The sequence below is a fragment of the Nocardiopsis ganjiahuensis DSM 45031 genome (assembly GCF_000341085.1).
GTDB lineage: Bacteria > Actinomycetota > Actinomycetes > Streptosporangiales > Streptosporangiaceae > Nocardiopsis > Nocardiopsis ganjiahuensis.
The window spans coordinates 802,953-860,623 of the sequence record NZ_ANBA01000009.1 but is presented as its reverse complement, the minus strand read 5'-3'; the positions used below and the strand labels follow the sequence as shown (position 1 = coordinate 860,623).

46 protein-coding genes (2 of these 46 cut by a window edge) are annotated in these 57,671 nt (G+C 70.9%); 13 read left to right on the top strand and 33 right to left on the bottom strand.

What is annotated here, in order from left to right; translation table 11 throughout:
* The 3 genes from pgsA to D458_RS0114880 form a co-directional block, all read left to right on the top strand.
* Window positions 1–589, top strand: partial view of a CDP-diacylglycerol--glycerol-3-phosphate 3-phosphatidyltransferase gene (gene pgsA, locus D458_RS0114890; RefSeq protein WP_026119320.1) — the 3' portion only. 26 nt of this gene lie to the left of the window's left edge; 589 of the gene's 615 nt are visible here — the last part of the coding sequence; its start codon lies off the left edge, out of view; the stop codon is at window positions 587–589.
* 5 nt (window positions 590–594) lie between these two features.
* On the top strand, window positions 595–1,131 hold the full coding sequence (locus tag D458_RS0114885; protein WP_017587549.1) for a CinA family protein: 537 nt from the start codon (window positions 595–597) through the stop codon (window positions 1,129–1,131).
* Between the two features lie 159 nt (window positions 1,132–1,290).
* Window positions 1,291–1,647: a helix-turn-helix domain-containing protein gene (locus D458_RS0114880; protein ID WP_017587548.1), complete on the top strand. Its 357-nt coding sequence runs from the start codon at window positions 1,291–1,293 to the stop codon at window positions 1,645–1,647.
* A 126-nt stretch (window positions 1,648–1,773) separates the two neighbouring features.
* Here D458_RS0114880 and D458_RS0114875 read toward each other — a convergent pair whose 3' ends face one another.
* The 5 genes from D458_RS0114875 to D458_RS0114855 form a co-directional block, all read right to left on the bottom strand.
* On the bottom strand, window positions 1,774–2,238 hold the full coding sequence (locus D458_RS0114875) for an RrF2 family transcriptional regulator (protein WP_026119319.1): 465 nt from the start codon (window positions 2,236–2,238) through the stop codon (window positions 1,774–1,776).
* A gap of 226 nt (window positions 2,239–2,464) precedes the next feature.
* Entirely contained in the window at window positions 2,465–3,931 is a 1,467-nt protein-coding gene (locus D458_RS0114870; RefSeq protein WP_017587546.1) for a glycoside hydrolase family 3 protein, read from the bottom strand.
* A 141-nt stretch (window positions 3,932–4,072) separates the two neighbouring features.
* Window positions 4,073–4,954, bottom strand: coding sequence for a carbohydrate ABC transporter permease (locus tag D458_RS0114865; protein ID WP_017587545.1), 882 nt, complete (start codon window positions 4,952–4,954; stop codon window positions 4,073–4,075).
* Window positions 4,951–5,931: a carbohydrate ABC transporter permease gene (locus tag D458_RS0114860; RefSeq protein ID WP_017587544.1), complete on the bottom strand. Its 981-nt coding sequence runs from the start codon at window positions 5,929–5,931 to the stop codon at window positions 4,951–4,953. Before D458_RS0114860 ends, D458_RS0114865 begins: the two co-directional genes overlap by 4 nt.
* Before the next feature lie 84 nt (window positions 5,932–6,015).
* Entirely contained in the window at window positions 6,016–7,302 is a 1,287-nt protein-coding gene (locus tag D458_RS0114855) for an extracellular solute-binding protein (RefSeq protein WP_017587543.1), read from the bottom strand.
* Window positions 7,303–7,562: 260 nt separating this feature from the next.
* On the opposite strand from D458_RS0114855, the gene D458_RS0114850 reads away from it, so the two are divergent.
* Entirely contained in the window at window positions 7,563–8,777 is a 1,215-nt protein-coding gene (locus tag D458_RS0114850; RefSeq protein ID WP_026119318.1) for an ROK family transcriptional regulator, read from the top strand.
* Between the two features lie 118 nt (window positions 8,778–8,895).
* Here the strand turns inward: D458_RS0114850 and D458_RS34860 are convergent, their stop codons facing one another.
* The 4 genes from D458_RS34860 to D458_RS0114830 form a co-directional block, all read right to left on the bottom strand.
* Window positions 8,896–10,578: a serine/threonine-protein kinase gene (locus D458_RS34860; RefSeq protein WP_051049676.1), complete on the bottom strand. Its 1,683-nt coding sequence runs from the start codon at window positions 10,576–10,578 to the stop codon at window positions 8,896–8,898.
* Between the two features lie 73 nt (window positions 10,579–10,651).
* Window positions 10,652–11,131, bottom strand: a complete 480-nt coding sequence (locus tag D458_RS0114840; protein WP_026119317.1) for a GNAT family N-acetyltransferase — start codon at window positions 11,129–11,131, stop codon at window positions 10,652–10,654.
* 113 nt (window positions 11,132–11,244) lie between these two features.
* Window positions 11,245–12,174, bottom strand: coding sequence for a serine/threonine-protein kinase (locus D458_RS0114835; RefSeq protein WP_017587540.1), 930 nt, complete (start codon window positions 12,172–12,174; stop codon window positions 11,245–11,247).
* A gap of 69 nt (window positions 12,175–12,243) precedes the next feature.
* A complete protein-coding gene (locus D458_RS0114830) occupies window positions 12,244–16,863 on the bottom strand; it encodes a DEAD/DEAH box helicase (protein ID WP_017587539.1) in 4,620 nt (1,539 codons plus the stop codon).
* Between the two features lie 178 nt (window positions 16,864–17,041).
* On the opposite strand from D458_RS0114830, the gene D458_RS0114825 reads away from it, so the two are divergent.
* From D458_RS0114825 to D458_RS0114815, 3 genes are all read left to right on the top strand, one after another.
* On the top strand, window positions 17,042–17,236 hold the full coding sequence (locus D458_RS0114825) for a DUF3046 domain-containing protein (RefSeq protein WP_026119316.1): 195 nt from the start codon (window positions 17,042–17,044) through the stop codon (window positions 17,234–17,236).
* A 184-nt stretch (window positions 17,237–17,420) separates the two neighbouring features.
* On the top strand, window positions 17,421–18,572 hold the full coding sequence (recA, locus tag D458_RS0114820; RefSeq protein WP_017587537.1) for a recombinase RecA: 1,152 nt from the start codon (window positions 17,421–17,423) through the stop codon (window positions 18,570–18,572).
* Entirely contained in the window at window positions 18,565–19,197 is a 633-nt protein-coding gene (locus D458_RS0114815) for a regulatory protein RecX (protein WP_017587536.1), read from the top strand. The genes recA and D458_RS0114815 overlap by 8 nt, the downstream gene beginning before the upstream one ends.
* A gap of 231 nt (window positions 19,198–19,428) precedes the next feature.
* Here the strand turns inward: D458_RS0114815 and D458_RS33535 are convergent, their stop codons facing one another.
* From D458_RS33535 to D458_RS0114790, 5 genes are all read right to left on the bottom strand, one after another.
* Window positions 19,429–21,459 (bottom strand): S9 family peptidase, encoded by a 2,031-nt coding sequence (locus D458_RS33535; RefSeq protein ID WP_017587535.1) that lies wholly within the window; start codon window positions 21,457–21,459, stop codon window positions 19,429–19,431.
* Between the two features lie 269 nt (window positions 21,460–21,728).
* Window positions 21,729–22,856 (bottom strand): amino acid ABC transporter permease, encoded by a 1,128-nt coding sequence (locus D458_RS0114805; RefSeq protein ID WP_017587534.1) that lies wholly within the window; start codon window positions 22,854–22,856, stop codon window positions 21,729–21,731.
* Window positions 22,853–23,527 carry an amino acid ABC transporter permease gene (locus D458_RS0114800; protein WP_017587533.1) on the bottom strand — a complete coding sequence of 225 codons (675 nt, stop codon included), beginning with the start codon at window positions 23,525–23,527 and terminating at the stop codon, window positions 22,853–22,855. The genes D458_RS0114805 and D458_RS0114800 overlap by 4 nt, the downstream gene beginning before the upstream one ends.
* Before the next feature lie 79 nt (window positions 23,528–23,606).
* The gene (locus D458_RS0114795; RefSeq protein WP_017587532.1) at window positions 23,607–24,455 is read right to left on the bottom strand and encodes a glutamate ABC transporter substrate-binding protein; all 849 of its coding nucleotides are present in this window, start codon (window positions 24,453–24,455) and stop codon (window positions 23,607–23,609) included.
* 60 nt (window positions 24,456–24,515) lie between these two features.
* On the bottom strand, window positions 24,516–25,259 hold the full coding sequence (locus D458_RS0114790) for an amino acid ABC transporter ATP-binding protein (protein ID WP_026119315.1): 744 nt from the start codon (window positions 25,257–25,259) through the stop codon (window positions 24,516–24,518).
* A 612-nt stretch (window positions 25,260–25,871) separates the two neighbouring features.
* Between D458_RS0114790 and miaB the strand changes: the two genes are divergently transcribed.
* Window positions 25,872–27,335: a tRNA (N6-isopentenyl adenosine(37)-C2)-methylthiotransferase MiaB gene (miaB, locus tag D458_RS0114785; protein ID WP_017587530.1), complete on the top strand. Its 1,464-nt coding sequence runs from the start codon at window positions 25,872–25,874 to the stop codon at window positions 27,333–27,335.
* Between the two features lie 142 nt (window positions 27,336–27,477).
* Here the strand turns inward: miaB and D458_RS0114780 are convergent, their stop codons facing one another.
* Together D458_RS0114780 and D458_RS33530 are read right to left on the bottom strand one after the other, a co-directional pair.
* Window positions 27,478–28,728 carry a cytochrome P450 family protein gene (locus D458_RS0114780; protein ID WP_017587529.1) on the bottom strand — a complete coding sequence of 417 codons (1,251 nt, stop codon included), beginning with the start codon at window positions 28,726–28,728 and terminating at the stop codon, window positions 27,478–27,480.
* Between the two features lie 19 nt (window positions 28,729–28,747).
* Window positions 28,748–29,491, bottom strand: a complete 744-nt coding sequence (locus tag D458_RS33530) for a TetR/AcrR family transcriptional regulator (RefSeq protein ID WP_017587528.1) — start codon at window positions 29,489–29,491, stop codon at window positions 28,748–28,750.
* 127 nt (window positions 29,492–29,618) lie between these two features.
* Between D458_RS33530 and D458_RS0114770 the strand changes: the two genes are divergently transcribed.
* A complete protein-coding gene (locus tag D458_RS0114770; RefSeq protein WP_026119314.1) occupies window positions 29,619–30,302 on the top strand; it encodes a class III extradiol dioxygenase subunit B-like domain-containing protein in 684 nt (227 codons plus the stop codon).
* Window positions 30,303–30,321: 19 nt separating this feature from the next.
* Here the strand turns inward: D458_RS0114770 and miaA are convergent, their stop codons facing one another.
* Window positions 30,322–31,314, bottom strand: a complete 993-nt coding sequence (gene miaA, locus D458_RS0114765; protein WP_017587526.1) for a tRNA (adenosine(37)-N6)-dimethylallyltransferase MiaA — start codon at window positions 31,312–31,314, stop codon at window positions 30,322–30,324.
* A gap of 133 nt (window positions 31,315–31,447) precedes the next feature.
* On the opposite strand from miaA, the gene dapF reads away from it, so the two are divergent.
* On the top strand, window positions 31,448–32,272 hold the full coding sequence (dapF, locus tag D458_RS0114760; RefSeq protein ID WP_083936306.1) for a diaminopimelate epimerase: 825 nt from the start codon (window positions 31,448–31,450) through the stop codon (window positions 32,270–32,272).
* A 56-nt stretch (window positions 32,273–32,328) separates the two neighbouring features.
* On the opposite strand, the gene D458_RS0114755 is transcribed toward dapF, so the two are convergent.
* The 8 genes from D458_RS0114755 to aceB form a co-directional block, all read right to left on the bottom strand.
* Complete coding sequence (locus D458_RS0114755; protein WP_017587524.1) at window positions 32,329–32,967, bottom strand: ATP-binding cassette domain-containing protein; 639 nt, start codon at window positions 32,965–32,967, stop codon at window positions 32,329–32,331.
* A gap of 22 nt (window positions 32,968–32,989) precedes the next feature.
* Window positions 32,990–35,068, bottom strand: a complete 2,079-nt coding sequence (locus D458_RS0114750; protein ID WP_017587523.1) for a hypothetical protein — start codon at window positions 35,066–35,068, stop codon at window positions 32,990–32,992.
* Window positions 35,069–35,130: 62 nt separating this feature from the next.
* Entirely contained in the window at window positions 35,131–35,424 is a 294-nt protein-coding gene (locus D458_RS0114745; protein ID WP_017587522.1) for a lactococcin 972 family bacteriocin, read from the bottom strand.
* Between the two features lie 20 nt (window positions 35,425–35,444).
* Window positions 35,445–35,741, bottom strand: a complete 297-nt coding sequence (locus D458_RS35520; protein ID WP_026119313.1) for a lactococcin 972 family bacteriocin — start codon at window positions 35,739–35,741, stop codon at window positions 35,445–35,447.
* Window positions 35,742–36,399: 658 nt separating this feature from the next.
* Entirely contained in the window at window positions 36,400–37,761 is a 1,362-nt protein-coding gene (locus D458_RS0114735) for a (Fe-S)-binding protein (protein ID WP_017587521.1), read from the bottom strand.
* Window positions 37,762–37,798: 37 nt separating this feature from the next.
* Window positions 37,799–39,031: an FAD-binding oxidoreductase gene (locus tag D458_RS0114730; protein ID WP_017587520.1), complete on the bottom strand. Its 1,233-nt coding sequence runs from the start codon at window positions 39,029–39,031 to the stop codon at window positions 37,799–37,801.
* Between the two features lie 76 nt (window positions 39,032–39,107).
* Window positions 39,108–40,637 carry an FAD-linked oxidase C-terminal domain-containing protein gene (locus tag D458_RS0114725; RefSeq protein ID WP_017587519.1) on the bottom strand — a complete coding sequence of 510 codons (1,530 nt, stop codon included), beginning with the start codon at window positions 40,635–40,637 and terminating at the stop codon, window positions 39,108–39,110.
* A 190-nt stretch (window positions 40,638–40,827) separates the two neighbouring features.
* Window positions 40,828–42,432, bottom strand: coding sequence for a malate synthase A (aceB, locus tag D458_RS0114715; RefSeq protein ID WP_017587518.1), 1,605 nt, complete (start codon window positions 42,430–42,432; stop codon window positions 40,828–40,830).
* A gap of 336 nt (window positions 42,433–42,768) precedes the next feature.
* Between aceB and hflX the strand changes: the two genes are divergently transcribed.
* Complete coding sequence (gene hflX / locus D458_RS0114710) at window positions 42,769–44,313, top strand: GTPase HflX (RefSeq protein WP_017587517.1); 1,545 nt, start codon at window positions 42,769–42,771, stop codon at window positions 44,311–44,313.
* Window positions 44,314–44,868: 555 nt separating this feature from the next.
* Entirely contained in the window at window positions 44,869–46,077 is a 1,209-nt protein-coding gene (locus D458_RS0114705; protein ID WP_017587516.1) for an amidohydrolase family protein, read from the top strand.
* Between the two features lie 66 nt (window positions 46,078–46,143).
* On the opposite strand, the gene holA is transcribed toward D458_RS0114705, so the two are convergent.
* The 5 genes from holA to D458_RS0114680 all read right to left on the bottom strand — a co-directional run bounded on the left by holA (window position 46,144) and on the right by D458_RS0114680 (window position 52,777).
* A complete protein-coding gene (gene holA, locus D458_RS0114700; RefSeq protein ID WP_017587515.1) occupies window positions 46,144–47,106 on the bottom strand; it encodes a DNA polymerase III subunit delta in 963 nt (320 codons plus the stop codon).
* A 246-nt stretch (window positions 47,107–47,352) separates the two neighbouring features.
* A complete protein-coding gene (locus D458_RS0114695) occupies window positions 47,353–49,683 on the bottom strand; it encodes a ComEC/Rec2 family competence protein (RefSeq protein ID WP_017587514.1) in 2,331 nt (776 codons plus the stop codon).
* 6 nt (window positions 49,684–49,689) lie between these two features.
* A complete protein-coding gene (locus tag D458_RS37590; RefSeq protein WP_017587513.1) occupies window positions 49,690–51,129 on the bottom strand; it encodes a helix-hairpin-helix domain-containing protein in 1,440 nt (479 codons plus the stop codon).
* A 153-nt stretch (window positions 51,130–51,282) separates the two neighbouring features.
* Window positions 51,283–51,552, bottom strand: a complete 270-nt coding sequence (rpsT, locus tag D458_RS0114685; protein WP_017587512.1) for a 30S ribosomal protein S20 — start codon at window positions 51,550–51,552, stop codon at window positions 51,283–51,285.
* Between the two features lie 232 nt (window positions 51,553–51,784).
* A complete protein-coding gene (locus D458_RS0114680; protein WP_017587511.1) occupies window positions 51,785–52,777 on the bottom strand; it encodes a hypothetical protein in 993 nt (330 codons plus the stop codon).
* A 285-nt stretch (window positions 52,778–53,062) separates the two neighbouring features.
* Here D458_RS0114680 and lepA point away from each other — a divergent pair, with 285 nt between their 5' ends.
* The gene (gene lepA / locus D458_RS0114675; protein WP_017587510.1) at window positions 53,063–54,904 is read left to right on the top strand and encodes a translation elongation factor 4; all 1,842 of its coding nucleotides are present in this window, start codon (window positions 53,063–53,065) and stop codon (window positions 54,902–54,904) included.
* A 136-nt stretch (window positions 54,905–55,040) separates the two neighbouring features.
* Here the strand turns inward: lepA and D458_RS0114670 are convergent, their stop codons facing one another.
* The 3 genes in view from D458_RS0114670 to D458_RS0114660 are tightly spaced (each overlapping or abutting the next) and all read right to left on the bottom strand, a layout consistent with a single transcriptional unit that may run on beyond the window.
* The gene (locus D458_RS0114670) at window positions 55,041–55,946 is read right to left on the bottom strand and encodes a sugar ABC transporter permease (RefSeq protein WP_017587509.1); all 906 of its coding nucleotides are present in this window, start codon (window positions 55,944–55,946) and stop codon (window positions 55,041–55,043) included.
* Window positions 55,943–57,562 carry an ABC transporter permease subunit gene (locus D458_RS0114665; RefSeq protein WP_017587508.1) on the bottom strand — a complete coding sequence of 540 codons (1,620 nt, stop codon included), beginning with the start codon at window positions 57,560–57,562 and terminating at the stop codon, window positions 55,943–55,945. Before D458_RS0114665 ends, D458_RS0114670 begins: the two co-directional genes overlap by 4 nt.
* Window positions 57,562–57,671, bottom strand: the 3' portion of a protein-coding gene (locus tag D458_RS0114660) for a sugar ABC transporter substrate-binding protein (RefSeq protein ID WP_026119308.1). Its footprint extends 1,138 nt past the window's final position; 110 of the gene's 1,248 nt are visible here — the last part of the coding sequence; its start codon lies off the right edge, out of view; its stop codon occupies window positions 57,562–57,564. Before D458_RS0114660 ends, D458_RS0114665 begins: the two co-directional genes overlap by 1 nt.

Here is a 57,671-nt window from a genome sequence, read left to right as displayed (position 1 = left end):
GTCCGCCCCCCAAGCCCCGCTGTGGAACATCGCGAACATCCTAACGATGAGCCGCCTGGTCATGGTGCCGGTCTTCGTCTGGTTCATGTTCCTGGACGGGCTCGGCTGGCAGCTCGCCGCCTTCGCCGTCTTCGTGATCGCCGCCATCACCGACCGCGTCGACGGTGAACTGGCCCGCCGCCGGAACCTGGTCACCGACTTCGGCAAGATCGTCGACCCCATCGCGGACAAGGCGCTGACCGGCGCCGCGCTGATCGTGCTGTCCGTCCAGGGCGACCTGTGGTGGTGGGTGACCATCGCCATCCTGCTGCGGGAGTGGGGCATCACGGCCCTGCGCTTCGCGGTCCTGCGCTACGGGGTCATGCCGGCGAGCAGCGGTGGCAAGCTCAAGACCGTCCTGCAGATCGTGGCGATCAGCATCTACCTGTTCCCGCTGGACCTGCTGCCGTTCACCGACGTGTTCGTCTGGATCGCGCACGGTGTCATGGCGGCAGCGCTGGCCGTCACCCTCTGGACCGGTCTGACCTACGTGGCCGACGCGGTTCGCCTGGTACGCGCCAAGGGCGCCCAGAACGGAGTGGGGGAGTAGCAGCGGTGCCTGAGTCGGGAATCGGAGTCCAGTTCGAGGAGGCGGCCCTGGAGGCCGCGGAGGCGGCCCACCGCGCCCTCCTCGAGGCCGAAGCCACCTGCGCCACCGCGGAGTCCCTCACCGGAGGACTCATCGGGGCCCACCTGACCGCGGTTCCCGGGACCTCGGCCACCTACCGGGGCGGGGCCGTCACCTACGCCACCGACACCAAGGCCGCCGTGCTGGGGGTCCCCGAGGACCTGCTGTCCGAGCACGGCGCCGTCCACCCCGACGTCGCCGCCCACATGGCACGGGGTGTGCGCGAACTCGTCGGCGCTGACTACGGGGTGGCGGTCACCGGAGTGGCCGGGCCCGAGCCCCAGGACGGACAGCCCGTGGGCACCGTCTACGCGGCGGTGGCGGGACCGGACTCACACACCGAGGTCGTCCGGTTCAGTTTCACCGGTGATCGTGCGGGTATCCGCTACCACACGGTCAAGGGTGCGCTGAGGCTCCTGAGGACCGCCGTTCGCGGGGACGTGGCGGGAAACACCCGGGCCTGATCCCTCCGGCTGGCCCTCCTCCCCCGGGGGCTCGGGAACAAAACCACCCTCGGATGCGGTTCCCCCTCCAGCGAACAGGACGGCAACAGGTGCCCGAATCGGGCGTGGGGCAGGTACGGTGTTGTATATGAAGGTCGCTACCGGTGGGAGGGAGCGCGAATGATGGTCCTGCTTCGTCACCTACTTGGTGACGTGCTCAGGCGGCTGCGTCAGCGCCAGGGCCGCACTCTCCGCGAGGTGTCGGCCGATGCACGGGTTTCCCTCGGATACCTGTCGGAGGTCGAGCGCGGGCAGAAGGAAGCCTCTTCCGAACTGCTCTCCTCGATCTGCGGGGCCCTCGGGGTCCCGCTCTCGCAGGTTCTGAGAGAGGTCTCCGACCAGCTGGCTCTGGCCGAGCTCCAGGAGGCCGCACTGCTGGGCGACGCGGTCACGACCGACCCCGTCCCCGCGCAGGACCTCGGCATCGCGTCCGTTCCGGATCGTGTTCCCCAGGTCGCCGACATGGCGGGTGTCTGACACCCGGCCCCACGTTCACACGTCAGCGCACACTGCACAGCTTTCGATCAAGAAGCCGGTCACCCCGCGGGGTGACCGGCTTCTTGATGTGGGGAGCCCCGGGGAACCGCCCCGCGGGGACGCCGCTCAGCGGTGTGTGTGGTTGACCCAGGCCTCGGGGTCGTCAGCCAGGACGCGTACCTGTTCGGGAAGTTCGTCGGTGACCAGGTGCTGGAGGTTGACCCCCTCCAGGATGGCGCGCTCGCTGGCGCGCAGGGCGATCCACACCTGTTGCAGGCTGCGGGCCGCCCCGTCGTAGTCGACGTGCTCGGGGCGTTCCCCGCGCACGTTGGCGAGCGGGCCGTCGACCGCTCGAATGATGTCCGCGAGGGAGATCTCCGCCGCGGGCCGGGCGAGCCAGTAGCCGCCAACGGGACCCCGTTGACTGCGCACCAGGCCGGCGCGGCGTAGCTGGGTGAGGATGTTCTCTAGGAATTTTCCGGGGATGGCCTGCGCGCGTGCGAGCTGCTCGGCCGTCACCGGACCGTCGCCGGCGACAGCGAGCTCTGCGGCCGCGCGAAGCGCGTAGTCGACCCGGGCTGAAAGGCGCATGCTGTGATTATGCCGTGGTTAGAAGGGCGAATGGGGCACCGGGCGCCGACGAGTGTCGTCCGCGGCCGGGATGTTGCAGGCCAAGAGTACTTCTCCTACCGGCTTTCGGGGACATGCGCGACGTTCTTCGCTCTCCGAAAAAGAACAGACCGTCGGCCCGGCCCCACGCGGAGTGAGGACCGGACCGACGGGGGAGACGACCTCCGGGGCCTCGGGGGCCTCGGGCCTACTTGGTGGCCTCGAGGGCGCCCGCGGAGCCGAGGAGCTCGGCCGCGCTCAGTCCGTTGACGTGGGCGGCGCCGTACGTGCTCACGTAGGCGCCGCAGTCGGGACGCCAGATGGGCAGGCCCATCTCCACCACGACGGCCTCGGGGCGGGCGCTGAGCAGAGCGCTGACGAACGCCTGGGCGGTCGGGTAGCGGTGCGCGTCCCTCACCACGACGACCAGGTCGTGGCCGGAGGCGGCGGCCAGCACCGAGGAGGGCTCGTCGGTCTCGGGGGAGACCCGGACGGTGTCGCTGAACCAGGGACCCAGGCCCCACGGCACCTCGCCGACGGCGATGCCGGCGGGGGCGTCCACCTCGACCACGTACGGGTTCTCCAGCGGCGGGACGTCGCCGTCCACGCGCGTGGCGCGGCGGGCGCCGGCCAGGCCGATCCGCTCGGTGCCCCCGGCCCGGGTGCGCTCCTCGGCCGACCGCTTGATCCAGGCGCGCAGCCGGGCGTTGCGCTCGGCGGCCTCCTCCAGGCGCTCGCCGGACAGGCGGCCGTCACCGACCGCCTCGACCAGCGCGGTGCGGACCTGGGCGACCTGGTCGGCGTACACGAACCGGCCCAGGCAGAGCAGGTCGCATCCGGCGGCCACCGCGAGCACGCTGGCCTCGGGGATGCCGATCTCGCCGCTCACGCCCCGCATGTCCATGGCGTCGCTGACCACGACACCGGTGAAGCCCAGTTCGTTCCGGAGCAGGTCGTTGAGCACGGCGCGGTTGAGCGTGGCGGGGCCCTCGACGCCCAGGCCGGGCAGCTCGATGTGCGCGGTCAGGATGGAGCGGACCCCGGCGTCGATGGCGGCCTTGAAGGGCAGCAGCTCGCGGCGGCGCAGGAGGTCGGCGTCGGCCTCCACCCGGGGCAGCACGTGGTGCGAGTCCTGGGAGGTGGCGCCGTGGCCGGGGAAGTGCTTGGCGCAAGCGGCCACACCGGCCTCCTGGAGGCCCTGGACGGAGGCGGCGGCGTGGCGGGCGACGAGTTCGGCGTCGGACCCGAAGGAGCGGGTGCCGATCACCGGGTTGTCGTCGGCCACGTTGACGTCCACCGAGGGCGCCAGGTCCAGGTTGAAGCCCAGACCGGAGAGCTGGAGGCCCATGGCGCGCAGGGTGGCCCGGGTGAGGTCGGTGTCGTCCACCGCGCCCAGGGCGGCGTTGCCGGGGTAGTCGCTGCCCCGGGCCTGGCCGATGCGGGTGACGTCGCCGCCCTCCTCGTCCAGGGAGATCAGCGGGGTGTCCGCGGCCTCGCTCAGGCGCGCGTTGAGCGCGGTGACCTGTTCGGGGCTCTCCATGTTGTTGTGGAACAGACAGACGCCGGAGATCCCGTCCGCCAACCCGTCCAGGATCCATCGGGGGGCCTGGAGGGACTCGAAGGGCACCAGTAGCGTGGCGTTGGCCAGACGCTCCAGTGTCGGGTCGTGCGGCATGACGAACTCCGTTCGGTGAGCAAGGGTGCCCGGGCGAGGGCAGACGCGTGGCGGGGATAGGGGTGCGTTGGTGTGGTGTCGCGGTTTCGGGGCGGGCTCCCACGGAGCCCGTGCGGCCCGCCCCGGCGGTGTCCGGGCCGGTCAGCCCTTGACCGCACCCATGGTCAGGCCGGAGACCATGCGGCGCTGCACGAAGAGGAAGAAGACCATCACGGGGACGGTCAACAGGGTCGACGCGGCCATGATCGAACCCCACTCGATGGACACCGCGCCGAAGTAGTACTGCAGGGAGATCGGCAGGGTGTAGGCGCCGGTGTTGTTCTGCAGGAACGTGAAGGCGACGAGGAACTCGTTCCACGCGGTGATGAACGCGAAGATGCTCGCGGCGGCCAGGCCGGGTGCGACCAGCGGCATCATGATGCGCCAGAAGATCGTCCACCCGCTGGCGCCGTCGATCGCTGCGGCCTCCTCCAGCTCCTTGGGCACCGCCGACACGAAGTTGCGGATCATCAGGATGGTGATCGGCAGCGAGACCGCGACGTAGATGACGAACACACCGCTCAGGTTGCCGACCAGCTCCAGGTCCAGGGCGTTGCCCAGGTGGAAGAAGTTGATGAACAGCGAGATGATCAGCGCCTCGACCGGGACCATCTGGATCACCAGCAGCATGATGATGAACGCCGAGCGCAGTTTGAACTTGAAGCGGGCCACGGCGATCGCGGCCAGCAGGGCGAGCAGGGCGGTGAAGGCCACCGAGCCCACGGTCACGACGAGGCTGTTGCTGAGGAACGACCAGAAGGAGGTGCCGGGGATGAGCACGCCCGACAGGACCCGCTCGAAGTGCTCGAAGGTGATCTCGCGCGGGAAGAGCGTGGGTTCGCGGGTGAAGATCTCCCCGGTGGGGCGCAGCGCGGTGGCCAGGACCCAGTAGACGGGGAAGACCGCGAAGACGAAGACCGCGAGGGCGGCGAGGTAGGCGCCGGCTCTGCCGAGCAACCTGCGCAGGCGGTACACGTTGTTCATCGGGCCTCCTCCTGGCGGATCATGGCGCGCAGGTAGTAGGCGCTGATCACGAGTACCAGGACGGTCATGATCACGGCGATCGCCGAACCCATGCCGTAGTTGGGCGGGGTCGAGGCGAAGCCCAGTTGGAAGATGTAGGTCGGGATCAGGTGGATGTCCCGGTTGGTGATGCCGCCGGCGAGGATGAACAGCTGGGTGAAGATCCGGAAGTCCCAGATCACCTGCAGGATGAGCAGCAGCGCGAAGAGCGGCCGCAGCATCGGGAAGGTGACGTTCCAGAAGCTGCGCCAGGCGGTGGCGCCGTCGATGCGCGCGGCCTCGTAGAGCTCGTTCGGAATGCTCTTGAGCCCGGCCAGGACACTGATCGCCACGAACGGGAACGACTGCCACACCACGGTGATGACGAGGATCGGGAACAGCGTCTGCGGCGAGTTGAACCAGTTGAACTCGTTCCAGTCCGCGCCCACCAGCCAGGTCGGAAGGCTCTCGAGGATGGTGTTGACCAGCCCGTACCTGGTGTCGAACAGCCAGCGGTAGACGATGGCGGCGCTGATGACCGGCGTGGCCCAGGCCAGCATCAGTCCGAGGCCCAGGGTGGTGGAGGCCCACTTCGGCAGCTTGTGCATCAGGATGCCGACGAGAGTTCCGAGGACCATCGTCAGGACCACCATGGACAGGCAGACGATGATGGTGTTTCGGAAGACCGACCAGAAGCGTTCGTCGGTGAGCACGTAGGCGTAGTGGCCGAAGTTGTTCCAGTCGGCCTCCTGCCCCCGCAGCTGTTGCAGACCGTAGTCGTGCAGCGAGATCCACAGCATCTGGCCGATGGGCCAGAGCAGGACCACGGCCAGCACGGTCAGCGCGGGCAGGATCAGGAGGTAGGGAACGAGCCTGAGGCGTGTTCGGCGCGACAGGCCCGACCTCCGCCCGGGCCGTTCGGCCTCGGGTTCTGTGGGGCGTTCCAGCGTTTGTGTCATGAGCCGTTCCTGGCGGGTTGAGCGGGGGCGGCCGCCGAACGGGCGGCCGCCCCTGGTGCGTGCGTGGCGGACACGCGGTGGTGGCTACTCCTCGTCGCGGTTGAGCGCCTCGGTGAGCTCCTCGTTCAGCTCGGGGAGGACGTCGTCCGCGGACTCACCCTCGGCCAGGCGCTGCACGGCGTTCTGGATGGTGGCCAGTTCCCACTGGACGTGACCCCAGTTGGGGGTGTCCGGGAACAGGCGCAGGTCACCGGTGGCCTGCGTGGCGGCACCGGCCAGGACCGGGTCCTCCTGGAAGGCGTCGCTCTCCAGGACGTCCCCGTAGGTCGGGAACATGGAGGACACCTCGTTGTAGGGGAGCGCGTTCTCCTTGCTGTTCAGCACGGTGATGTAGTCGAACGCGGCCTCGGGGTGCTCGGTGGTGCCCCACACGGCGAGGTCGGAGCCGCCGCCGAAGGCGGGGGCCATGCCGTCCACTCCCGGGATGGGTGCGGTGGCCCACTGGTCCGCGTGCTCGTCGTTGAGGTCCTCGAGCTGGGCGCGGGCCCAGGGGCCGTCGATGAACATGCCGATCTCGCGGTTGACGAAGTCGGCGTGGGCGCAGTCGACCTCGTTGAGGCCGACGCACGGGGCCGGGGAGATGCCGTCGACGGTCAGGCCGGCGTAGAACTCCAGGGCCTCGGTGGTCTCGGGGGAGTCGAGCTGGCCGACCCACTCGTCGCCGTCCTGGGTGGCGAACTCGCCGCCGTTGGCCCAGACGAAGCTGGCGATGCCGTTGAGGAAGTCGGTCGGGGCGGCGAAACCGGGAACGCCGTACTCGTCCTCGATGTCCTCGGAGACCTCGACCAGCTCGTCCCAGGTCTCCGGGGGCTCGTGTCCGAGGTCGCGGAGCCAGTCGGTGTTGTACCAGAGGGCGCGGACGCCGCTGTACCAGGGCACGCTGTACTGGGCGTCGCCGAAGGTACCGTTGGCGTAGGCCCCCTCGAGGAGGTCGTCGCGGTCCTCCCAGTCCCCGACGAACTCGGACACGTCGTAGAGGGCCTCGGCCTCGGCCCAGGTGGGCACCTGGTCGTTGCCGATCTCGACGACGTCGGGGCCGCCCGAGATGATCGCGGTCTGGAAGCGCTGGCTGAACTCGCCCCAGGGGATCCACTGGATGTCGACTTCGGTGTCCGGGTAGAGCTCCTGGTACTGCCCGGTCACCGTGTCCATGAAGGCGTTCTGCTCTTCGCTGGCGTCACCCATGCGCCACACGGTCAGGGTGTCGGGTGCGTCGCCGGAAGTGCTGCTGTCGCCGTCGCCGGAGCCACCGCCGCAGGCGGCCGCGAGCATCACCACGGCCGAGGCCAAAGCGATCTTGGGGAACCTCATGTGAATCCATCTCCCTTCGCACCACGCGCCGGGGCTCGGCGCCTGTGCTCGAAACGACCTGGGATCATGTACAGATACCGGGCGCCTCGACGTCTCTAGTGGGGGGTGTGCTGGGACAGCACTGGTTGTGGCCGCCCCGCCGGCGCGGGTACCGGTGGTCCGGAAGAGCTGTGGACCTGCCGGGACGTGACCTCCTGTGAGGTTGTGAGCTAAATTAACAGGAAACTTTCCTAATAAAAACAGGGTGAGGTGTCACGGTTATGTCTCAACGTCCGGGGACTCCCCGGCTGCTGCGCCAACTCAACGACCGCGCAGCGCTGGAACTCCTACTGTCCGGAGGTCCGCTGACCAGGACCCAACTCGGAACGAGGACGGGCCTGTCCAAGGTGACGGCGTCCCAGCTCCTCTCCCGTCTGGAGGAGCGCGACCTCGTCCGGGTGGTCGGCAGCCAGGCGGGCGGCCGGGGGCCCAACGCCGCCCTCTACGCGGTCGTCCCCGAGAGCGCCTACGTGGCGGTCCTGGACGTCCGGGCGGGGCGCGTCACCGCGACCATCGCCGACATCACCGGCCAGATCATCAGCGACGTCACGGTCGACCCCAGCGCCTCCGACGACCCCGTCGCCCTCGTGCACACCGCGGTGAGGCGTCTGGCCGACGCCGCCGGGGTCCCCCTGGACAAGGTCCGGGCCTGCGTCATCGGCACCCCCGGCGTGGTTGATCCGCGCACCGGCGACATCCGTTTCTCCTTCGACCTCATGTCCTGGCACGAGGGCGTCCTGGAGGCGCTGCGCACCGACCTCAAGCGCTCGGTCATCCTCGAGAACGACGTGAACCTGGCCGCCCTGGCCGAACACTCCGAGGGCGCCGCCAAGGGCGTCGAGGAGTTCGTGCTGATCTGGCTCAGCGCCGCGGGCGGTGTCGGTATGTCCACGATGATCAACGGCCGCATCCACCGGGGCCGCTCCGGCGGCGCGGGCGAGATCGGCTACCTGCCGGTGCCCGGCGCTCCGATGCCGGTCGACGTCGGTCTGTCCGGCGGGTACGAGTCCCTCCAGGACAAGGGCGACCGGGAGCTGCCGCACGGCTTCCAGGCACTGGTCAAGGCCAAGCAGGTGGTCAAGCTCGCCGCCGAGCACGGCATCACCGGAGCCGACGTCACCGAGGTCGTGGCCTCGGCCTCCGCCTGCGACAGCCCCGAGAAGTCCGCCTTCCTCGACGCCTTCGCCGACCGGCTGGCCCGGGGGGTGGCGGCGGTCAGCGTGATCATCGACCCCGGGCTGGTCGTCCTGGGCGGCGACGTCGCCCAGGCGGGCGGCCCCCAACTGGCCGAACGGGTCCAGGCCGCCACCGCGCGCATAGCGCCCAACCGCACCGAGGTGGCGCTCGGGTCGGTCGAGGGCAGCCCGGTCGTGCGGGGAGCGCTCCTGCACGCCCTGGAACACGCCCGCGACGAGGTGTTCTCCTCCACCGTCTGAACCGTGCGGGAGGCACCCGCACAGGCACCGCGCCCCGGCACCCTCACCCGCCGGGGCGCGGCCCTGTGCCCCACCGGGGACGGAAGGCCTCGAGGACACGCTCCCAGGCGCCGGCGGATCAGTCGTTGACGCCGGCTCCGTCGGGGCCGAAGGAGTCGAGGACGCTCTGGAAGTCCTCCTGGTACTCGTCCCGCAGGTCGGCCGGGAAGTTGAAGCTCAACCGGTAGGACATGCCCCGCGTCTCGTCGGTGATCTCCCGGGTGAACATCCACCGGTCCTGGACGTCGCGCTCCTCGTGGTGGAACAGCACCTCGTAGACGGAGCTCTGGAGGCCGCCCCCCATACCCTCGGTGTCCAGGCGCTGCTGCCGGACGTCGCTGAAGTCCTCGTCGCTCCGGAGCAGCTCCTCCATCCGCAGCATGGCGCTCTCGGAGTCGTGGACCAGGAAGTCGTACCGGGTGGCGACCACCGTGGCCGTGCCGGTCTCCACCCCGGTGTCGAAGTCGTACGAGGCCAGCCTGGTGGCCGATTCGCTTCCGCCGCCGGCGTCCCCCTCCCGGACCTCCCAGTCCTTCGGCAGGACGAGCTCCACCACGCCGTCGCCGAAGTGGACGAACCCCTCGGGGGCGTCGTCGGGGAGGTCGGACTCGGAGGGCTCGGGGCTCGGGTCGGAGCTCGGTTCCGGTTCGTCCGAGCCGGCCGTGTCGTCAGCGGCCACCTCGGCCCCGGAGTGGTCGGAGAGCATGTTCGGCAGGGTCAGGCCGACCGCCGCCAGCAGGGCCGCGAGCACGGCGGCGCCGATCCAGAGCGGGGCACGCGACCGTCCGGACGGGGGAGCCGGGGCCACCGGAACGGGCGGCGCGACCGGTCCGGCATGGAGCCGCCCGTGCGGCCCCGAGGGCGGGCGGTGCGGTTCCGGCGAGGGGCGGCTCGGCTCGGGGGCCTCGAGCACGGTCAGCGCCTGCTCCGGGAGCAGGCGCCGGCGGGGGTCCCGTTCCAGGAGCCCGGTCACCACGGAGGCGATCCGGCCGCGGGCGGGTACCGGCGGGACGGGCTGGGTGAGGACGGCGGTGAGGGTCGCGGTGAGCGTGTCCCGTTTGAAGGGCGACTCCCCGGCCAGGGCCGCGAACAGTGTGGCGCCCAGGCTCCACAGGTCCGAGACGGCGCTGGTCCGGTCGCTCTCCAACCGCTCGGGCGCGGCGTAGGCCGCCGTTCCGAGGATGGTCCCCGTTCCGGTCAGCGCCGTCCCCTCGTGGTCGGGCAGGTTGGCGATCCCGAAGTCCGTCAGGACCGGGCGGGCGCCGCCCTCGCTCAGCATGATGTTGGCGGGCTTGACGTCGCGGTGGATCACCCCGGCCCTGTGGGCGGCCCACAGGGCGCTCAGCAGGGGGCGGGCGATCCGCTCCACCTCGGCCTCCGACAGGGGGCCGGAACGCTTCAGCCGATCGCGCAGCGACTCGCCGTCCAGCAGCTCCATGACGATGAACGTGACCCCGTCCGCCTCCAGGACGTCGTGCACGGTCACCACCGACGGATGCGAGACCCGCGCCGCGGCCTGCGCCTCCCGCACCATCCGCGCCCGGGCGCGCTCGCGTTCACGGGGCGGCATGTCGTGGGGGAGGTGGACCTCCTTGACCGCGACCTCCCGGTTCAGCCGGGTGTCGTGCGCGCGCCACACCGTGCCCATGGCACCGCTGCCCAGCTCACCCAGGAACTCGTAGCGACCGACGGACCTGCCAGGGGAGGACCGGGGGCGGCTCTCGGCGGGGTCAGAGGGTTCCGGGGGCTCAGTGGGGACCATGAGCCCATCTTCTCAAACTCTCAAACGCGGACAAACCCGCAGGTGGAACGGTGAACGGGCGGTGTCGCTCGGGTCAGCGGACCGGCAGCGCCCGGACCATCGCGATCCGGGGACGGACCATGATCCCCGCCGCCTCCTCGGCCTGCCACTGCCGTTCCAGGCCGGGACCCCACTTCGCTTCGGGGAGCACGGTGAAACCCCGTTGTTCGTACCAGGGACCGTTCCAGGGCAGGTCCCGGAACGTGGTGAGGGTGACCCGGGCGCGGCCGTCCGCGGCGGCGTCCGCGCAGACCGCCTCCAGGAGGGCACCGCCGAGCCCGCGCCGCCCGTGGCCGGGGTGGACCGCCAGCTGCTCCAGGTGGGTCGCCCCGTCCAGGGTGACGGTCGCGGCCAGCCCGCGCACGTGCCCGTCGGGGACCGCCACCAGTACCCGCTCCACGTGGCCGAGCATCTCCCGCGGGTCGTCCGGCGGGAGCTCGAGCCCGGCCTCCGCGAAGAGCGTGTCGGCGGCCAGTGACACCTCGACGAGTTCGTCGAGGTCCCTCGGTTCCATGGGACGGATCTCCAGCGACACGGCCGCCTCCCGGGTGGTGGTTCACAGGTCGGAGGTCATCCTCGCGGAAAGCGCCCGGCCCGGCCACCGGTTTCACCGGTCCGACCGCTCCTTCAGGACGACGGACTCGAAGACCTCCGGGGGGCCTGACCCGTGGAGGTCTCCCCCTGTCGCGGTAAAGGCGCCCGGCACCTCCTGTGGTCCGGTCGGGGGAGAGGGGAGGACCGGGCCTCGGGGACCGTCTTCAGCAGCGCGAGCGCCCGCTCCACGGTGAGCCTGCGCTCCGGTACCCGGACGAGCAGGCCGCTGACGAGCCTTCCGAGGGAGCCCGGGGCCGGAGGGCCGGGGACGGGTGCGGTCATCACCGCGCTCAGGGTGGAGACGAGGCCGTCCCGGCGGAAGGGCGAGCGGCCGGTGAGCGCCGTGTAGAGGGTCACGCCCAGGCTCCACAGGTCCGAGGCCGGGTCCTCCTCGTCCCGTTCCAGCCGCTCGGGGGCCGTGTACTCGGCGGTGCCCAGTACCGAACCGGTGGCGTGGACGGAGGCGGGACCGCTGTTGAGAATGCCGGCGATCCCGAAGTCCGTGAGGACCGCGCGTTCTCCCCGGTCCGCGAGCACGATGTTGGCCGGTTTGATGTCGCGGTGCACCACGTCCGCCCGGTGCGCGGCCCGGAGCGCCTGGAGCAGCTGCCCGGCCAGCAGGCGCGCCTGTTCCTCGGAGAGGGGCCCGTCCGTGTTGAGCCGCTTCTGGAGGGAGACCCCGTCCAGGAGGGACATGACGATGTAGGGGGTGCCCTCCAGTTCGAGGACGTCGTGGACGGTCACGACGGAGGGGTGGTCGATCCGCGCGGCGGCCTGTGCCTCCCGGGCGGTGCGGGCCCTGGCCTCCTCCCTCGCCTCGGGGGAGAGGTGCTCGGGGAGGTGGACCTCCTTGATGGCGACCTCACGTCCGAGCCGGGGGTCGTAGGCACGCCAGACAGTGCCCATACCGCCGCGCCCGAGGGGGTCGCGCAGCTCGTACCGGTCAAGCGGAGTCCGTGTCATCGCGGGTCTCTCGTGTGTGTGGGGGACACCTAGGCGTATACCCACTTACTCCTCTCGCACGAACCACCGTCACCTGCGCAGGCGCAGCCCCTTCGGAGTGACGTGGAAGCCCGCCGACACCAGGGCGGTGTCCACCGGGGTGCCGAACACCTCCGCGCCGTCGGCGCGTTCCACGGTCAACGACTCCGCCGCACCCGTGCGGACCAGCTCCGCCACCGCGCGGGCGGCCCGCTCCAGCAGGGCCGGAGGGGATCCGAAGGTCAGCACGGACCGCCCGCCCCGGCCCAGGTACAGGGTCAGCCGTCCGCCGTCGACCACGACCAGCGCGCCCGCCGTCCGGCCCGGCCGGTGGGCCACGTCCACCCCCGCGGAACCCGTCGGCCAGGACAGCGCCGTGCCGAACGGGTTGGCGGGGTCCGTGGCGGCCAGCACCACCGGGGGCGCATCCCCTCCGGGCTCCTCGCCGGACAGGGCCCGCAACCGGTCCACCGCGCCCGGCAGGGCGAACTGCGCCCCGCCCAAACCCTCCACGAAGTAGCCGCGGCGGACCTGACCGGCCTCCTCCATCGACCGCAGCACCCGGTACTCGTCCGGCGAGATCCCCCGGCCCTGCTGTCCCTTGAGCAGGAGCCCGTCGCGTTCCAGCCGGGCCTCCACCCGGGCCAGCGTGCGCCGGGTGGGGTCCGGATCGGGCACGGGCAGCGCGGACCAGCGGCCCGCAGCCGTGGGCGGTCCCGACCGTGTGGGCATCACCGGGCGCCGCCTGGCACGGGCGGAGCTCCGGCGCGGGGCGGGACCGGCACCCAGCACCGCGCGCAGCGGGGTCAGGGTGTCGTTGGTGACGCACCCCGCCCACACCAGCTCCCACACGGCCGCCACCAGGTCGGCGTCGGAGACCGCGGCCCCGCCCAGGGTTCGGGCCACACGGTCGGCGATGTCCCGGAAGAACAGCGCCCCGCCCTCCCGCAGCACCTCCAGGACGGTGGCCGCCGGCGAACCCTCCTCCGGGGCGTGGGGTTCGGGGAGCAGCAGCGGCGCCTCGTCCGCGGGCACCAGCGTCAACCAGCCGTCCCCGCCCGGCAGCGCCGCCGCTCCGGCCCACACGACCTCACCGGCCTGGGTGAGCGCGTCCAGCCCGGCCGGGGAGTACTCCTCCACACGGGCGGGCAGGACCGTCGACTCCAGCGCGGAGGCCGCCAGGGGCGCGCCCCGCAACGACTCCACCGCCTCGAACACCGCGTCCGGGCCGCGCAGCCGCGCACCGGGAACGGCCCGCTGCCACAGCGGCGCGAACCGGGCCAGGGCGGCCGGACCGACCGGCTCGACCTCACGCCGCAGCCGGGCGACCGAGCCACGCCGCAGCCGGCGCAGCACGTCGTCGTCGCACCACTCGGTGCCCGTCCCGCCGGGACGGAACCCGCCCCGCGCCACCCTGCCGCGCCCGGACAGCTCCCGCAGGGCGCCCTCCACCACGTCCCGGTCCAGCCCCAGCCGCTCGGCGGCCTCCGCCGAAGTGAACGGCCCGTGCGTGCGCGCGTACCGGGACACCAGGTCCACCACGGGGGAACCCACCGGCTCCAGGAACACCTCCGGGACCCCGGGCGGCGGCTCGGCGCCCAGGGCGTCCCGCAGCCGCGCCACGTCTTCCACCGCACACCAGCGGTCGGCCCCGGCCACCCGCATCCGGACCGCGCGCCCGGCGCCCTCCAGCTCGGACAGCCACTCCCGGCGCGCACCTCGCCCAGCCGCCTCCTCCGTGGTCAGCGGGCCCACCTCCCGCAGCAGGTCGGCGGCGCCCTCCGGGTCCTTCACCGGAGCGGCGACCCGCTGCAGCAGCGCGTCGGTGCGCGCCACCACCTCCGGGTCCAGCAGCTCCCTCAGGTCGGCGCTGCCCAGCAGGTCGGCCAGCAGCGACGGGTCCAGGGTGAGCGCCTGCGCCCGCAGCTCGGCGGCCGGGGCGTCACCCTCGTACAGGAACGCCGCCGTGTACTCCATCAGCAGCGACCGGGCGAACGGCGAGGCCTGCCGGGTCTCCACCTCCACCACCCGGACCCGCCGCGCCCGCACGTCGGTGAGCACCTCCGCCAGAGCGGGCACGTCGAACACGTCCCGCAGGCACTCGCGCACCGTCTCCAGCACGATCGGGAACGACCCGTACCGGCCCGCCACCGCCAACAGGTGCTGGGAGCGCAGCCGCTGCTGCCACAGCGGCATCCGCCGGTCCGGGCGCTGGCGGGGCAGCAGCAGCGCCCGGGCCGCGCACTCGCGGAACCGGGACGCGAACAGCGCCGACCCGGTGAGTTCGTCGGTGACCAGCGCCTCCACGGTCTCCGGGTCCAGTGACACCAGGTCGGCCAGCTCGCCCGCACGGCCGGCCCCGTCCAGTTCCACGTCCGGAAGGCGCAGGACGATCCCGTCGTCGCCGTGCACCACCTGACCGTCCGCGCCGAACCTCTCGCGCATCCGCCCGGCGATGGCCAGCGCCCACGGCGCGTGCACCCGGGCGCCCAGCGGTGAGTGCACCACCGCCCGCCAGTCGCCCACCTGGTCGCGGAAGCGTTCGATCACCACCGTGCGGTCGTCGGGCACGCTCCCGGTGGCCTCCCGCTGGTCGGCCACGTACTCCACGAGGTTGTCGGCGGCCCAGTCGTCCAGCCCCGCCGCGGCAGCCAGCTCACGGCCCCCGGCCCGGTCCCGGGCGGCCAGCTCGCGGGTCATCGCACCCACCGCGCGGCCCAGTTCGGCGGGGCGGCCGAGCGCGTCCGCCTTCCAGAACGGCATCCGGCCCGGCCGCCCCGGCGCCGGGGAGACCATCACCCGGTCCGCGGTGATCGCCTCGATCCGCCACGAGGTCGAACCCAGCACGAACACGTCGCCCACCCGCGACTCGTACACCATCTCCTCGTCCAGCTCCCCGACCCGCGTGGGCGCCCTGCCTCCGGTCTCCGAGGCCAGGTGCACCCCGTACAGGCCGCGGTCCGGGATGGTGCCGCCGCTGATCACCGCCAGCCGCTGGGCGCCCGGTCGGGCGCGCAGCACGTCGGCGTCGCGGTCCCACACCACACGCGGGCGCAGCTCGGCGAACTCGTCCGAGGGGTAGCGGCCCGACAGCATGTCCAGCACCGATTCCAGGACCGAGTCGGCCAGGTCGGAGAACGGGGCCGCGCGCCGCACCAGCGCGGCGAGTTCGGACACGGGCCAGTCGTCCATCGCCACCATGGCCACGACCTGCTGTGCCAGCACGTCCAAGGGGTTGTGCGGCATCTCCAGCCGCTCGATCCCGCCCGCGCGCATCCGCTCGGTGACCACGGTGGTCGCCAGCAGGTCGCCCCGGTACTGGGGCAGGAACACCCCGCGCGAGGTCTCGCCCACCTGGTGGCCCGCACGGCCGACCCGCTGGAGCCCGCTGGCCACCGACGGGGGAGAGGCCACCTGGACCACCAGGTCCACCGCGCCCATGTCCACACCCAGCTCCAGGCTGGAGGTGGCCACCACGCACCGCAGCCGCCCCGCCTTCAGGTCGTCCTCGATCAGCGCCCGCTCGGCCTTGGAGACGGATCCGTGGTGGGCGCGCGCGATCACCGGCGTGCCGCCCCGGCTCTGTTCGGACTGGCCGATGACCTGAGCGGCGACCTCCTCGCCGGGGAGCCCGCCGTCGAGGCGTTCTGCGTACAGGTCGTTGAGGCGGGCACAGAGTTTCTCGGCGGTGCGGCGGCCGTTGGTGAACACGATGGTGGAGCGGTGCGTCTCGACCAGTTCCAGCACCCGGCGCTCCACGTGCGGCCACACCGAGCCCCGGCTCACGGTGTTGCCCGCGCGCGGGTCCGGGGGGAGGCCCTCGGCGGTCGCGGGCGGACTCCCCGGTTCGTCCAGGTCCGGGACCGGGGCCTCCACCCGCAGCTCCATGTGCGGGGTGTCCGGCGGTGCGACGATCGTGGCGCTTCGGGACCCGCTCGCGCCGGTGCCGTTCGGGCCGGTGCCGTTCGGGCCGGTGCCGCTCGGGCCGGTGCCGCTCGGAGCGGTGCCGCTCAGATACGCGGCGACGGTCTCGCGCGGGCGCACGGTGGCGGACAGGCCGATCCGCTGGGCGGGGCGGTCCAGCAGCGCCGACAGCCGTTCCAGGCTCAGCGCCAGGTGCGCGCCGCGCTTGGTCCCGGCCAGGGCGTGCACCTCGTCGACGATGACCGTCTCCACCCCCGACAGCCCCTCGCGTGCCTTGGAGGTCAGGACCAGGAAGAGGGACTCGGGGGTGGTGATGAGGACGTCCGGCGGGCGGGTGGCCATCCGGCGCCGCTCCTGGGCGGGGGTGTCGCCGGTGCGCACGCCCACGGTGACGGGGGACAGCACCTCGCCCGTGGACCCGGCCGCCGCGGCGATCCCGGCCAGGGGCCGGCGGAGGTTGCGCTCCACGTCGACGGCCAGGGCCTTGAGCGGTGACACGTACAGGACCCGGCAGCGCTTCGAGCGGTCCTCGGGGACGGGCGCGTGGGTGAGCCGGTCCAGCGACCACAGGAAGGCGGACAGGGTCTTGCCGGATCCGGTCGGCGCCACCACCAGGGTGTCGTCGCCGGCCGCGACCGCACGCCAGGCCTCGGTCTGGGCCGCTGTGGGGCCGTGGGGGAAGGCCTGCTCGAACCAGGCCCGGGTCGCCGTTCCGAAGGGTGCCAGGGGATCGGTCGCTCCGCTCATCCCGCCAGTCTGCCCAAGGGGTCCGACAGTTCAGGGGAGGACACCCGCAGGGCCGGGACCGGGGAAGAGACGGAGGAGGGAGCCGGGGAAGGCCGGGGGAGGGCCGGGGGAGGGCCGGGGGAAATCCGTCCTGTGGACAAGTCTCCGGAGGATGCTCCGGTCGCCCATACTGGGGCCGATGAGACTCACAGCTTTCTGGAACAACATGCACGCCCAGTTCGGGGAGGGCTACGCGCACAGCCTGGCCAAGGACTTCGTCATCGACGATCTCGGCTCCCGCACGGTCAGTCAGGCGCTGGCGGACGGGATCTCGCCGAAGGAGGTGTGGCGGGCCGTGTGTGACGCGTTCGACCTTCCCGCCTCCGCCCGCTGACCTCGGACGGGCCGCACACACGGAAAAAGCGAGACGGCCGGGACTCACACCGGATTTCGAACATGAGTTCGGGTAGTCTGGGCCCGTAGCGGACCGGCGTCGAACGTCGCGATTGTCGTAGCGACCGCGTAGCGTCATTCGCATCATGAAGAAGAAGGCATCTACCCAACATCAGGGGAATCCCGTGGCATCAGGAGACCGAGACAAGGCTCTCGAGACAGCGCTCGCGCAGATCGAGCGGCAGTTCGGCAAGGGCTCCGTCATGCGTCTGGGGGACGACGAGCGTCCGCCGATCGAGGCGATCCCCACCGGCGCCATCGCCCTGGACGTCGCCCTCGGCATCGGCGGTCTGCCCAAGGGCCGGGTCGTGGAGATCTACGGACCCGAGTCCAGCGGTAAGACCACCGTCGCCCTGCACGCCGTGGCCAGTGCGCAGAAGATGGGCGGCATCGCCGCCTTCGTGGACGCCGAGCACGCGCTCGACCCCGTGTACGCCAAGAAGATCGGCGTCGACACCGACAACCTCCTCCTCTCACAGCCGGACACCGGTGAGCAGGCGCTGGAGATCGTCGACATGCTCATCCGCTCGGGTGCCGTCTCCATCATCGTGATCGACTCCGTGGCGGCCCTGGTGCCCCGCGCCGAGATCGAGGGCGAGATGGGCGACAGCCACGTCGGCCTCCAGGCCCGGCTCATGTCCCAGGCGCTGCGCAAGATCGCCGGTGCCCTGAGCACCACCGGCACCACCGCGATCTTCATCAACCAGCTCCGCGAGAAGGTCGGCGTCATGTTCGGCTCGCCGGAGACCACCACCGGCGGCAAGGCGCTGAAGTTCTACGCCTCGGTCCGCCTGGACGTGCGCCGCATCGAGACGCTCAAGGACGGCACCGACGCGGTCGGCAACCGCACCCGCGTCAAGGTCGTGAAGAACAAGGTCGCGCCGCCCTTCAAGCAGGCGGAGTTCGACATCCTCTACGGTGTCGGCGTCTCCCTCGAGGGCAGCCTCATCGACCTGGGCGTCGAGCACGCCATCGTGCGCAAGTCGGGTGCCTGGTACACCTACGACGGCACCCAGCTCGGCCAGGGCAAGGAGAACGCGCGCAACTTCCTGCGCGAGAACGTCGACGTGGCCAAGGAGATCGAGAAGAAGATCAAGGAGAAGCTGGGCATCCCCGGTTCGGGTGATGACAGCGCCTCCGGTTCCGCCAAGGCCGACTCCGCCAAGGCCGACCCCGCCAAGGTCGACCCGGCCAAGGACGCCAAGGCCGAGGAGGCCAAGGCCACCGCCAAGCGGGCCGCGGCCAAGACCACGAAGGCCGCCACTCCGGATGCGTGAGCGGCGCTGGTCTTCTGACCGCACCGGAACGGCCGAGGCCGGCCCGGTGAGCGCCGACGAGGAAACCCCTCCGGGCGGGGCCGCCCCGCCCGGAGAGGACCCCGGGAAGGAGCGGATCGAGGACCGGGGGGACCTGGAGAACAAGGCCAGGAACCTGGTCCTGCGGATGCTCACCCACTCCCCGCGCACACGTGCCCAGCTGGAGCGCTCCCTGCACCGCCGGGAGTACCCGGACGAGGTGGTGGAAGCGGTCCTCAACGGCCTCGACGAGGCCGGGCTGATCGACGACGCCGCCTTCGCCCAGGCCTGGGTCTCCTCCCGGCAGTACAGCCGACACCTGTCCCGCCGGGCCCTGACGCAGGAACTCCGTACCCGGGGCGTGGAGGAGGAGACCGTCCGCGAAGCGGTCTCCGAGGTCAGCGACGAGGACGAGCAGGACGGCGCCCGCGCCCTGGCCCGCAAGAGCCTGCGGAGCAGCCGTACCAAGGAGAAGGAAGCCCGGATCCGCCGCGCCCTGGGCGTCCTCGGACGCAAGGGCTACCCCGGCGGTCTCTCCTACCGGATCGTCCGCGAGGAGCTCGAACAGGAAGGCCTCGAAGCCGACCCGGACGACCCCGGACTCTGACCGCGTCCTGTCCGGACGCCCTCAGCGAGGGCCGGGCGTCCGGCGAGCGGCCCGCAGCCGGCCCGTGCGGTAGCCGCGGGCGGGGCCGGCCCGTTTCCTCCTGCCGGTGCCGGAGGCATCGGACACCACCGGGCCGGTCAGGGGCGTGCCCAGCGGTTCGGGAGCCCGACCACGCTTCGTCCCCTTCCTCGCAGGTGGGAAAGCCCGTCGCCCCGGGGCGGCAGGCCCCGATCACTCCTTCTCCGCCGCCGCCTTCTCCGTCAGGCCCGGGTCCACCGGCTCACCGGTCCCCGCGGTCACACCGGACACCGGGGTGATGTCGGGAAGCTGCTCGGCGACGGGAAGGTCGTCCTCCGGTGCCGCGGCGCGCGGTGCGGGGGGCTCCGTGGTGAGCTCCAGCGGGGCCACGTCCGGTTCGAAGCCGAACACCCCCGCGTAGAAGGCCAGTTCCGCCTCAAGAGAGCGCACCCGCGCCTCCTCGGTGCGGAAGCCGTGCGCCTCACCCTCGAACTCCAGCAGCGCGTACGGCACCTGGCGCTCACTGAGCGCCGTCGCCATCCGGGACGCCTGGTCCGGGGTGACCACCTTGTCGTCCAGCCCTTGGAGCAGCAGCACGGGGACGTCGATCTCGCCGATCCGGTTGATCGGGGACCGCTCCCGGTAGGTCTCCACGAAGCCCGGCAGCGACCCGACCAGGGTGTCCAGGAAACGCGACTCGAAGTCGTGTGTGGTCTCGACCAGCCCCAGCAGGTCGGCCACGCCGAAGTACGACACCCCGCAGGCGAAGGTGTCCCCGGTCAGAGCCAGCAGCGCGGTGAGGCCGCCCGCGCTCGGACCGCGGACGGCCAGGCGCTCGGGGTCGGCCAGACCCTGCTCGACCAGGGCCCGGGCCGCGGCGGTGCAGTCCTCGACGTCCACCGCGCCCCACTCCTTGTGCAGGCGCTTGCGGTAGGAGCGCCCGTAGCCCGTGGAACCGCCGTAGTCCACGTCCACCACACCGATCCCGCGGCTGGTGAAGTAGGCCTTGACCAGGTCCAGTGAGCGCAGGGACTGGCCCACCGGGCCGCCGTGCGCCCACACCACGTACGGCGCGGGCCCGTCGGAGGAGAACCCGGGATTGGTGGGCGGGTACACGTTGGCGTGCACCGTGGCCCCGTAGCGGCCCGGCAGCGTCTCCGTCCGGGGCACCGGCAGGTAGGCGGGGTCCACGGGATCCGCCATGGACCGCTGGAGCACCTCCACGGTGCGACGGACCGGGTCCAGCCGCACCAGGCATCCGGCGGTGTCGGCCGAGGCCGCGATCGCCACCACGCTCGTCCCGTCCGAGTCCAGGTGCGACCACGAGGTCAGCTCGGTGGCGACCGGTTCCAGGTCCAGGGTGTCGGGGTCGTACACGCTCGGCCGCATCGCGGTGTCGCCGTGCAGGGTCACGAGCTTCCCCGAGTCCAGCACGCGGAAACAGCGTTCGCCCAGTCGCCACGGCGGGGAGTGGAACTCCTCCTCGGCCGGGTACAGGGCGATCGCCTGGCCCTTCAGCCCCGCCTGGTAGAGGTTCCAGAAACCGGGCCAGTCCGAGGCCAGGTACAGGGTGGAGTCGTCCGCCCAGACGGGGGCGAGCACGGACTCGTCCACACCGCCCTTGAGCGTGTACTCCCCGGCCAGACCGGTCTCGGTCAGCTCACCCACCCGCAGTTCGGTGCCGTCCCAGGGCATCCTCGGGTGGTTCCACCGCACGTAGGCCAGGCGGGTCCCGTCCGGGGAGACGGTGGGGGAGGCGTAGAAGTGCGCGCCCGACACCAGCTCCCGGATCGCGGCCGGGTCCTCGGCGCCCCGCCCGGAGAGCGGGACCGCCACGATCGAACGGCGCACGGTGCCGTCGACGTGCTGCTCGCGCACGCACAGCAGCTGTCGGCCGTCGGTGCCGAGAGCGGGGTCGGCGTAGCGCAGCGCACCGGCCGAGGTGGGTTCGGGAGTGAGGGGGACGGGTTCCTTCGCGCCGCGTTCCAGCAGGTAGAGGCGCTGGTCCGAGGCGCTGGCGAAGACCACGCCCACACGGGGGATGGCCTTGTCATCACGGCGGGGGACCGGGAGGTAGGAGCGGCCACCGTACTCGTGCACCCTCGTGCCCACGCTCCAGGGGGCGGGCAGCAGGTCGTGCACGGTGCCGTCCGCGTCCCGCCGCACGAGCGTCGTTCGGCCCTCCTCGGCCGGTCGGTACTCCTCCCACCAGACCTCGTCGCCCAGAACGGAGGGGTACGCCATCTGGCGCACGCCTCGGGCTACGTCACCGGCGCTGATGGGTGATGGCCAGGAGCCGTGGGGGCTCGACAGTTCAGACATGTCCCGCTCAGGATGGGTCGTGGGTGTGATCAGATGACATGTCGACCTTAGTGCTCCGTAGCCTTCGTGTGCAGTCTTGATCGGCCCGCCTGTGGACGAACTCCGGCACCGTCACACAGGCCGACGGCCCCGCGGAGCGCACTCGGAGTGCGTCCACGGGGCCGCCAGGGGACTGCTGCGGGGTTCGGCCGCTAGGTGCTGCTGCCTCCGTCGGAACCGGATCCGCTGTCGGAACCGGATCCGCCGTCACCGGGCTCGGGGTCGTCACCGGCCTCGGGACGGGGCTCCTCGTCGGACCGGGTGTCGGTGAGCGTGTCACCGACGATCGGCTCGGCCGCCGTGCCGCTGGGGGTGGGGACGGGCAGGCCACCGGTGACACCGTCCACCGCGGTGGGCGCACCGCCCGCGGCGGTGGCCTTGGCGGAGGGCCTGCCGCGTCGGGCGTTGCGGCGCTCCAGCCAGATCGCGATCCGGCTCAGTGACAGGTTGATGAGGATGTAGATGACGGCGCAGATGATCGCCGCCGGGATCACGTTGCTCTCCCGGGTCGCCACCAGCGTGAAGCTGCGCAGCAGCTCCGGGAAGGCGATGATGTAGCCGAGCGCGGAGTCCTTGAGCAGGACCACCAGCTGCGCCACGATCGCGGGCATCATCGACGTGACGGCCTGCGGGATGAGGATCGTCCACATCGTCTGGGTCCTGCTCATGCCGATGGCCTGGGCGGCCTCGCTCTGGCCCTTGGGCACGGCCAGGATGCCGGCACGGAAGACCTCGGCCAGCACCGACCCGTTGTACAGGGTCAGGCCGGTGACGACCGCGACGAGCGCGGTCACCTGGAAGGTGCCGGTCGGGATGTCGAAGAGCTGCCAGGCGACGATGGGCAGCGCCATGGTGAAGAAGATCAGCATCAGCAGCGGGATGCCGCGGAAGAACTCCACGACGGCCCCGGAGGGGATGCGGATCCACCAGCGTTCGGACAGGCGGCCGATACCGAAGACCAACCCGAACAGGATCGCCAGCACCGACGCCGTCAGCGCCGCGGTCAGCGTGTTCTGCAGACCGGGGATGACGTATCCGGTCCACGTCTCGGGTCGCAGGAACGGTTCCCACTTGTCGGCCGCCCACTGGCCCGCCGGGTTGACCGCCCAGGTCTGGGCGGAGAACAGCGGTGACTCCCGGTCGCTGAGGGTCCGGTTGAACCCCAGGTACAGGATGGCCAGGCCGATCAGGGCCAGAAAGACGGTGAGGACCGTGTAGAGGGCGTTGCGCAGCCGGGCCTTGGGGCCGGGGACGTCGAAGAGAACAGCCTGGGCGCTCATCGGACCACCGCCACGCGCTTGGACAGCCAGCCGAAGAAGTAACCCATCGGCAGGGTCAGGATCAGGAACCCGATCGCGAACCCGACGAAGGTCGGCAGGACCGGGGCGATGCCCTGGTCGAACATGAGCTTCATCTCCCGGGACGCCTCCTGGACGCCCAGCCCGGCGACGGAGGCGACGGTGGTGTTCTTGGTGAGCGCGATGAGCACACTGCCCAGCGGACCCACGACGGTGCGCAGCGCCTGCGGGATGACGATCAGGCGCAGGTTCTGGGTGAAGGTCAGGCCCAGCGACCGGGCCGCTTCGACCTGGCCCAGGGGGATGGTGTTGATGCCGGAGCGCAAGGACTCGGACACGAAGCAGGCGGTGTAGGCGGACAGGCCGATCACCCCCCACCAGAACACGTCGAGCGCGACACTGTCGGCCAGGCTCAGCCCCAGGGCGCTGTTGAGGCCCAGGCCGCAGAACAGCAGCACCAGGGTCAGCGGCGTGTTCCGGATGCCTTCGACGTAGGCGGTGGACAGCCCGCGCAGCAGCGGTACGGGTGAGACCCGCATGGCGGTGAGCAGGATGCCCAGGATGAACGAGAAGAAGGCGCTGAACAGGGTGAGCCGGACGGTCCATGAGAAACCGTCGACGACCCTGTCGATATTGCTGAGAAAGGCTTCCATGGGTCCCAGCCGGTCAAGGATCGGAAGGTGGGGCCGGGTGGTCCCGGCCCCACCTTCCGATCGGGGTCAGATGACGGTTTTAGGCGCAGTCCGCGAGCTCGGGGGCGGACTCCTCGTAGGCGAAGTCGGTCTCACCGAAGGCGGACTCGAGGTACTCGGTGGCCGAGCCGTCCTCCCACATCTTCGTGATGGCCGCGTTGATCTCCTCGCAGCGCTCGGTGGAGTCGGCGGGCAGGCCGACACCGTACTGCTCCTCACCGAACGGGTTGTTGACCATCCGGAAGTCGTCCGGGTTCTGGGCGGCGAAGCCGGCCAGGATGGTGTTGTCGGTGGTCACCGCGTCGACGGTGCCGTTGTTGAGCAGCTCCAGGCACTCGGAGTAGTTGCCCGCCTCGCGCAGCTCGGCGTCGATCTCCATGTCCTCGGTGATGTTGTTCGCCGAGCGGGAGCCGGAGGCCGAACACAGGACCTTGCCCTCGAGGTCCTCGGGGCTGTTGATGTCGGTGTTGTCGGCCTGGGTCAGGATGTCCTGCTGGGCGACGTAGTACGGGCCGGCGAAGTCGACGACCTCGCGGCGCTCGTCGGTGATGGAGTAGGTCGCCGCGATCATGTCCACGGTGCCCTGCTGGAGGAAGGACTCGCGGTTGGCGGAGGCGGCCTCGGTCCACTCGATCTGGTCGGCGGAGTAGCCGAGCTCCTCGGCGATGTAGGTGGCGACGTCGACGTCGAAGCCGACGGGGGTGCCGCCCTCGTCCAGACCCAGGCCCGGCTGGTCGTACTTGACACCGATGGTGATGGTGTCGCCGCCGCCGTCGCCGTTGTCGTCGCCGCTTCCGGTGTCACCGACGTCAGCGGTGCCGCAGGCGGTCAGGGCCAGAGCCAGGACGGCGGCGCCGCCCAGAACGGAGTTGATACGACGGGCTCGCATGTGGGTACCTCTTCCTTTTACGTGCGAAGAACTCGGAGATCTCTGAGATCTCGGGGGAACCTAGTGGGTCAGGATCTTGGACAGGAAGTCCTTGGCCCGGTCCGAGCTCGGGTTGGTGAAGAACTCGTCGGGGGTGTTCTCCTCGACGATCTGGCCGTCGGCCATGAAGACGACCCGGTTGGCGGCACGGCGGGCGAAGCCCATCTCGTGCGTGACCACGACCATGGTCATGCCCTCACTGGCGAGGTCGGTCATGACGTCGAGGACCTCCTGGACCATCTCGGGGTCCAGGGCCGAGGTCGGCTCGTCGAACAGGAGCACCTTCGGGTTCATCGCCAGGGCACGGGCGATGGCCACGCGCTGCTGCTGGCCACCCGAGAGCTGGGCGGGGTACTTGTGGGCCTGGTTGCCGATCTGGACCCGGTCGAGAAGTTCCATACCCCGGGCCTCGGCGTCCGCCTTCGACTGACGGAGCACCTTGAGCGGGCCCAGCGTCACGTTCTGCAGCACGGTCTTGTGCGCGAAGAGGTTGAAGGACTGGAACACCATGCCGACGTCGCTGCGCAGCTTGGCGAGGCCGCGGCCCTCGGCAGGGAGGGGCTGGCCGTCCAGGGTGATGGAGCCGGAGTCGATCGTCTCAAGCCGGTTGATCGTGCGGCACAGCGTCGACTTACCGGACCCGGACGGGCCGATGACGACTACCACCTCGCCGGAGTTAACCGTCAGATCGATGTCGCGGAGCACGTGCAGGTCGCCGAAATGCTTGTTGACGTTCTCCAGCACGACGAGAGGAGTTGAGGTCATGCATCGGAACCTAATGGGTCCATGTTGCCGTGTCATCACGAAAACGCCGCTTGACCCTGGAGTAGCAGACTTGTTACGGCGTGATCCCCGAAAATGTTATGGGGTTCGGAGCATAAGTCTGCGTTCGTTGCACCGAGTGGCGGCCTCGTGCTTCAGAGTCTCACGCGCGACACTCCGTGACTTCCGCAGGCCCCCTGTTCGACGAGGTGTCCCGGGTAGACCCAGATCAGGCCACGAGTCCGGGACCGGCCACCGGAGCGGCGAACCGAGAGGGGTCACGGAGCGTCCTCCCCGGTAGGAACCCACCCCTCCGCTCCCGGAGCTCCCCATGACGGCTGGACCACCCGGCGGTCCGCGCCCCTCCAGCCCCGGCCCCCCTGTTCCCGACGGCCGTCCGGTCGCGGAGGACCCCCTCCTGGCCGCATCCGGACGCGTGACCGGTACCGGCCAGAGGGCCGCCGGTGGGAGACGCGGTCGGCGCCGGGACGATCCGGATCGGAGTCCGGTTCGGCGGGACCGGCCTGGAACACCCGGAGCGGCCGCCGCAGGGCGTCCTGGGCGCCGCGGCGGAGCGGATAGCCTGGGAGGGTGAGCCAGAGTCGTACCTACCAAGTGCGGACCTACGGCTGCCAGATGAACGTCCACGACTCCGAGCGCCTCTCCGGTCTGCTGGAGGACGCTGGGTACGCTCGCGCAGCTGAGGACACCACCGCAGACATCGTCGTCTTCAACACCTGTGCGGTCCGTGAGAACGCGGACAACCGCCTCTACGGCAACCTCGGGCACCTGCGCCCGGTCAAGGACGCCAACCCCGGCATGCAGATCGCCGTGGGCGGCTGCCTCGCCCAGAAGGACCGCGGCGAGATCGTGCGCCGCGCCCCCTGGGTCGACGTCGTGTTCGGCACCCACAACATCGGCTCCCTGCCGACGCTGCTGGAGCGCGCCCGCGTCCAGCGCGAGGCGCAGGTCGAGATCGCCGAGGCGCTGGAGCACTTCCCGTCCACCCTGCCCAGCCGCCGCGAGTCCGCGTACGCGGCCTGGGTGTCGATCTCGGTCGGCTGCAACAACACCTGCACCTTCTGCATCGTGCCCGCGCTGCGCGGCAAGGAGAAGGACCGGCGCCCCGGCGACGTGCTCGCCGAGGTCCGCGCCCTGGTCGAGGAGGGCGTCACCGAGGTGACGCTGCTCGGCCAGAACGTCAACGCCTACGGCAGCGAGTTCGGCGACCGCCAGGCCTTCTCCAAGCTGCTGCGCGCCTGCGGCGAGATCGAGGGGCTGGAGCGGGTCCGCTTCACCTCCCCGCACCCGCGCGACTTCACCGACGACGTCATCGAGGCCATGGCCGAGACGCCCAACGTCATGCCGCAGCTGCACATGCCGTTGCAGTCGGGGTCCAGCAAGGTGCTCAAGGACATGCGCCGCTCCTACCGCCAGGAGCGCTTCCTCGGCATCGTGGAGAAGGTGCGCGCGGCGATGCCGCAGGCCGCCATCACCACGGACATCATCGTGGGCTTCCCCGGTGAGACCGAGGAGGACTTCGAGCAGACCCTGCACGTGGTCCGCGAGTCCCGGTTCTCGATGGCCTTCACCTTCCAGTACTCCAAGCGCCCCGGCACCCCTGCCGCCACCATGGACGACCAGGTGCCACCGGAGGTCGTCAAGGAGCGCTACCAGCGACTGGTGGAGCTCCAGGACCAGATCTCCTGGGAGGAGAACCAGAAGCTGGTCGGCCGCGAGGTCGAGCTGATGGTCTCCGAGGGCGAGGGCAAGAAGGACGGCGCGCACCGCCGCCTGTCCGGCCGCGCCCCCGACAACCGCCTCGTGCACTTCGCCGTGGGGGACTCCGAGCCGCGCCCGGGCGACATGGTCACCGTCGAGGTCACCTACGCCGCCCCGCACCACCTGGTCGCCGACTCCGGGGTGCGGAACCTGCGCCGCACCCGCGCCGGTGACGCCTGGGACGCCCGTCAGGGCAAGCCGGTCCAGATCAGCAAGCCCGACGTTCTGCTGGGCATGCCGAAGATCGGTGCTCCGGCGGAGGAGCCCGCGCCCGTGGGCGGCTGCTGCGACGCCTGACCCGGACACGACCTCCGAAGGCCCCCGCCCCTGACCGGTTCAGGAGCGGGGGCCTTCGTGTGCCCGAGCGGGGGAGGTGGCGCCGCGACCCTTTCTCGGAGCCAACCGGATCCCAGCGGCTACCGGGTCCGGTGTTTTGGGGCTACCCCAGGCGTACGTACAGGTCGTCGAAGCGGTTGAAGGCGATGTTGGGCTGGCGTACCGCCGGCCGCGCGGGGTCCAGCGCGAGGTCGGGGAAGGCCGACAGCAGCGAACCGAAGGCCACCTGACCCTCCAACCGGGCCAGGGCCGCACCCAGGCAGTAGTGCAGTCCGTGCCCGAAGGCCACGTGGGCCTCTCCGGGTTTCCCCTGGTGCCGTGTGAGGTCGAGCCGAGCCGGGTCGGTGTGGACCCGCGGGTCGTGGTTGGCCCCCGCGACCATCGCGATGACCGCCTCCCCGCGGCGGACCGCCCCGGTGGTCAGCTCCATGTCCTCCGACGCGTACCGCATCCTGGTCTGGAAGATCGGACCGCACCAGCGCAGCAGTTCGTGGACGGCCGAGGGCAACAGCTCCGGGTCACCCTTGAGCAGTGCCAACTGGTCGGGGTGGGTGAGCAGGGCGTGGGTGCCGTTGCCGATGAGGTTGGCGGTGGTCTCGTGCCCGGCGACGACCAGCGTGACGATCATGGTGATCAGCTCGTTCTCCGACAGGCGGTCGCCGTCGTCGTCGCTGATCCGTACCAGGTCGTCCAGGAGGTCGCCGTGTTCACGTGCGCGGTGGGCGGCGATCAGCTTGCGCGAGGACTCCGCCATTCCCTGGAGGGCTCCGTTGAGCAGGTCCGGCCGTCCCAGATCGAACGAGGTCAGGCTGTGGCCCCAGGCCTGCCAGGGGCCGCGTTCGGATTCCGGTACCCCCACGAGGTCGCAGATGACCTGGATGGGCAGCGGGTAGGCGAAGTGCCGCAGCAGGTCGACGGAGCCGTTCTCGGCGTGCCCGGGAAGCTCGGCCAGGAGCCGGTCGGTGATGGCCTGGACGTTGGGACGCATCGCCTGGACCCGGCGTGCGGTGAAGGCTCGGGTGACCAGTTTGCGCAGGCGTACGTGGTCGACGCCGTCCTGGTCCAGGATCCCCTGGGTGGCGTGGACGATCATCTCGGGTTCCAGACCCATGTGGTGCAGCAGTTCGGCGCGGGACAGCGCGTTCGTCCCGCCCTCGACGTTGGCGGCGTTCATGAGGAACCGCTTGTCGCCCAGGATCGTGCGGACGTCGGTGTCGTCGACGAACAGCCGTGTCTCGGCACCGCCCATCGAAGCCGGGGCCGAGCCCCCGGAGGCGCGGACGCTCTCCAGGATCTCGGGCAGGGTCGCGGCCGCCTCGGGTGTGGCCAGATCGGGAAGGACAGGAGTGCTCATGTCCCCTCCTAAGGGGAGGTCAGCGGGTGGCTGGGAGGTACTCCGCCAGGACGTCGCGGGCCGTGGCCAGCAGGGCGTCGAACAGGGGGAGGACCTCGTCACGGGCCGCGAGCAGGGCCTCAGGGCTCGCGGGTGACTCCAGGGCGCGGTGCACGGTTTCGGCCAGGATGTCCGCCCGTGTCGCGGAGTCCGGAAGCGGATAGGACTGCAGTTCGAGCAGTGGCGGTGTGGCCAGCGCCCCCAGCACGCTGGAGACGAACACGTAGTTCTGCTGCTCCGCCGTGCGCTCGTCGCGCAGCAGGCCGTGGCCCCGCAGCAGTTCGGTGTAGGCGAGCATCACTCGCGCGCGTCCCTCGATCAGGTCGCCCCGGGTCTCGTTGACGGCGGTGATCATCGAGCCGAGGGTGCTGGTGTCGCTGGTGAGCAGTGCTTTGAGGATCGGCCACCGTTCCTGGGCGAGGTGGATCTCCCGGGCGATCGAACTGGGCAGGATCGCCCGCGGATCCTCCCGGAAGCGTTCGAGCAGGTGGTTTCCGACCTCCAGTTGGGTCCGCACCAACACGACGCTGAACAGCGCTTCCTTGGTGGGGAAGTGCAGGTAGACGGTGCCCTTGCCGACACCGGCCCGCCGGGCCACGTCCTCGATGGTGATCTTGGTGTACCCCCAGGCGACGAGCAGGTCCCCGGCCGCGTCCAGGATGCGCGCGGCACGCTTGGCGCGTTCGGCCTCCCGAGCCGTTCTGGGACCGCTCCTCGTCGTCATGGTGACTCCTCGCCGGATGGTTTCTGACTTCGTGACCAGTCTTCAATCCCGGTCACGAAGTCAACGATAGGTCGGTGAGGATCCATGCGCAAGGGTTTTCGCCGATTCGGGCGGTAGCCTCGCCCTTGTGTTGATCGCCGCCGCTGTGTGCCCGCATCCTCCCGTGCTCTTCCCCGAGGTCGCCCAGGGGGCCGCACCGGGCCTGGACGCCCTCCGAACCGCCTGCGACCTCGCCGTCGCCGGGCTCGGCGCCGCCGGGGCCGACCGCCTGTACGTGGTGGGCCGGGGGCCGGAGGAACGCCGTCACGGCAGCGGTGCCGGGGGAGACCTGCGTGACTTCGGCGTGGACGTGCGCGTAGGGCCGGAACCGGGGGTCCTGGACCTGGCCGCCACGACCGGCCGCTGGCTGGCCGGGCGCTCCGGGCTCGTCCCCGACGGCTACCTGGAGGTCCCGTCGGACACCGTGCCGGGGCGGGCCCTCGAACTCGGCGCGGAGCTGGCCGGCGAGGGGGAACGGGTCGTGCTCCTGGTGATGGGCGACGGCAGCGCCCGCCGGGCCGAGCACTCACCCGGGTACGTGGACGAGCGCGCGATCCCCTACGACGACGCCGTCGCCGAGGCCCTGGCCAAGGCGGACACCTCGCACCTGGCCGGGCTCGACCCCGCAACGGCCCGCGACCTCATGGTCGCCGGGCGCCCCGCCTGGCAGGTCCTGGCGGGCGCGGCCGGAGACCGCGCGCCCACCGGCGACCTGCTCGCCTACGAGGCACCCTACGGCGTGGGTTACTTCGTGGCCGCCTGGGCTCTGTGACCCCGGATCGGCCCCGGACTCAGCGCTGGGAGTTGGGCAGCAGGGTGGCGATGTCCACCAGGGCCTCGCCCGGGTCCTCCGTCTTCCCGGCCAGGGCCGACTCCACCTGGGCCATCGCCCGTTCCAGCAGGTTGGGGGCGTCGTAGGGCAGCCAGTGGACCCGCGGGTCGCGGCGGAACCACGACTCCTGGCGGCGCGCGAACCGCCGCGTGGCCTGGGCGGTCTGCTCCTTGGCCTCGGTCTCGTCGATCTCCCCGTCCAGCTGGGCGAGCGCCTGGGCGTAGCCGAGCGCCTTGGACGCGGTGCGGCCCTCGCGCAGCCCCTGCTTGTCCAGGCGGCGGACCTCCTCCAACAACCCCTGGCCCCACATGCGCTCCACCCGCAGGTCGATGCGCTCGTCCAGCTCGGGGCGCGGTGCGCTCAGCCCCAGCTGCACACCGGGGTAGTACGAGGTGTGGTCGGGCAGGTTGGCGGTGAACGGCTGCCCGGTGAGTTCGATGACCTCCAGCGCCCGGACGATCCGCCGACCGTTGCCGGGCAGGATCGTACGGGCCGCGGCGGGGTCGGCCTCGGCCAGCCGGGCGTGCAGCAGCCCGGGGCCGACGTCGGCCAGCTCGGACTCCAGCCGGGCGCGCACCTCGGGGTCGGTCCCGGGGAACTCCATGTGGTCCAGGACGGCGCGCACGTACAGCCCGGAACCGCCCACCAGGATGGGGATGACGTCGCGGTCCGCGCAGTCCTCCACCCGCTCCCGGGCGAGGGTCTGGTAGCTGGCCACGTCCGCGGTCTCGTGCACGTCCCAGATGTCCAGCAGATGGTGGGGCACGCCCCGGCGCTCCTCCTCGGGGAGCTTCGCCGTGCCGATGTCCATGCCTCTGTACAGCTGCATGGAGTCGGCGTTGATCACCTCGCCGCGACGACCGGTGCGCTCCTCCAGCCACTCCGCGAGGTCGACGGCCAGGTCCGACTTGCCTACAGCGGTCGGGCCCACGACCGCGATCACCTTGATCATCCCTCCAGCGTAACCACGTTGCACCCGCGCCGGGGCCACACCGGGTGAGAGACGGGTGGGAATCGGGTGATTGACGGGCTGCCGACCAGCGGCCGAGCGGCGGCGTTCGTTCGCCGGGGCGGGCACATCTAGGATGGTGGGCATGCGATTCGCCAAGGGCCACGGAACAGAGAACGACTTCGTGATCCTCCCCGACCCCGACGGGGAGCTCCAGCTCACGGAGGAGACCGTCCGGCTGCTGTGCGACCGCCGGGCGGGCATCGGCGGTGACGGCATCCTCCGGGTGGTGCGTACGGGTGCGCTCGGTGAGACGCTCGCCCCGGCGGCCCGCACGGCCGAACGCTCCGAGTGGTTCATGGACTACCGCAACTCCGACGGCAGCATCGCCGAGATGTGCGGCAACGGGGTGCGGGTCTTCGCCCGCTACCTGCGGCACGCCGGTTACGTCACCGGCGACCGCTTCGAGGTCGGCACCCGCGACGGCGCCAAGGGTGTGGTGATCGAGGCCAACGGCGACGTCACCATCGACATGGGCCGGGTCGAGCGCCAGGGCACCTCCTCGGCCAAGCTCGCCCGGCAGGTCGTGCACGGAGCCCAGATCTCCGTGGGCAACCCGCACCTGGCCTGCGAGGTCGACGGCCCGGTCGCCGACATCGACCTGACCAGGCTCCCCGAACTCGACGCCGAGGCCTTCCCCCAGGGCGCCAACGTCGAGGTGTACTCCGAGATCGCCCCCGGGGTGCTGGAGATGCGCGTGTACGAGCGCGGCTCCGGCGAGACCCGCTCCTGCGGTACCGGCATCGTGGCCGCGGCCGCGGCGGCCACCCCCGAGGGCGAGGGCGCGACCTGGAGGGTGCGCGTGCTCGGCGGGGAGTGCACGGTCTACCTCGACGCCTCGGGCGCCCGCCTGAGCGGCCCCGCCGCCATCATCGCCGAGGGCGAGACCGTCCTGGTCTGACCCCTCGTCCGGGAGCCTCGGGCCTCGGCGTGGCGGCTTGGCAGTGCGGCGCTCGCTCAGCGCAGGGTGAGCTCCTTCTGCTCGTACACGTCGAAGGCGGTGTCGCAGGCGTCCCGAACCGCGTCGTTGTGCGTGGCGATGACCACGGCACAGCCCGCCCGGCTCATGTGACGCAGTACGTTCACCACCATGGCCCCGTTCTCGCTGTCCAGCGCCCCTGTGGGCTCGTCGGCCAGCACCAGTGACGGCTGCTTCACCATGAGCCGGGCCAGCGCCACCCGCTGCTGCTCCCCGCCCGACAGGTAGTGCACCTTCTCCTTCTCGCGTCCGCCAAGACCCACCCGCTCCAGGGCGGCCGCGAAACCGGGCCGGGTTCCGCGCCGCCGCACCACCTCAAGGTTGGCCTTGACGGTGGCGTTCTCGATCAGTGCGTAGTTCTGGAACAGGTAGCCCAGGTGGTCACGGCGGAACCGGCGTTGTTTTCCCGAACCCAGCCGGGTGACGTCGGTGCCCTCGAACAGGATCTGCCCTCCGGTCGGTTTCTCCAATAGTCCCATGCAGTTGAGCAGGGTGGTCTTGCCCGATCCGCTGGCTCCGACCAGCGCGAGCATCCGGCCGGACTCCACGGTCAGGTCGAGGTCTTCCCACAGGAGGCGGTTGCCGAAGGACTTGCTGAGGTTCTTCAGGGTGATCATGGTGTTTCTCGGTTTCTCGGAGTCAGGCCCGGGAGGCGCCTTCGTGGACGATACGGCGGTGGAAGAGGGACAGCGCGGCGACGGTGATCACCAGGCAGACCAGGATGATCCCGAGCGCGTAGAACGGCTCGACTCCACTGGGCGCGCTCTCCAGAGGACCGCCGTACATGGGATCGGCGGTCAGCGCCACCTTGCGGAGCGTGTCCCAGGTGGACCACGCCAGGAAACCGAGCGCGATGGCGCCCTCGACGATCAGCAGGCGCCGGTGGGTGGCGACGAAGGTCCACCCGCTGATGTGTCGCGCGAAGATCTCCTGGGACCGGGTGCGCACATGCACGATGCACGCGGCCATGGCGGTGAGCAGCAGTACGGCGCCCGCCCCGAGCAGGTTGAAGGTTTCGCTGCGCAGGACGTTCAGCGAGTTGTGGTGCTCTTTGAGGGCACTGACACCAAGGGTCTCCACCATGGAAACGTACCGGGACGCCTCAGGGTCCTCCGCCCGGAAATCCTCCACCACCCCGGGATCGGGGAAGGCCGTCGAGCGGTTGGTCAGATAAGCGACGTAGTCGCTGTCAGACAGGACCGCTCCGTTCGGCAGCACGATGACGACGGGTTCGTGCACCAGGGGCAGGAAGTGGTGGGGATCGCTCATGCCCTTGGCCGCGTAGGTGAACAGGTCCTGGCCGTCGGCCGCGACCAGGGCCTCCACTTCGGGTGCCTGGCCTGGTCGGCTGTTGATGTCGAGCCAGCTGTCGGTCACCCCGTCGACGAGCTCGTCGGTGTGCTCCTGGAAGCTCTCGGGCACGATGACCCGGACGGTCTCCCCGGGGCCGTGGCGCTCGCCGGAAGGGGCGAGCACTTCCTCCTCGGCCAGGTAGGCGTCGTTCACCACGAGGACGGTGCGGTCCAGCGAGGAGGTGTCCCAGGGTTGCTCCGGATCGAAGGGGAGGAAATCGTGGAGGTAGGTGTGGATGGTCAGGACCATGTCACCCTCGGCGTCGGCTTCCCGCAGCCAGGGACCGAGGCTCGCGTCGACCGCCTCGGGGTCCGCCCATCCGTAGTTGGCGCTGAGTGAGGGGAAGGACGTGTCGCCGTGGTCCTCCAGTAGTTCCAGGCCCACACGCTGGTCACGGACCTCCTGGGCGGAGCTGACGACACCAGCCAGGATGAACAGGGCCAGCACCAGTACGGGGGCCCTGACCAGGTAGACGGCGGCCGTAGTGCTGCGGACGGGCAGGCGGCCCTTGAGGGCCGGCAGGATGCCGGTGGTGTGCACCAGGCCCAGCACCGCGGCGTGCACGAGCAGGCAGGGGACCGCCAGCAGAGCCAGGAACGCCAGGGCCATCAGGGTGTAGAGGCCGAGCTGGTTCCACCCGTTGTAGGCGCCGAGTAACGCCAGCGTCGCGGCCGCCACCGCCGGCAGGGCGATCGCCGCCAACCGTGCCACTTTCCGCAGGTCGCCACCGAGGATGTCGAGGTAGGAGCGCCCTTGCAAGCGCATGACGCCGTAGTCGCGTGCGGCCAACAGGACGCCCGCCCCCACGGCGGTCGCTGATCCGAGCAGGGCGACCGCCAGGAGGTTGAACAGGTGGCCACCGGTGAAGTAGTGCCACAACTGGGTGACCTGGGTGCCTGCCGCCTCTTGGAGGCCGTGTTCGGCGAGGGCCGCGCGGAGCGCCTCCTCCGCCCCGGCGTCACCGAAGACGAGGTAGACGCCGTTCGGCCCCACGCCACCGAAGTCCGCGATGTCGTGGCTCGTGACGGTGAAGTCCCGGCCGAAGTTCGGGTAGCCGTCCTCCAGCCACTGTTGGTAGTGGGAGCCGGGGTCCGCGACAGCGAGGTAGAGGTGCGCCACCGAGAACGGTTCGTTGACATCCGGGATGACGTAGCCGACCGAGGTGTCGTGGTCGTTCGCGACCTGTCGCACGGAAGCCGCGACCTCGTCGGTGTCGTAGGTCCCGTCGTTCTCGGAGATCCACACCAGACGCGTGTCCTCCAGCACGTACATGGTGCGCTCGGCCGTGGTGGCGAGGAGGAAGGCGATGACCGCGGCGAATACGGCACAGGCGGTGTAGGCGAAGGCGAGGGTTCTGTTGGGCACGGATAGTTCCTGTCGGGGGACCCGTCGGCGCCAGGGCGCCGACGGGCCTGTTCGTCGGGGGATCAGCAGGTACGTCGGTACGCCTGGTTGTTACCGAGGGCACGGTCGGCGGTGGCCCGGGCCCAGTACCCTCCCGCGATGTTGGCAGTGCGCACGGTGGTCTTGCCCACCGCGGTGGCGCCGTGGCACACGCTGGGGTGGAAGTAGTGCGAGTAGCTGGTACCAGCACCCGGGACTCCCGTGACGCCGCGGTTCCAGGTTTCCTTGGGAGGCGCGGCGTGTGCGGCCGAGGCGGCGCCGACCGCGATGCCGAAGGCCAGGGCCATGGTCACGAGGGTGCGCTTGGTGAGTTTCATGGGGGATTGCTCCTGTTTCGTCATCCGCAGGTGTTGCGCCAGTAAGTCTGGTTGTTGGTCCATGCCTTCGCGACGCTTGCCCGTGACCAGTTGCCTGCCCCGGTGTTCGCGGAACGGACCGTATGGACTCCTACGGCGGTGGAGCCGTGGCATCTGCTGTTGTGGAGGTAGTTCGAGTAGACGCGATCGGAAACGGTGCCGCGGTCCCAGGTGCCGCCGCCCACACTCGAGACGACAGCGGAGGCTGCGCCAGCCGTTCCCACGCTGATGCCCGCAGCGACCAGAACGGTCACGAGCACCTTCTTGGCTCTGTTCATTTTTCCTTCTTGCAGGGGGTGTGGCGAAGAATCCGTCGCCCTGGAAGAAGTTATGGACTTCCTGGAATTGTGTCAACGCCGATTTTGTGTGCGTCGGTGTTCGCGTCTTTTTGTGTTTTCGCAGATGGTTGAAGGTGGTCGAGTTTTATTGGGGGTCTGCTTCAGCCGGTCTTTTCGGGAGGGGGATTTGACGTGCGTATTCTTGTTGTTCTTGCAGGTCGTGGGGTGGAGGCGATCCCTGTTTGTGGTGGTGTGCAGGGGATGAGGAATCACCTTGTTATTGCAGGTGAAGAGGGTTTCATGTCTCCTGGTGGTGTGTTCGGCCCGGCCGTGGCCCTCTCTCTGAGGTGGAAGCTGGTCACCCTGGGTGTCCACATTCGGCCAGGCGGAGCCGGGCGGACGGTGCTAGGTTCTCTTCTGGCCTGTTTGCTCTGGGTCTCTGATGAAGGGTGGTCGGCTTTTCCTCGTGGTGGCGCGGGCCATGCTCTTGGCATCCGATTTTTCGGGCCCGCGAAGGGTGGCTCCACGCACGAATCGGAGTCGTGTGCTCCGGGTCCGGTCCGGCGGCGCTGTTTTTCGTACGCGAAGAAAGACGGTGATGGAAAAGATATGTCGGACGGGGTTCACCGTGTCTTATCGCGACCGGGGGCCCGAACGGTTACCCTCGGCTGGACGGACCGAACAGCTGCTCCGGGCTCAGGCCGCGCAGCGAGGCGTCCAGGAGCTGCGCGGTGTGGGTCACCGCGACCGGCGAACCCGCGCGCTCCATCGCCGAGGCGATCTGCAACGAGCATCCCGGGTTGCCCGAGACCAGGACGCCGGCCCCGGTCGAGGCCACGTCCTCGCCCTTGCGGTCGCCCAGTTCGCCCGCGGCCCGCGGGTTGAACAGGTTGTACACGCCCGCCGAACCGCAGCAGATCTCCTTGTTGGGCAGGTCGACCACCTCGAGTCCGGGGATCTGCCGGAGGAGCTCACGGGGCTGGCGGGTGATCCCCTGGCCGTGGGACAGGTGGCAGGCGTCGTGGTAGGCCACCCGGAGCGGGACCGGATGGCGCTCGGCGCGCGGCCCCAGGGCGACCAGGTACTCGGTCAGGTCCACCACCTTCGCCGAGACCGCGCGGGCGCGCTCCACCCAGGCCGGCCCCGCACCCGCCTCCTCCAGGGTTCGGTCGAAGTGCTTCATGCTGGATCCGCACCCGGCCGAGTTCACGACGATCCGCTCCACCTGGCCCGCTTCGAAGACCTCGACGAGGCGCTGGGCGAAGGCGGCCGACTCGGCGAGCCTGCCGGAGTGGCCCGACAGCGCCCCGCAGCACCCCTGGGAGCGTGGGATCACCACCTCGCAGCCCTCCAGGGCCAGCACCCGGGCGGTCGCGGTGTTGACCTCGGGGAAGAACGCGCCCTGCACACAGCCCACGAGCATGCCCACCCGGGCGCGCCGTTCGCCCACGGCGGGCACCAGCTCGGGCAGCGGGGGAGGAGGGGCCGACAGCGGCGGGGCGATGCGCTCCATGGTGGCCAGGGTCGGTGAGAGCCGGTCCAGGATCCCGGACCTGCGGACCAGCGACGAGACCCCGCTCGCCTGGTAGGCGCGCAGTGGTCCGCGCACGGCCCGGAGGCGGTTCCGGTACGGGAAGAGCGAGAACACCGCCCCGCGCAGCGCGCGCTGGCCCCGGGGGCGTTCGTGCTCCTCCTCGACCCGGTACCGCGTGTGCTCGATGAGGGCGTCGTAGGCCACCCCGGACGGGCACGAGGACACGCACGCTAGGCAGCCCAGGCAGTTGTCGAAGTGCCCGACGGCGGTCTCGGTGAGCACGTCCTCCTCGTGCATCTGGCCCATGAGGTGGATACGGCCGCGCGGTGAGTCCATCTCCTGTCCCCACAGCACGTTGGTGGGGCAGGTGGGCAGGCAGAAACCGCAGTGCACGCAGTCGTTGAGCAGGTCACCGAAGAGCCGCTCGCGCTCGGCCGGACCACCGCTGGCCGGTTCGGTCGGTAGGTCGGTCACGGTCACTCCCATGGGTCGGTGGTCATGGTGCTCAGCTGTCGACGGCGGGTCAGATGCCCCCGGCGAATCGGCCCGGTGAGAGGCGGTGGCCGGGGTCGAACGAGTCCTTGACCGCCCGCATCAGCTCCAGGCCGGGGACCTCGCCCCAGGGGTCGATCCCGGCGGCGCGGATGTGCGGCTCCGCGCGCAGCAGCACCAGCGGGTGGCCGCCGGCCGAACGCACACCGTCGACCACCAGCCCCACCCGCTCGGAGGAGGTTCCCGGCGGGAAGGACACGGACAGCGATCCGGTGGACGCAGAACCCCGTACGTGCGCGGCGGCGTCGACCGCGCCGGAGAGCTCGCCCACCCAGGCGGCGGCCGCGACGCTCTCGGCGGGCGGGGCCGTGACCAGGGCGACGGTGCCCTCGGCGGGCAGCAGCCCCCAGCCCTCGGGCAGTTCCTCGGCGACGGCGGGGTCCCCGTCCCGGCCCCGGGGCGCCAGCGCCCGCGCGGCAGCCTCGACGCGCGCGTCGAGCCCGTCCGGGGTGCCCTCCAGCACCACGTCCAGCCGTCCCGCCCCCTCGGCGGGCCAGTCCAGCTCCACGGCCGAGGGCACCACCGTGGTCCCGCGCAGCGCGGCCAGGGCCTGCTCCGCACGGGAACGGGAGGACACGCGCGCGCTCACCACGCGCAGGGACTCCGGCAGCGGGTGCAGGCGGAAGGCGACCGACGCGATCACACCGAGCGTGCCGAACCCGCCGGTGTGCAGCTTGGCCAGGTCGTACCCGGCCACGTTCTTGACCACCCGGCCGCCGCTGCGCGCCACCACACCGTCGGCGCGTACCACCGTCATACCGATCACCAGGTCGCGCAGGGCGCCGGAGAGCAGGCGGCGCGGGCCGCTCACCCCCGTGGCCAGGGCACCGCCCACGGTGCCTCCGGCCCTGACCGGGTCGTAGGACAGCCTCTGTCCGGCGGCGGCCAGGGCCGCGTACAGCTCGGCCACCGGGGTGCCCGCACCGACCTCCACCACCAGGTCACCGGCGTTGTGGTCGATCCAGGACAGGGCGGAGACGTCCACCAGCAGGTCCAGGGAGCGCGGCGGTCGGCCCCAGTCCAGGGCGGTCCCCGCACCGCGCACGGTCACCGAGAGCCCGCGCCGGTGCGCGGCCGCCATCACCCCGGCCAGGGAGTCGGTGTCGGTCGGCACCGCAACGCGCGTCGGCACGACCCCGCACACGGCGTCCCCCGGGGCGCCCTCCCGCAGGGCGCACCCCTCGACATCCAGGTCCTGTCTCACCCTCGGCCCTCCCGGCCCTCGTCGCCAACACCCGATCCGGTGCCCGGGTCGCGGTCCCGACCACGGTCCGGACCGCTCAGAACTGTTCGGCCTCCCCGGACTCCACCAGCGGGTGCACACCCGTGCGCACCCCGGGCCGCTCCCCGCACAGGCGGGGCGTGGGCAGCAGCTTCTCCGGATTGGCGATCCCGGCCGGGTCGAAGGCCCGCCGGAACAGGTCGAAGGTCTCCAGGGAGGCGTCGTCGTACATCCGCGGCATCTTGCACGCCTTGTCCACACCCACCCCGTGCTCGCCGGTAATGGACCCGCCGTGCTCGATGCACAGGTCCAGGATGGCCCCCGAGACCGCCTCGGCCCGCTCGCCCGCTCCGGGTTCGGCGTCGTCGAAGAGGACGAGCGGGTGCAGGTTCCCGTCACCGGCGTGGAAGACGTTGGCCACCCGGACGCCGGACTCGGCCGACAGGGCGGCGATCCGGCCGAGCACCTCACCAAGGGCGGTGCGCGGCACCACCCCGTCCTGGACGATGTAGGCCGGGCTGATCCGTCCCACGGCGGCGAAGGCCGACTTGCGGCCCTTCCAGATGAGCGCCCGTTCCTCGGCGCCGCTGGCCGCACGGGTCTCGAAGGAACCGGCGTCCGCGCACAGGGCGGTGACGCGTTCCAGCTGGGCGTCGACCTCCTCGGCGGGCCCGTCCAGCTCCACCACCAGCACGGCGGCCGCGCCCTCGGGGTAGTCACAGGCCACGGCGCGTTCGGCGGCCTCGATGGCCAGCGCGTCCATCATCTCGATCGCCGACGGCAGCACCCCGGCGGAGATGATCGCGCTGACCGCCTCGCCGCCCGCGTCCAGCGAGGTGAACGCGGACAGCAGGGTGACGGTCTTCTGCGGCGAACGGGTCAGGGACACGGTGATCCGGGTGGCCACGCCCAGGGTGCCCTCGGAGCCGACGAACGCCCCGATGAGGTCGTATCCGTGCGCTCCGGGGGCCTTGCCGCCCAGCTCGACGACCTCGCCCGCCGGGGTGACGATCTCCAGTCCGCGCACGTGGTTGACGGTGAACCCGTACTTGAGGCAGTGGGCGCCACCGGAGTTCTCCGCGACGTTGCCGCCCACCGAGCACACCTGCTGGCTGGAGGGGTCGGGGGCGTAGTAGTAGCCGTGCGGGCCGGCGGCGCGGGTGATGTCGAGGTTGGCCACCCCCGGTTCGACGACCGCGCACTCGTTGTCGAGGTCGATCTCGATGATGCGGCGCATGCGCGAGGTGACCAGGAGGACGCCCTCGGCGTGGGGGAGCGCTCCCGCCGACAGGCCGGTGCCCGCCCCGCGCGGGACGTAGGGGACACCGTGTTCGGCGCAGAGCCGGACGACGGCGGCGACCTGCTCGGTGGAGGTCGGCATGACCACGACACCGGGGGTGGAGCGGTGGTAGGTCAGACCGTCGCTCTCGTAGACGCGCCGCTGGGAGAGGTCGGTCAGGACGCCGTCGTCACCGCAGATCTCCAGCAGCCGGGGGACCAGCCCGGTCAGCGCCCCGGGCGTGCTCGAGGAGCCGGGCGCGGAACCACGCGCCGAACCACGGGGCGTGTGGGGTGCGGTCGTGGCCATGGGCGCCTCCCGGTTCCGAACGGAGAACGCGGTCGGGGTCCCGTTCTCCGACTGCGACCTCGCAAGGGGACCGTACGACCGCGCCCCCTGCCGAGGCAAGGGGCGCGGTGGAAACAGACTTTCGTTTCGTGAAACCGGCTACGGACCGGCCGAGTCCGTCCAGGTTGGCCGCTGGACGGTTCCCGTTCCGTTACGGCATGCGCTCGTAGGCGGGCAGCGTCAGGAAGTCGACGTAGTCGTCGTCCAGCGCGACCTCGGTGAAGAGCTCGCTGGCCTGCGTGTACAGGTCCTCGTTGTAGTTGGCGCCGAGGGCCTCCCTGATGGTGGCCAGCTCCTCGCCGATGATCTGCTTGACCAGTTCGGCGGTGACCTTCTCACCGCCGTCCAGGGTGACGTCGTTGTGCAGCCACTGCCAGATCTGTGAACGGGAGATCTCGGCGGTGGCGGCGTCCTCCATGAGGTTGTGGATCGCCACCGCGCCGTTGCCGCCCATCCACGCCGCCAGGTACTGCAGGGCGACGTTGATGTTGCCGCGCAGACCGGAGAGCGTCACGCCGCCCGGGGTCTGGTCCACGGCGAGCAGGTCGGCGGCGCTGACCTCCACCTCCGGGCGCTGCTTGTCGATCTGGTTGGGCCGCTCGCCCAGGACGCCGTCGAAGATCTCCTTGGCGACCGGGACCAGGTCGGGGTGGGCGACCCAGGAGCCGTCGAAGCCGTCACCGGACTCACGGGACTTGTCGTCGCGGACCTTGGCGAAGGCGACCTTGTTGACCTCCTCGTCCTTACGGGACGGGATGAAGGCGGCCATACCGCCGATGGCGTGGGCGCCGCGCTTGTGGCAGGTCTTGACCAGCAGCTCGGTGTAGGCGCGCATCATCGGGGCGGTCATCGTGACGGCGTTGCGCTCGGGCAGCAGGAACTTGCGGCCGCGGGTGCGGTGGGTCTTGATGAGGCTGAAGAGGTAGTCCCAGCGGCCGGCGTTGAGACCGGCGGAGTGCTCGCGCAGCTCGTAGAGGATCTCCTCCATCTCGAACGCGGCCGGGATGGTCTCGATCAGGCAGGTGGCGCGGATGGTGCCGCGGGGGATCTCCAGGCGCTCCTGGGCCAGAACGAAGATGTCGTTCCACAGGCGGGCCTCGAGGTGGCTCTGCATCTTCGGGAGGTAGAAGTACGGGCCCTTGCCCTTGGCGATCTGGCGCTTGGCGCTGTGGAAGAAGTACAGCGCGAAGTCGACGATGCCGCCGCTGGTGCGCTGGCCGTCGACGAGGATGTGCTTCTCGTCCAGGTGCCAGCCGCGCGGGCGGACGACGATCGTGGCCAGCTCGGAGTCCTCCTTGAGGGCGTAGGTCTTGCCCTGGGGGGAGGTGAAGTCGATCTCGCGGTCCAGGGCGTCACGCAGGTTGAGCTGCCCCTGGATCATGTTCTCCCACAGCGGGGTGTTGGCGTCCTCGAAGTCCGCCAGCCACACCTTCGCGCCGGAGTTGAGCGCGTTGATCGTCATCTTGCGGTCCGTGGGACCGGTGATCTCGACGCGGCGGTCGGTGATGCCCGGAGCGGGCGGAGCGACCTGCCAGCTGTCGTCCTCGCGGATGTGCTTGGTCTCGGGGAGGAAGTCGAGGTCCTCCCCGGCGGCGATCTGCGCCTCCCGGGCCGTACGAGCGGCCAGCAGTTCCTGGCGGCGCGACTCGAAGGTGCGGTGCAGCTCGGCGACGAGGGCGAGGGCGTCCTCGGTGAGGATCTCGTCGAACCGTTCGTTGAGGGGGCCGGTGATCTCGACCCCGTGCGTGGCGCCCATGGAAAACCTTCCGCAATACGAAACAAGCTTCTGGTATGTGGAAATGAAGCTACTATCTTGATGTCGAGCGGTCAACGTCACTCATGCCCTTGATCAGTGGAGATCTTCCTGAAACGGGAAGGAAGAGCAAAGTTCTGTCGGAACTTTTGCGTTTCTTGAGTGACGGGTCTACTCCAAGGTTCTCACGCTCCGCGCGGGGTCATGGTCTGCGTCACGTTGCCTGCGATAATTCAGATGCCCGGTCGGGGCGGAGGTGCGAGCATCGTGGTCACGGGCCGCCCTACCCCGCTCCGGGAAGATCCATGGCGGCATATGCGTTGACCCACCTGGAGGGATATGAATACAGCTGACACCCACGGAAGCGACCACGCCGGCCACGAGGCCCACGGCGAGGACGACTTCCGTGAGGCGATTACCGTCGGGGACGGGGTCCACGCCGACGACGCGTCCCGCGAGGCCACGGCCACCGGCGGTGACCGCTACGAAGACCCGAACAACGCCCCCGACCAGGGCGAGATGGAGCTGGCCGAACGGCACGCGCTCCGCCGCGTCCAGGGCCTTTCCACCGAGCTCACCGACGTCACCGAGGTCGAGTACCGGAAACTGCGCCTGGAGCGCGTCGTCCTCATCGGCGTCTGGACCAGGGGAACCCAGGTCGACGCCGACAACTCACTGACCGAGCTGGCCGCCCTCGCCGAGACGGCGGGCGCACTGGTCCTCGAAGGACTCACCCAGCGCCGGTCCAAGCCCGACCCCGCGACCTACGTCGGCAAGGGCAAGGCCTCTGAACTGCGCGACATCGTCGAGGCCACCGGCGCGGACACCGTCATCTGCGACGGTGAGCTCACCCCGGGCCAGCTGCGCCAGCTGGAGGACGTCGTCAAGGTCAAGGTGGTCGACCGGACCGCCCTGATCCTCGACATCTTCGCCCAGCACGCCAGCAGCAGCGAGGGCAAGGCCCAGGTCGAACTCGCCCAGCTCAGCTACCTGCTGCCACGACTGCGCGGCTGGGGTGACTCCCTGTCCCGTCAGGCGGGCGGCTCCGGCGGTGGCGGCGCCGGCGGCGGCGTGGGCCTGCGCGGTCCCGGTGAGACCAAGATCGAGACCGACCGCCGACGCATCAACGACAAGATGGCCAAGCTGCGCCGTCAGCTCGCCCACATGCGCACCGCGCGCGACGTCAAGCGCGACGTCCGCCGCACCCGCCAGGTGCCCTCGGTGGCGATCGCCGGGTACACCAACGCCGGCAAGTCGAGCCTGCTCAACCGGCTCACCGGGGCCGGTGTGCTGGTGGAGAACGCCCTGTTCGCCACCTTGGACCCGACGGTCCGCCAGGCCCGCACGCCCGACGGCCGCGCCTTCACCCTGAGCGACACGGTCGGCTTCGTCCGGCACCTGCCGCACCAGCTGGTGGAAGCGTTCCGCTCCACTCTGGAGGAGGTCGCCGACTCCGACCTGATCCTGCACGTGGTCGACGGTTCCCACCCCGACCCCGAACAGCAGATCAGCGCCGTCCGCGAGGTGTTCGCCGAGATCGAGGCCGTCGACGTGCCCGAGCTCATCGTGGTCAACAAGGTCGACGCCGCCGACCCGGACACACTCAAGGCGCTGCGCACCCGCTACCCCGACCTGGTCGAGGTCTCGGCGCGCACCGGTGAGGGAGTCCCCGAGCTGGTCACGGCACTGTCCGAGGCGCTGCCCGAGCTCGCCAAGGAGGTGCACGCCCTCGTCCCGTACTCGCGGGGCGACCTCGTCGCCAAGGTGCACGAGGAAGGCCGCATCCTCAGCGAGGAGCACACCGGGGAGGGCACGGCGCTGCACGCCTTCGTGCCGGCCCTGCTCGCCTCCAAGCTCGACGACTACACGCCCAGCAACGCCTAGGCGTCCGCCCCCGGGGCTCCGCGAGCGGATCCCTGGGGGCCTCCGCCGACGTCGGCGGAGTGCTGACGAGGGCGTTGGCGACGCGACGGCCGGGACACCCGAACGGTGTCCCGGCCGCGCTGTTTCCGGGGTGGTGGGGTGTCTGCCCCGGCGAGGCCCACAAGCCGGTTTCATGTTTCAGGGACGGCCGGGGGCTGGTGAGAAGAGCGGTGGAAGGCCAGATCAGGCTGGGTGCGGGTGTCCTTCGTCACTCTGCCGACTTGCGAGTTTCGACTGGTATCACTCGCATTCGTTCCCGCGGGGAGGTGTACACGGACTCCGCGGATGGACTACGGTTTTGGAGCACTGGCCGACAGTGATCGCTGTCCCCCCTTAGGTCGTGTTGCTTAAGCCGACGCGAACCCCCACTGTCACGGCACCGCGAAGCGACCCCGGGTCGCTCACGGCCCTGTCGGAATCGCATCCAGATACGAGGTCGCCATGTCCGCCCGTGCATCCCACGCCCCTGTTCCGCACGTACCACGGCGGAACTGACCGGCGAGGGCGGACCACCCCATGACGGTAGTACTCCTCACCAACATCGGTCGGCTGTGGACCGGGAACGAGCTGCTCACCAAGGCCGCCATCCTGATCGAGAACGACCGGATCGCCTGGGTCGGCCCCGCCGCGGAACTCCCCCAGCACATCCCCGGTGTCATGGAGGACCTCACCGACGTCGACGAGATCGTCAACATCGGAGGCGGCCTGGTCACCCCCGGCCTGGTCGACGCCCACTGCCACCCCGTCTACGCGGGCGACCGCTACGCCGAGGTCAACATGTGGGCCAAGGGGGCCACCCGCGCCGACATCTTCGCCGCGGGCGGAGGTGTGTCCACCACCGTCACCATCACCCGGGGAACCGACCCCTGGACGCTGTGCAACGCGGTCCGCGAACGGCTGCGGCACTGGGTGCTGTCCGGCAGCACCACCGTGGAGGCCAAGACCGGATACCACCTCACCCGGGACGGCGAACTCGCCGACGTGCGCCTGCTGCGCTCCCTGGAGGAGGAACCGGGCATGCCGCGCCTGCACGTCACCTTCTTCCCCGCGCACGGGGTCCCGCCCGAGTTCTTCGGCCGTCCCAAGGAGTACGTGGCCACCGCGGCCTCCTGGCTCAGCGACGCCGCCATGGCGGGGGCCGACGGGGTGGACGTCTACTGCGACAACCAGCAGTTCACCACCGAGGACGCCCACATGCTCCTGGGCGTGGGCCAGTCCGTGGGACTGCGCACCACGATGCACGCCTGCTCCCGGCCCCGGCACGGGGCCGTCCGGATGGCCGCCGAACTGGGCTGCTCGTCGGTCGACCTCGTCCACGAGGCCGACGACCAGGACCTGCTCGCTCTGGCCGCCACTCGCACCCCCGTCGTGGCCTGTCCCACGACCGCCCTGCACGAACGCCGGACCCCGCCGGTGCGCGCCCTGCTCGACCACGGCGTCCCCGTGGGCCTGGGCACCGACCACAACCCCGGCCAGTCCGGCACCACGTCCATGCCGCTGGTCATCTCCCTGGCCGTCTCCATGTTCGAGATGACCGTCCAGGAGGCGCTCAACGCCGCCACGGCGGGCAGCGCCCACGCCCTGAGCCTCAACGACCGGGGCATGATCGCCCCGGGCATGCTGGCCGACCTGGTCCAGTGGGACGCCGACCACGAGGGCGCCTTCGCCTGGTCCATGGGCCTGAACACCCTGCGCGTCTGGCGGGGCGGCCGCACCATCCGCTGAGGCCCTGAGGCCCTGAAAGGCTGCACGGAGCGGGGCGGCGGATGCCGCGCCGGGTCGAGGGCCGGGTCAGCGGGTACCGCGGGCGCGGGCGATCTCGATCACCGCGCGCTCCAGGGCGTACTCGGGGTCGCGTCCGGCGCCCTTGATCAGCGCGTCGGTCTCGGCGATCACCGCCATCGCCCGGGTCACCCCGGCCGCGTTCCAGCCCCGGGCCTGCTGGCGCAGCGTGCGCAGCTTCCACGGCGGTACCTTGGCGCGCTTGGCCAGCTCCGCCTCGCTCATTCCGCGCGGCGGCTGTGCGGCCACCGCGATCCCCCGTACGGCACCGGCCAGGGCGCTGTTGATCAGCACCGGCGCGGTGCCCACGGCCAGGGACCAGCGCAGCTGCTCCAGCGCCTCGGGCAGGCGCCCTTCCACGGCCCGGTCGGCCACGGAGAACCCCGAGGCCTCCGCCTTGCCGGAGTGGTACCGGGCGACCGCTGCCGCGTCCACCCTGCCCTCGGTGTCGGCGATCAGCTGGGTACAGGCCGCGGCGATCTCCCGCAGTTCGGTACCGACCGCGTCCACCAGGGCCTGGGCGGCGTCGGGGGTGATCTGCCGTCCGGCCGAGGAGAACTCGCCCTTGACGAAGGCGACCCGTTCGGGACCCTTGGTGGGGCCCTTGCAGTCCACCCGCTGGGCCCCGGCCTTCACCGCGGCCTGGAGCAGCGCCTTGCCCTTGGCGCCGCCCGCGTGGGTGAGCACCATGTACACGTCGTCGGCGGGGTCCTCGAGATAGCCGGTGACCGTCGCCGCCAGGTCCTTGACCAGGTCCTGGGAGGAACGGAGCACCACCACCCGGCGGTCTCCGAAGAGCGATGGCGAGGTGACCTCCACCAGGGTGGTCAGGCCCACCTGGGAGGGCACGAGGTCGTGGACGTCCACCTCGGGGTCGGCCTCGCGGGCCGCGGCGACAACGGCGGCCACGGCCCGGTCGACGAGGAGCTCCTCGTCGCCGACGATGAGCGTGATGAGGGCGGGTGCAGGCATACAACGAGGATGCCACGCTCCACGGACCAACCGGTGCCCGAACACCGGACCCGCCCCGGATCACCCGTTCTTCCTCCCTGACCCCGGAGCACCCCGCCTTCCTTTCCACCCTGCCCACCCGCCCCGGCTTCCCTCTGGCCCTCGGCCTCCCTCCCACGCCGGCCCGCCCCTCCCGTGCCGGCCGTGCCCGCCTCTCCCGTGCCGGCCGTGCCCGCCCCGGTCGCTCCGGCTCCGTGCCGGTGGTGTTCAGCGGTCCGGTTCCGGGCCGCGGACGGCCACCCGCACCGGACCGCCCAGGACGGCGACGTCCCCGTCGAGGTCGGTGCGCGCGTTCACCTGCGCCACTCCCTCCAGCACACCCAGGGTGAACGGCGCCGGATGCCCGTAGGGGTTGTCCCGGCCCGCCGAGGTCACCGACACCGCCGCACCGGTCGCGGCGAGGAAGGCCGGCTCCTGCGTGCCCGCGCCGTGGTGGGGTGTGGTCAGCACGGTCACCGCGAGCAGTTCCGGCTCGGGCCCGTGCACCAGAGCCCTCTGCGCCTCCTCCTCGATGTCCCCGGTCAGCAGCACCGACATCTCCGGGCCGTCGGCACGGACCACCACGGACATGTCGTTCACCGACCCGACGAACCCCTCCTCCGGCCAGAGCACCCGCAGCAGCCAGGGCCCCACCCGGAACTGCCAGCCCTGCTCGGCGACGGTCAGCGCCACCCCCTCCTCGGCGAGCAGACGGCCCACCGCGCTCTCCTCGAACCCCGCGGGCACCAGCGCCGCGGGGACCCTCCGGTGCCGCAGCACCCCGGGTACGCCGTCGACGTGGTCGGAATGGTCGTGGCTGAGCACCAGCAACGGCACCTCACGCACCTCCAGGCGTTCCAGGCAGTCGTCCACCGACCCGGCGTCCTCACCGGTGTCGAACACCACCGCCTCTCCACGTCCGGAGGACAGCACGAACGCGTCCCCCTGCCCCACGTCGCAGGCGACCAGAACCCATCCCGGCGGCGGCCACCCGCCCGGTACGCAGCGGGCGGCCCAACCCAGGAGCAGCACCGCCACCGCCACAGCGGCGATCACCCGGCGGGTCAACCCCCTGGTCAGCAACACCGCCACCAGCACAGCGGCCAACAGCAGGCCGCCCGCCACGTCCGAGCGCCAGGGCACCGCCCCGTACGGCACCCGTGCCCCGGTCTCGGCCACCAGGGCGATCCAGGACACCCCCAGCCCGGGCAGGTGCACCAGGAGCGAGGCCGCCGTCGGCCACACCGAGGCCAGAGCCGCCAGCGCGGACCCCGCCACGGTCACCACCGCCACCAGCGGTGCGGCCAGGACGTTGGCCGGAACCGCCACCCAGGACACCTCCCCGGACAGCAGCACCAGGACCGGGGCGACCGCCACGTGTGCGGCCACCGCGACCGCGAACGCCTCGGCCACCGGCCGGGGCCAGCGCTCCGACCAGGCCCGGGCCCAGCCGGGCACGAGCACGAGGATGCCCGCGGTGGCCAGCACCGACAGCGCGAAACCGTAGGAGGCGGCCAGGCCGGGTGCCACGAACAGCGCTCCGACCACCGTGACGCACAGGGCACCCATCCCCGCGTGCGCCCGACCGGTCGCCAGCGCCAGCAGACCCAACGACCCCATGAACGCCGCCCGCACCACGCTCGGCTCCGGCCGGCACACCAGGACGAACATCCAGATCATCAGGGCGCCACCCGCCACCGAGCACCAGGGCGGCGCCCGTGTCCACCGCGCCAACCCCAGTACGAATCCGGTCAGGATCGCCAGGTTGGCCCCGGAGACGGTGAGCAGGTGCGTCATCCCGGTGGCCCGGAAGTCCTCGGCGGTCCGCTCCCCCAGCTCCGACACGTCACCGACGATCAACGCGGGCAGCAGGCCCCGCTCCGGCTGGGGCAGCTCAGCCGCCGCCTCACGCAGACCGGCGCGCACCCCTCCGGCGAAGCCCTGGAGCCGTCCCGGGCCGGTGACCTCCTCCGGAGGGCCCCGCACCGGTACCAGAGCGGCCGTCAACCGGTCGCCGTCGGTGGCCAGGAAGGCGCCGCTTGCCTCGAAGGACTGGCCGGGCAGCAGGTCGGACCAGCCGTCCCCGGACGCCAGCACCACCACCGGGGCCCGCGAGAGGCGTTCCCTCTCGTCCGCCTCGACCCACTCTGTGCGGGCGGGGACCACCCACTCGGCCCGGCCCGGGCGCGGCATCCCCGCCCGGGAGCGCGGGTCGGCCGTGACCACCGCGCGGAAGGCCGCCTCACCGCCCCGCTCCACCGCTGCCGTGGCGGCGCTCGACGCCGTCCGGTGCACGTGGATCCCGGCCACCGCCGCCACCGTGGCACCGCACGCCAGCGTCGCCACCAGGGCCAGCGCGGGCGCCTCCAGGGACGGGCGGGCCGCCGCGAGCACCGCCAGGGCGGCGCAGCCCGCCGCCCCCGCGCACAGCCACGCCAGCCAGGGCGGAGCGGCGAGCGCCCCGAGCGCGGCCAGCCAGGCCGCCGCGGCGGGCAGGAGCAGCCTCAGGTCCGGCGGCCGGTCCAGGCCGTACGCGTCGGTTCCCAACCAGGTCACCACGGCGCCTCACCCCACCGTCACGAGCGGTTCGAGGGTCCTGAACGTCTTCTCCGCGATCCCGTCGACCCCCAGGAGGTCCTCGACACTGCTGAAGGAACCGTTCAGGGCCTCCCGGTGGGCGAGGATCTGCTGGGCCTTCTTCGGTCCGATCCCGGGGAGGGTCTCCAGTTCGGCCTGTCCGGCGAGGTTGAGGTCGACCGGGGCCCCGCTCCCCGCGGGGCCGTCGCCGGGCCCGCCCTCCGGCTGGGGGACACCCACCAGGATCCGTTCGCCGTCGGTCAGCGTCCGGGCCAGGTTGACCAGGTCCAGATCGGCTTCGGGCAGCGGGCCGCCCGCCTCCTCCACGGCGTCGGCCACGCGTGAGCCGGCGGGCATCGTGTACAGCCCCGGCTCGGCCACCTCGCCGCCCACGTGCACCACCACGTCCCCGCCCGGCGCATCCGCTCCCGCTCCCTCGTCTTCGGGCCCCGGCCCGTCCGCGGCCGGCCCGCCCGCGGGACCGCTCGGCTCCTGGCCCGCAGGGGCCGCCTGGCTCACCAGTTCGGGCACCGTCACCTCGCTCGGGCGCTCGCGCAGCACCAGGAAGGTGCCCGCCACGGCGAGCAGCCCCAGGACCAGCAGCGCCGCCACCGCCCGCCGGGAAAGCGAGGCGCGGGGCCCCCACCGTTCGGCCACCCGGTCCAGGACGGAGCCGGGTTCCCCGGGGTCCAGTTCCGTGTACCCGGAAGGGGGCCGGACGGCTTCCGAACGCCGCCGGTGCCGTCCTCCCGAGGGTCCCTCAGGCTCCTTCCCCGCGGGCGGATCCGAGCCGGGTCCGGCCGCGAGGTCCGGCGGATCCGCCGAGCCGTGCCCTGTCCCGCTTTCCGAGCCGCGACCCGTTCCGCTACCCGAGCCGTGTCCCGGCCCGCTGTCCGAGCCGCGTTCCGCGGGGGACCCCTTCCCCCCGGGGCCCGAGAGCCCGGACCCGCCCTGGGAGGGAGCGGGGGAGGGCGGGTCCGCCCGGCCGTCACGACCGGTCCGGGTTCGGGGAGGCTCCTTCCAGGGGCTCTGCGGGGGAGGGCTCTCCGGCTCGGAGCGGGCGGGCCCGCCACCGGGAAGCAGCCGGACGGTGGGCACTTCCTCGGGGTCCGGTTCCTCGAGGGCCGGGGACTCCGGCTCCTCCCGCTCTTCGTGGTCCGCCCGCCGGTCCCGCCCGGCCGTGCCCGGTGACCCCCACAGCTCCGCGGGGGTGGGCCTTCGGGGCTCGGGCCGGTAGGGGGCGGTGGCCTCTCCGACCGCGTAGGGCGCTCGCGGGACGGCCGCCCCGGGGCCGGGTTCGGAGGGTGCGCGGGGGATCCGGGCACGCAGCCGCCGGGCGGTGGGGGAGGAGTCCAGGCCGAGCGTGCGGAGTCGTTCCTCGGGGGCCGACAGGGGAGGATGGCGCCGTGACCGGCGCGAAGCGGTCATGCATCCAACGCTAGGGAGCGCTCAACGCCCTGTCATCAGCCGTTCTCAACCTGTGGATAACTCCGTGCCGGAGCCGCCCGGGAGGATCCGGACACGGCAAAGGGCCCGGTCCGAAGTGGACCGGGCCCTTGGAAAGCCGTGTGCTCCGTGCCCTTAGGCGGACTGAAGCTCAACCAGGCGCTTGGCGATCGCGCTCTTGCGGTTCGCAGCCTGGTTCTTGTGGATGACGCCCTTGCTGCTGGCCTTGTCCAGGGCGCGAGCGGCCTCGCGCTGCGCGACGGTGGCCTGCTCGACGTTCCCGGCCTCGGCAGCTTCACGGAACTTCCGAACGGCAGTCTTCAGGGAAGAGCGCACCGCCTGGTTGCGGACGCGAGCCTTCTCGTTCTGCCGAATGCGCTTCTTCTGCGACTTGATGTTCGCCATGCGAAAACGTGCTCCAGTTACTGTGATCATCGCGTCAAGCGAACAGGCGGCTCATCTCATGGGCAGCCGTGCCATGAGAGGCCTGCGTGGGCGCCGACGCAGGGTGTGTGTGAGTCCACAGGGCTCAAAACCGAACGTGGAAGTCCGAGACACGGACTTCTCAGTATGCCGCATCGAGCGGACTGCTCGGGACTTCGGAGGCCTCACCGCGCCGCTTCCCCCCCCTGTGCGGTCAGCCACCCTGTTCCAACGGGTTCAACCAGGCCGTCCGGTAGGCCGTCAGATCGCCCTCCTCGGCCTCGTCCACCAGGTACAGGGCCACGCCCGGAGTCATCGACTCGGGAACCCCCTCCGCCTGCGACAACCCCAGGCGCACCGCGGCGAGCGCGGTCAGCGCGGTCTCGTTGCCGTTCACCGGCCCCCACCGCTCACTGGCGTAGGTCGGCACCCCGAACCGCACCGCCACGTCCTCGTGGTGGCGCAGCGCAGCCACCGACTCGGTCACCTGCCGCACCATGAACCCGCCGTACAGGCCGGCCGTGGGCATGTCGGCGCCCACACCGGGCAGCACGACCTCGTCCGCGTGCTCGGTGACCCGCTCCAGGTACCCCTTGGACCAGTACTTCTCCTCGCCGCCGGTGACGAAGGCCGGCACCCGGCCCCCCGGCATCAGCTCCACGTGCTGGGCCTGGACCGACAGCACCGGATCCTCGCCCAGTTCCTCCCGCACCAGTTCCACGAGGGCGGGCAGGGAGGGGTCGTTCACCGTCACCGGGCGGACCTCCAGGTGCACCCCGGCGAACCCGTCCGCGCCCACCTCGGCGACCCGGGGCGCCAGGGCCTCCCTCGCCTCGGCGTCGAAACGGTCCCTGATCAGCGACGAACCCGACTCCACGTGCCTCAGCCACGCCAGGGCCGCCACCTCGGGGTGGTTCGCGTCCAACCACGACAGCAGCGCGCCGGTGTCCGGCGCCCGCTCCACGCCGCCGTCCGCGCCCACCTCTCCGGCGTACACGTACAGGGTGCTCACCGCGCCGGTGTCGAGCAGCTCTTCCAGCGCACCGGTGTCCTCCCACGAACCCACCCACGCCGCGTCCGCGCCCTGCGAGACGGCCCACCCCTCAGGGGTGCCCGAGTACTGGTAGGCCAGCAGCGCGCCCGCGCCCACCAGTACCACCAGCACCGCCGCCACGCCGGCCAACAACCGCTTCAGAAGCCACTTCACCCGTACGCCACCCGTTCTCGTTCGGCACCCGTACCGTCCGGCGTCCACGTCACCCGGCACCCGCGACGCCCGTTCCCGGTCCCAGGTCGCATAATCTGGACACAAGTCCCGCGCTCGCGCCCATACTGCCGTATCCGACCCGGCCACATCCGGTGAGGACGGTGCCGGCGCCGTGGGATGATGGACGATGCCGTGGGCAGACCGGTGAGTACACCGCCGGGCCCCGGCAGGGCGGCGCCACCTCAGGCGCACACGACCCGAACCCAACCCTGTGAACGGAGCACGGTGGCACAGCCGAACTGGACCGATCCCGCGCTGATCCGCAACTTCTGCATCATCGCGCACATCGACCATGGCAAGTCGACGCTGGCCGACCGGATGCTCCAGATCACCGGGGTCGTCGAGGACCGCCAGATGCGTGCCCAGTACCTGGACCGCATGGACATCGAGCGCGAACGCGGCATCACGATCAAGTCGCAGGCCGTGCGCATCCCGTTCACCGCCCTGGACGACAAGACGTACACGCTCGACCTCATCGACACCCCCGGGCACGTCGACTTCACCTACGAGGTGTCGCGTTCCCTGGCCGCCTGTGAGGGCGCGGTCCTGCTGGTCGACGCCGCGCAGGGCATCGAGGCCCAGACCCTCGCCAACCTCTACATGGCGCTGGACAACGACCTCACGATCATCCCCGTCCTCAACAAGATCGACCTTCCCGCGGCCCAGCCCGAGAAGTACGCCGAGGAGATCGCCGGGATCATCGGCTGCGAGCCCTCCGACGTGCTCAAGGTCAGCGCCAAGACCGGCGAGGGCGTCGAGGAGCTCCTCAACGAGATCGTCAACCAGATCCCCGCGCCGGTCGGTGACGCCGACGCTCCCGCCCGCGCGATGATCTTCGACTCGGTCTACGACACCTACCGCGGTGTGGTCACCTACGTGCGGGTCATCGACGGCCACCTCAGCCCGCGCGAGCGCATCCAGATGATGTCCACCAAGGCCTCCCACGAGATCCTGGAGATCGGGGTCAGCTCGCCGGAGCCGACCAAGAGCCTGGGTCTGGGCGTGGGCGAGGTCGGCTACATCATCACCGGTGTGAAGGACGTGCGGCAGTCCAAGGTCGGTGACACCATCACCACCCTGAACAAGCCCGCCACGGAGATGCTCGGCGGCTACCAGGAACCCAAGCCGATGGTGTTCTCGGGCCTGTACCCGATCGAGGGCACCGACTACCCGGTGCTCCGCGACGCCCTGGAGAAGCTCCAGCTCAACGACGCGGCCCTGGCCTTCGAGCCGGAGACCTCCGCCGCCCTGGGCTTCGGTTTCCGCTGCGGGTTCCTCGGCCTGCTCCACCTGGAGATCACCCGGGCCCGCCTGGAGCGCGAGTTCAACCTCGACCTCATCTCCACCGCGCCCAACGTGATCTACCGCGTGGACATGGAGGACGGCGCCGAGCACGTGGTGACCAACCCCAGCGAGTTCCCCACCGGCAAGATCGACGCGATCTACGAGCCGATGGTCAAGGCCACCGTGCTCAGCCCCTCCGACCACATCGGTCAGATCATGGAGCTGTGCCAGGAGCGCCGCGGCGAGCTCCAGGGCATGGACTACCTGTCCGAGGACCGCGTGGAGATGCGGTACACCCTCCCCATGGCGGAGATCGTCTTCGACTTCTTCGACGCCCTCAAGTCCCGGACCAAGGGTTACGCCTCCCTGGACTACGAGCCCATCGGTGAGCAGCAGGCCGACCTCGTCAAGGTCGACATCCTCCTCCAGGGCGAGGCGGTCGACGCGTTCTCCGCGATCGTCCACAAGGAGAAGGCCTACCCCTACGGCGTCGAGATGACCAAGAAGCTGCGCGAGCTCATCCCGCGGCAGCAGTACGAGGTGCCGATCCAGGCCGCCATCGGCGCCCGTGTCATCGCCCGTGAGAACATCCGCGCCATCCGCAAGGACGTGCTCTCCAAGTGCTACGGCGGCGACATCAGCCGTAAGCGCAAGCTGCTGGAGAAGCAGAAGGAGGGCAAGAAGCGGATGAAGATGGTCGGCCGGGTCGAGGTGCCCCAGGAGGCCTTCATCTCCGCGCTGTCCACCGACAGCTCCGGTGCCGAGGACAAGAAGAAGAAGTAGTGACCGGGCCCGGGCGGCACACCGTCGCCCGGGCCGGTGCACGACGAAGGAGGGGCGCCCCCGTACGGGAGCGCCCCTCAGTGCTGTTCTCGAGTTCCGCTTCGCTCGGTGTTCGGGCGCCCGGAACCCGCGAGGGCTAGCCCTTGACCGCTCCGGCGGTCAGCCCCTCGCTGATGTAGCGCTGGAGGAACCAGAACACGATCAGCGTGGGCAGGGACAGCATCAGCGCGCCCACCGCGAACATCCCGAAGTTGGCGTTGCGCTGCGAGGCCACCAGTTGGTACAGCCCCAGGCCCAGCGTCTTCGCGTCGGTGTCCCGCAGGAACACGCTGGCCATCAGGAACTCGTTGATGGTGGAGATGAACACCAGCAGCGCCACGATCGCCAGCACCGGGGTCACCAGCGGCAGCATGATCCGGAAGAACACCTGGGCGTGGGTGGCGCCGTCGATCTGCGCGGACTCGTCCAGCTCCTTCGGAACGGTGTCGAAGAAGCCCTTCATCAGCCACGTGTTGATGCTCAGCGCGCCGCCCAGGTAGACCAGCAGCAGACCCCAGCGGGTGTCGAAGCCGATCACCGGGTAGAGCTCACCGATGTTGGAGAACATCAGGTAGATCGCCACGATCGCCAGGAACTGCGGGAACATCTGGATGATGAGCAGGCCGATCAGGCCCACCCGCCGCCCCTTGAACCGCATCCGGCTGAACGTGTAGGCCGCCAGCGCCGAGAGCAGCACCGTCACCGCCGCGTTGGTGAGCGCGAAGAACAGCGAGTTCGCGTACCAGGTGGTGAAGGGCGTGTTCCGGAACAGGTCCCGGGCGTTGGCCAGGCTCGCGCCGGTCGGCCACAGCTGCGCGCTGCTCAGGGTGCCGAGCGGGTTGAGCGCGGCGGAGACCACGAACAGCACGGGGAAGATCGCGAAGGCCACGACCACCCACATGACCGCGTGGCGCCAGCCCAGCCGCCTGGCCCACAGCGAGAACCGGGTGCCGCCGCTGCGGCGGTAGGGCGTGCGTACCGCCTCGGAAACGCCGACCGTCATCGGTCCACCTCCTTGAGGGCCTTGCTCCGGCTGAGGCTGACGATGGAGATCGCCGAGACGATCAGGAAGATCATCACCGACAACGCCGCCGCGTACCCGTACTGGGCCGTGGCCTCGTTGAAGGCCAGCCGGTAGGTGTAGGTGATGAGCAGGTCCGTGCCGCCGGCCGTCGGGTTGTCCGGCGAGAACGGTCCGCCCTTGGTGATCAGCCACACCGCGTTGAAGTTGTTGAAGTTGAACGCGAACGTGGCGATGAGGATCGGGGTCATGGCGACCATCAGCAGCGGCAGGGTGACGTGCCGGAAGGCCTGCCACGGCCCCGCGCCGTCGATCTGCGCGGCCTGTCCCAGCTCCCGCGGGATGGCCTGCAGCGCCCCGGTGGCCACCAGGAACATGTACGGGTAGCCCAGCCACACGTTGGCCAGGACGACGGCGGCCCGGGCCGTCCACACGTCGCCCAACCAGTCGACCTGGAGACCGAGCATCCGGTTGAACAGACCGAAGTCGGTGTTGAACATGTCCCGCCACAGCAGGTACATGGCCAACGAGCTCATGGCGTACGGCAGGACCACCAGGATCCGGTAGAGCACCTTGCCGCGCATCCTCGGCACGTGCAGGGTCAGGGCGATCGCCAGACCCACCACGAACACCAGACCGGTGACGGCGACGGCGAAGACCACGTTCCACAGCAGGATGCCGAAGAACGAGCCGGCGAAGGTCGGGTTGAGCAGGAAGCGGGCGAAGTTGTCGAGCCCGACACCCACCTGCCAGCCCTGTGCGATCCGCTGGCCGTCCTCGTTGTAGAAGGCGCCGCGGTCGTTGTCGGCCGTGTAGACCTCACCGGTCTCGGAGTCGGTGATGCAGTCGCAGGCCTCGTCGTAGACCCGGACGGCACTGCCCTCGAAGGCGCTCGACAGCCCGCTGGAGCGGATGCCCGCGCCGTCCCCGGTGGGGACCGCGAACTCCTGGAGTTCGTCGCTGCGCGCGTTCACCTCGGCGGGGCTGAGGAGCGTGTACCCGAACGCCTCGGTGACCTTCCCGGCCGCGTCGACGTCGGCGCCGCTGAGGTCGCTCAACCCCTCCTCGGTGCCCGCGTAGGCGTTGCCCTCGGCGTCGGTGAGCAGGAAGACCAGCTCACCGGTGTCGGGGGCGCCGGTGGTGGCGACGGTGAGCACGTACTCCGGGGAGTCGGGGTCCCGGGTGACCGAGAAGGCCTCGATGGCCGCGATCGCCCGGTCCTTGTCTCCCCGGTGGCCGTCGCTGAGGTTGGTCACCGACGTGCTCATCGTGTAGAGCACCGGAAGGATCTGGAAGGCCAGGAGGAACACCACGCCCGGCACCAGGTACTTCGCCGGGACGGTGCGTTTGGACAGGTAGACGTAGTAGACCAGGGCGACCACCGCGACGACCAGGCCGATGCCCCACCAGTTGCCCGCCACGTACAGCGGCAGGGCCGCCCAGACGCCGAGGGCGGTGAACAGGCTGAGCAGGCCGATCTTCACGAGTTGGCCGACGACGGACCCGTTGGCGGCGAACCGGCCCCCGGGCAGCGGCGGACGGGCGGGCGCCCCCGGGGAGGGGGCGCCCGCACTGTCGGGGCTGGGAGAGGCCACCACTACTCGCCGATCTGCTCGGCGATGGTGTTGTGGGCGGCCTCCATGGCCTCGCGGACGTCTCCGCCGGAGATCGCCTGCGCCTGGGCCTGGCCCAGCGGCTCCCAGGTCT

Excerpts from the sequence above, each read along its gene's own strand:
- D458_RS0114880 (WP_017587548.1), top strand. The coding sequence starts at position 1,291 with ATGATGGTCCTGCTTCGTCACCTACTTGGTGACGTGCTCAGGCGGCTG.
- D458_RS0114875 (WP_026119319.1), bottom strand. The coding sequence starts at position 2,238 with ATGCGCCTTTCAGCCCGGGTCGACTACGCGCTTCGCGCGGCCGCAGAG.
- D458_RS0114870 (WP_017587546.1), bottom strand. The coding sequence starts at position 3,931 with ATGCCGCACGACCCGACACTGGAGCGTCTGGCCAACGCCACGCTACTG.
- D458_RS0114865 (WP_017587545.1), bottom strand. The coding sequence starts at position 4,954 with ATGAACAACGTGTACCGCCTGCGCAGGTTGCTCGGCAGAGCCGGCGCC.
- D458_RS0114860 (WP_017587544.1), bottom strand. The coding sequence starts at position 5,931 with ATGACACAAACGCTGGAACGCCCCACAGAACCCGAGGCCGAACGGCCC.
- D458_RS0114855 (WP_017587543.1), bottom strand. The coding sequence starts at position 7,302 with ATGAGGTTCCCCAAGATCGCTTTGGCCTCGGCCGTGGTGATGCTCGCG.
- D458_RS0114850 (WP_026119318.1), top strand. The coding sequence starts at position 7,563 with ATGTCTCAACGTCCGGGGACTCCCCGGCTGCTGCGCCAACTCAACGAC.
- D458_RS34860 (WP_051049676.1), bottom strand. The coding sequence starts at position 10,578 with ATGGTCCCCACTGAGCCCCCGGAACCCTCTGACCCCGCCGAGAGCCGC.
- D458_RS0114840 (WP_026119317.1), bottom strand. The coding sequence starts at position 11,131 with ATGGAACCGAGGGACCTCGACGAACTCGTCGAGGTGTCACTGGCCGCC.
- D458_RS0114835 (WP_017587540.1), bottom strand. The coding sequence starts at position 12,174 with ATGACACGGACTCCGCTTGACCGGTACGAGCTGCGCGACCCCCTCGGG.
- D458_RS0114830 (WP_017587539.1), bottom strand. The coding sequence starts at position 16,863 with ATGAGCGGAGCGACCGATCCCCTGGCACCCTTCGGAACGGCGACCCGG.
- D458_RS0114825 (WP_026119316.1), top strand. The coding sequence starts at position 17,042 with ATGAGACTCACAGCTTTCTGGAACAACATGCACGCCCAGTTCGGGGAG.
- D458_RS0114815 (WP_017587536.1), top strand. The coding sequence starts at position 18,565 with ATGCGTGAGCGGCGCTGGTCTTCTGACCGCACCGGAACGGCCGAGGCC.
- D458_RS33535 (WP_017587535.1), bottom strand. The coding sequence starts at position 21,459 with ATGGCGTACCCCTCCGTTCTGGGCGACGAGGTCTGGTGGGAGGAGTAC.
- D458_RS0114805 (WP_017587534.1), bottom strand. The coding sequence starts at position 22,856 with ATGAGCGCCCAGGCTGTTCTCTTCGACGTCCCCGGCCCCAAGGCCCGG.
- D458_RS0114800 (WP_017587533.1), bottom strand. The coding sequence starts at position 23,527 with ATGGAAGCCTTTCTCAGCAATATCGACAGGGTCGTCGACGGTTTCTCA.
- D458_RS0114795 (WP_017587532.1), bottom strand. The coding sequence starts at position 24,455 with ATGCGAGCCCGTCGTATCAACTCCGTTCTGGGCGGCGCCGCCGTCCTG.
- D458_RS0114790 (WP_026119315.1), bottom strand. The coding sequence starts at position 25,259 with ATGACCTCAACTCCTCTCGTCGTGCTGGAGAACGTCAACAAGCATTTC.
- D458_RS0114780 (WP_017587529.1), bottom strand. The coding sequence starts at position 28,728 with ATGAGCACTCCTGTCCTTCCCGATCTGGCCACACCCGAGGCGGCCGCG.
- D458_RS33530 (WP_017587528.1), bottom strand. The coding sequence starts at position 29,491 with ATGACGACGAGGAGCGGTCCCAGAACGGCTCGGGAGGCCGAACGCGCC.
- miaA (WP_017587526.1), bottom strand. The coding sequence starts at position 31,314 with ATGATCAAGGTGATCGCGGTCGTGGGCCCGACCGCTGTAGGCAAGTCG.
- dapF (WP_083936306.1), top strand. The coding sequence starts at position 31,448 with ATGGTGGGCATGCGATTCGCCAAGGGCCACGGAACAGAGAACGACTTC.
- D458_RS0114755 (WP_017587524.1), bottom strand. The coding sequence starts at position 32,967 with ATGATCACCCTGAAGAACCTCAGCAAGTCCTTCGGCAACCGCCTCCTG.
- D458_RS0114745 (WP_017587522.1), bottom strand. The coding sequence starts at position 35,424 with ATGAAACTCACCAAGCGCACCCTCGTGACCATGGCCCTGGCCTTCGGC.
- D458_RS35520 (WP_026119313.1), bottom strand. The coding sequence starts at position 35,741 with ATGAACAGAGCCAAGAAGGTGCTCGTGACCGTTCTGGTCGCTGCGGGC.
- D458_RS0114735 (WP_017587521.1), bottom strand. The coding sequence starts at position 37,761 with ATGGGAGTGACCGTGACCGACCTACCGACCGAACCGGCCAGCGGTGGT.
- D458_RS0114725 (WP_017587519.1), bottom strand. The coding sequence starts at position 40,637 with ATGGCCACGACCGCACCCCACACGCCCCGTGGTTCGGCGCGTGGTTCC.
- aceB (WP_017587518.1), bottom strand. The coding sequence starts at position 42,432 with ATGGGCGCCACGCACGGGGTCGAGATCACCGGCCCCCTCAACGAACGG.
- hflX (WP_017587517.1), top strand. The coding sequence starts at position 42,769 with ATGAATACAGCTGACACCCACGGAAGCGACCACGCCGGCCACGAGGCC.
- D458_RS0114705 (WP_017587516.1), top strand. The coding sequence starts at position 44,869 with ATGACGGTAGTACTCCTCACCAACATCGGTCGGCTGTGGACCGGGAAC.
- holA (WP_017587515.1), bottom strand. The coding sequence starts at position 47,106 with ATGCCTGCACCCGCCCTCATCACGCTCATCGTCGGCGACGAGGAGCTC.
- D458_RS37590 (WP_017587513.1), bottom strand. The coding sequence starts at position 51,129 with ATGACCGCTTCGCGCCGGTCACGGCGCCATCCTCCCCTGTCGGCCCCC.
- rpsT (WP_017587512.1), bottom strand. The coding sequence starts at position 51,552 with ATGGCGAACATCAAGTCGCAGAAGAAGCGCATTCGGCAGAACGAGAAG.
- D458_RS0114670 (WP_017587509.1), bottom strand. The coding sequence starts at position 55,946 with ATGACGGTCGGCGTTTCCGAGGCGGTACGCACGCCCTACCGCCGCAGC.